This is a genomic window from Streptomyces sp. NPDC030183, assembly GCF_055573455.1.
This window is the reverse complement of sequence record NZ_JBVIBK010000024.1, coordinates 112,894-157,788: the sequence shown is the minus strand read 5'-3', so window position 1 is coordinate 157,788 and position 44,895 is coordinate 112,894. Positions and strand designations below refer to the sequence as shown.

Below are 44,895 nucleotides of genomic sequence, written 5' to 3'. Positions count from 1 at the left end.
CCACCCCCCAGGTCATCCCATCGACAGGGGGCAACAGTCATGCCGGGCCCGGAGGCCAGCGGCCCTCTTGCAGGACCGCGAAAAACATAACGGGGGGACAGGGGAACCGCTGATCGGCGGCCACCGGGTCGTGGCCCTGATCGGCTCGCCCCCGAGGGAGGAGGGTCCCGCCGGTCAGGCGGCGGGTAGCAGGCGGACGCAGCAGTGGCCCGGTGACGGCATGAGGCGTGCCTCCCAAGGCTCCTCCTCACTGCCCAGTGTCCTCAGCACGCCGCGCAGCAGGTGCAGGTTCATTCCGCACACCGTCTCGGTGTGCTCGCGGGCCAGCGCGTGAAAGGGGCAGTTGCCGAGCACGATCGTCCCGCCGTCGAGGCGCGGCTCGAAGCCATGGCGTTCCAGCAGCTCCGTCACACCGGCGGACGCCTGCTCGCCGAGCCGCTCGCCCAGTTCCGTCGCCTTGCGGTGCAGCACCGCGCGGACCGCTTCACCGGTCGCGTCGGACTCCTCCACGGCCTGCGCCAGCAGCCGCCCGGCCAGTTCGTAGTGCCGCTCGGGCAGGGTGACGCTGACCTGTCTGTCGGAGCGCCGGTACAGCTTCGCGGGCCGGCCGGCGCCCGGGCCGCTGCGTCCGCTGCGCCGCTCGTACACCACCTCCAGCAGCCCTTCGGCCGCCAGACGGTCCAGATGGAAGGCCGCCGTCTGCCGCGCCAGAGCGAGGGCCTCGGCCGCGTCGTCCCGGCCGACGGGGTCGGACTGCCGTGCCACGTGGTCGTACAGCCGGCGGCGCGTCGGTTCGTCCAGTGCCGCGACGGCGGAGACGTCACCGCCGGGTGCTTCCTTCGAGTGGTCCACGAACACCAGTGTAAAACCAACACCCATTGACTTAAGAGCCGGGCGGCGCTTCTATTGACAGTGAAAGTTGTCGATAGAAGGAGCCGGTCATGCCGTCCACCCTCAGCACCACACCTGTCACGCCCCGGCGCGGCCTCGCCACCGACCCCGGCTACCAGGCGTTCTGGATCCTGCGGACGGGATTCGCCGTGGCGCCGATCCTGTTCGGCCTGGACAAGTTCGCCAACCTGCTCGTCGACTGGCCGATCTACCTCGCCCCGTGGATCGACGACCTGGTCCCGGGCAGCGCCCAGGCCGCCATGTACGCCGTCGGCGTCATCGAGATCGTCGCCGGCCTCACCGTCGCCCTGGCCCCGAGGTTCGGCGGCTGGCTCGTGGCCGGCTGGCTGGCCGGCATCATCGTCAACCTGCTGACCATTCCGGACTACTACGACGTGGCCCTGCGGGACTTCGGTCTCCTCCTCGCCGCCGTCGCCCTGGCCCGCCTCGCGGAGCGGTACCGCACCCCGCGGAACACGGACTGACGAACCGAAGCCCCGGCCGTGGCACGAGTGGGCCCCGCTCCTCGGCGAGGAGTGCGGGCCCCGCGCCTTCGGGTGCCGCACCCGCTTGCACCGCCACCGGGCGAACAGTAAAGAGTGGGAGTGGGCTGCGGTTGCACATGAGTCAGGTGATGCGCCATGCCAGCCGTCCGGCCGGTCAAGTGACCGTCCCAGGGGTCAAGTGACCATCCCGCCCCGTCGGCTCAGCGGGCCTGATCGGCCTCCGGCGCGGGCACCGGGCGGCGCAGGAGATAGAGGCCCGCGGTCGACACCAGCAGGGCCATGCAGGCGATGAAGACCAGGCCGGCGCTTTCCAGCCCGATGGGTTCCGTCAGCAGGCCCATTCCGATGACCGGGACGGAGATGCCCGTATAGGCCACCACGAAGAGCGCGGAGATCACGGCCGCGCGCCGGTCCGCCTCGGCCGCGCGGGCCACGGCGGACAACGCCCCGCGGAACGCCAGCCCCTGCCCGGCCCCGCCGACCACCGCGCTGAGCACCACCAGCGGCAGCGACTCCCACCACAGCGCCCCCGCCAGCAGCGCCAGCCCCGTCAGGAGCGCGGCACAGCCCAGCGGCAGCGACCGGCCCACACCGACCCGGCCGACGACCAACTGCCCGGCGGTGGACGAGAAGAAGGCCAGCGCGACGACCAGACCGCTCACCGCGTGGTCGTGCATGCCGAGGGACTGGGCCAGGAAGGCCGGGCTCACCGACGTGAACACCCCGAACAGCGCGAACCCCACGAAGGAGGCGGTCGCCGCCGGACCGAAGACCGCCCGGACAGCCGGCGTCAGACCGGGCCGCTCGGGCCGTACGGCGCTCAGTGGCCGCCGCTCCCGCACGGTCTCCGGAAGGCCCATCAGCACGACGGCCGAACAGGCCACCAGAGCGAGGTGAACGGCGAACGGCAGATACAGCGGCCGGTCGGCGTACTGAGCGAGCACACCGGCGAGCAGCGGGCCGCAGCCGAGACCGCCCATGTTCGCCGCGGTCGCCACGAACGTCGCCCGCGAGGCACCGCCGGGCGGCGCCAGTTCCATCACGTACGCCGTCGCGGCCCCGGTGAACAGACCGGCCGACAGGCCCGACAGCAGCCGCCCCGTGTACAGCCAGCCCATGGCGGTGGCGCACAGGAAGCAGACGGCGCTCGCCGCCGCGAAACCCAGCCCCCACAGCAGCACCGGACGACGGCCCACGGAGTCCGAGACGTTGCCCGCGGGAAGCAGCACCCCGATGACCCCGACGGCGTACACCGCGTAGACGACGGTGACCGTCAGCTCGGAGAAGCCGAACTTCTCCTGGTAGAGGCCGTAGAGGGGAGTCGGCAGCGTCGTGCCGGCCATGCAGACGGCGAACACCGCCCCGCCGAGCAGACACCGCCGCCAGCCTCGAAGATCACCGCCCATACCGCCGACGGTAACCGCACCCCCGGACGCCCGCGCCCCGACACGGCCCCCGTCAGCGGTCGGCTCCGTCGCGCCGGCAGCGCAGGAAGAGATGGGGCTCGGGGCCGGCGCCGGGATGGTCCGGGGTGAAGACGGTGGAGTCGCGGGACAGCACCGTCAGGCCCGCCGCCTCCACCACGGCGACGACGTCCTCCTCGGCGAAGCTGGTCGCCCGGACCGGCTCGCCCATGAAGACCACCTCGACGTCCTCCACGTCCACCGGGACGGTGGCCAGCACCAGATGCCCGCCGGGCTTCAGGGCCGCCGCCAGCCGCCGCAGCACGGCCGACTGCTCGGCGCGCGTCATCTGCAGCAGCGAGAAGAACACGCACACACCGTCGAAGGAGGCCGCCTCCAGCGGGAGATCGCGGATGTCGGCCCGGCGGAACTCGGCCTCGGGCACCTGGCGTTCGGCGATCTCGACCATGACGGGGGAGAGGTCGACCCCCAGCACCGAGTGCCCCGCCGCGACCAGCGCCGCGGCGGTGGGCCGCCCGGTGCCGCTGCCCACGTCCAGCGTCCGCGCGGCGGGAGGCAGCCGCTCGACCAGCCACTCCAGCGTCGCGAGATGCGCCGGGGCATGGGCGAACGCCTTCTCGTAGTCGGCGCCCAGGGCGTCGAACAGCACGGCGGCGGGCGGCCGTTGGTGCTCCTGCGTCACGTCGGTGTCCCCTCGTTCGCCGACCCGCATCGTCGCACCCGCGGGACGTGCGCCACAACGGCCGCCCCGTGCGCGTCCCGACGCGCCCGGCGGGGGAGAATGAGGGCCGTACCCAACGGTCGACCCTTGCGGAGGAGCGGGAAATGCAGGACGCGCGAGCGGGGCAGGTCGCCGGACCCGAGGACCTCGTCGATGTGGCCCGCCTGGTCACGGCGTACTACGCGCTGCACCCCGACCCGGCGGAGCCCGGGCAGCGGGTGGCGTTCGGCACCTCGGGACACCGCGGCTCGTCCCTCACGGCGGCGTTCAACGAGGACCACATCGCCGCCACCAGCCAGGCCATCTGCGAATACCGCGCCGCCCAGGGCACCGACGGCCCCCTCTTCCTCGGCGCCGACACCCACGCCCTGTCCGAGCCCGCGCGGATCACGGCGCTGGAGGTGTTCGCCGCCAACGACGTGACCGTCCTCATCGACCAGGCCGACGGCTACACGCCCACCCCGGCGGTCTCGCACGCCATCCTCACCCACAACCGCGGCCGCGCCTCCGCCCTCGCCGACGGCGTGGTGGTCACCCCCTCGCACAACCCGCCCGCCGACGGCGGCTTCAAGTACAACCCGCCGAGCGGCGGCCCCGCCGGTTCCGACGCGACCTCCTGGATCCAGGACCGCGCCAACGAGATCATCACCGGCGGCCTGAAGGACGTACGGCGCGTCCCGTACACCCGCGCCCTGGCCGCCCCCGGCACCGGCCGCTACGACTTCCTCGGCACCTATGTCGCCGACCTGCCCGCCGTACTGGACCTGGACGCGATCCGGGCCGCCGGTGTGCGCATCGGCGCCGACCCGCTCGGCGGCGCCTCCGTCGCCTACTGGGGCAGGATCGCCGAACAGCACCGGCTCGACCTCACGGTGGTGAACCCGCTCACCGACCCCACCTGGCGCTTCATGACGCTGGACTGGGACGGCAAGATCCGCATGGACTGCTCCTCGCCGTACGCGATGGCCTCCCTCATCGAGCGGCGCGACCGGTTCGACATCGCCACCGGCAACGACGCCGACGCCGACCGGCACGGCATCGTCACCCCCGACGGCGGCCTGATGAACCCCAACCACTATCTGGCCGTGGCGATCTCGTACCTCTTCTCGCACCGGGACCAGTGGCCGGCCGGTGCCGGGGTCGGCAAGACCCTCGTGTCGTCCGGCATGATCGACCGGGTCGCGGCGGACGTCGGCCGGGAACTGGTCGAAGTCCCGGTCGGCTTCAAGTGGTTCGTGGACGGCCTGTCCGACGGCAGGCTCGGCTTCGGCGGCGAGGAGTCGGCGGGCGCGTCGTTCCTGCGCCGCGACGGCTCGGTGTGGACCACCGACAAGGACGGCATCATCCTGGCCCTCCTCGCCTCCGAGATCACGGCCGTCACCGGCAAGAGCCCCTCCCAGCACTACGCCGCGCTCACCGGACGCTTCGGCGCCCCCGCCTACGCGCGCGTCGACGCCCCGGCGTCCCGCGAGGAGAAGGCGCTGCTCGCCAAGCTGTCGCCGCGCCAGGTCACCGCCGACACCCTCGCCGGTGAACCGGTCACCACGGTCCTCACCGAGGCCCCGGGCAACGGCGCCGCCCTCGGCGGGATCAAGGTCGCCACCGCCAACGCCTGGTTCGCGGCCCGCCCTTCCGGCACCGAGGACGTCTACAAGATCTACGCCGAGTCCTTCCTCGGCCCCGACCACCTGAGCCGGGTCCAGGAGGAGGCCAGGTCGGTGGTGCTCGCGGCCCTCAACGCCTGAGGGCCGGGGCCACCCCGGCCGGGCCGACCCCGGCGCAGTGTCAGACCCGCGCCCGGAGCAACAGGTCGGCGGTGACGGCGGGATACGGGTGGGGGAAGGCGTGCCCGCCCGGGACGAGGACGGTACGGGCCGAGGCCGCGCGGCGGGCCAGGAGTTCGGCCCGGTCCGGAGGACAGAGCGCGTCGTCCGCCGCCGACACGACCGTGACCGGGCAGGACATCGAGGGCAGGACGTCCTCCGGGGCGTCCTTCCGCGCCGACCGGACACAGGCCGGCAGCCGCCGCGGACCGGCTTTCAGACAGGAGGGCAGCACCGTCGGCACGACCCCCGGATCCTCGTGGACGACCGTACGGGCGGCCGCGGCGAACAGCGGACGCGTCCGCCGCAGGGCGGGCGAGAACGTGGGAGCCGGCAGGACGAGGGCCCGGACCCGGTCCGGGACCCGCACGGCCGCGTGCAGCGCGGCCTGGGCACCGGTGAAGTGCCCGGCGAGGACCACCGGCGCCCACGGGACCGCGGTCAGCCACCGCGCCACGAGGTCTGCGAGCGGCCCGAGCGTCTCCTGGCAGGCCGGCCCCAAAGGGTCGCCGAACCCCGGCACGTCCAGCGGACGCGCCGGCCCCGACCGGGCGCAGCGCTCCAGCGCGCGCAGCAGATACCCGGGCGCCCCCAGCCCGGGCACCAGCACCACGGCCGTCTCCCGTTCGTCGAGGCGGGGCGTGCCCAGGCTGCGCACCGCGTCCGGCCCGACGCGGTCGCGGCAGATGTTCGGGGGAGGCGCCCACCGGTGCGGAATGGGGTGCGGGTACCCGAACAGGGCGGGACCACGGTGCGCCGAACCGTCCGTTTGCCGTCCACATCGGCGGGGACCCGCAGGCCATGAGCCCCACACCACGCCGTCGGACGGCACAGAACCGGGTCCTGAGGCTGCTGGACCGATTGGAGCGGGAACCACGGGCCGACGCGGTGATCGGCGCGCTGCGCAAGGGCGTGCGAACCCTGCCGCTCGGGCGCGGCCGGGACCTGCTGCACGGCCGCCCGCTGGGGCACCCGGCCCATCCGCTGATGGTCCAGGTCCCCATCGGTAGCTGGCTCTCCGCCGCCGCCCTCGACCTGCGACCCGGCCGCTCCCGCGAGGCCGGCTTCCTCATCGGCGTCGGACTGGCGGCCGCCGCTCCGGCGGCCCTGGCGGGCGCCGTCGACTGGGCGGAACTGCACCGCCAGCAGCAGCGCGTAGGTCTCGCGCACGCCCTGGCCAACACGGCGGCGGTCGGCCTCTACGCCGCCTCGCTCGTGTCCCGCGCCAGGGGCCGGACCTTCGCCGGCCGCGCCTACGGCTTCCTGGGGCTCGCGGCGGTCGGTACCGGCGGCATGCTCGGCGGCCACCTCGCCTACCGGCAGGCCTCCGGCGCCAACCACGCCGAAGAGGTCCCGCACGTCGTGTCCCGGGGCTGGCGCAGGATCGGCACCGTCGACGAGTTCCCGGTCGGCCGGGCCGTACGGCGCGCCGTGGACGACGTGCCGGTCCTGGTCGTCCGCGAGACCGGCGGGACGCTCCACGCGCTGGCCGAGCGGTGCAGCCATCTCGCGGGACCGCTGTCGGAGGGCACCGTCGCGGACGGATGCGTCCAGTGCCCCTGGCACGGCAGCGTCTTCCGCCTCTCGGACGGCTGGAACGTACGCGGCCCCGCCACCGCCCCCCAGCCCGCCTTCGACACCCGGATCACCGACGGGCACGTCGAGATACGCCTGCGCTCGCAGGACGGCGGGGAGCCGACGGCGAACGGCCGGGCGGACCGGCGGCCCAGCACGGCAGGAGCGACGAGGTGGGTTCATGGGCACGGCGACTGACGGCCGCGGCCTCGCGCGACGGGTGCGCGGGCTGGTCGAACGCACCGCACGGAACTACTCCCCGAAGCAGGAGCGGCCGCTGGGCGGCTATCTGGTCGCCATGGCGGGTTTCTCCGCGTACACGGCGGCCTGGGCGACGGCCGTAGGGCTGCGCGGGCGCCCCCTGCCCGAACGGCCCGAGCCGTGGGACGTGCTCCTCACCTCCGTGGCCACGTTCCGGCTCAGCCGGCTGCTGAGCAAGGCGTCGGTCACCAGCCCGTTGCGGGCACCTTTCACCCGGTACGTCGGCCCGCAGGGACCGGCCGAACTCCATGAGGAGGCGCGGTCCAGGCCCGGCGGGGAAACGGTGGGCGAGTTGGTCACCTGCCCCTTCTGCATGAGCGTATGGATCGCCTCCACCCTCACCGCGGGCCGGCTCCTGTGGCCCCGTGCCACCCGGACCGCCATGGGCGCGCTCACCTCCCTGGCGGGGGCGGACATGCTGCAACTCGTGTACAGCGCCCTGTCGGACCCGGAGCGGGCGAAGGTCGGCGAGTGATACGGGCCCCTCGGGCGTGAGCGGGCCGTACGTCACCGTGACGCGCTGCCGTGCCATTCGCAGCACAGGACCGTGGCGTCGTCGGCCAGGAGACCGTCGTGGTAGTCGAGGACCGCGTGGACCAGCCGGCGCAGCGTCTCGGGCAGCGGGACCCCGTCGGCGTGGTGGCGGACGACGAAGTCGACGAAGCGGTCCCGGCCGAACTCCTGCCCGGTGGTGTCGCGCGCCTCGGTGATGCCGTCGGTGTGGAACAGCAGTCGGTCACCCGGTTCCAGTTGCTCCCGGCAGACGGTGGTGCGCAGGCCGAGGTCGGTCCCGAGGGGGTGGGCGGGCGGACAGGCCAGGGTGGTGACCCAGCGGCCGCCCCGGATGAGCACGGGCAGGGGATGCCCGTAGTTGACCCAGCTCAGGTATCCGGTCGTGAGGTCGAGGTCGGCGAGGATGCCGGTGGCGTAGCGGCTGCGGTGGAACTGTTCGAGGAGCGCCGTCTCGATCGAGGTGCCCGCCTCCGGAAGTCCGGCTCCCCGGCGGCGGTGGCTGCGGCAGGTGGCGATGGCCAGGTTGGCGGTGAGCCCCGCGGCGGTGTCGTGTCCCATGGCGTCGAAGATGGCGAGATGGGCGACGTCCGCGGCCAGGGCGTAGTCGAAGGCGTCGCCGGCGGTCTCGTACGCCGGTTCCATCGCGGCGGCGATGGTGACCCTGCCGTCGGAGAACGTCTGCGGCGGCATCAGGGTCCACTGCATCTCGGCGGAGGGGCTCATCCACCGGGTGCGGGTGAGGCGGGCGTAGGAGTCGCTGTAGCTGCGCTTGGACACCAGCATCAGGCCCAGCAGGGACGCGAGGTCCTGCATCGCCTCCCGGTCCGGGGCGGCGCCGGCGACGTCGACGCGCAGGACCCCGAGGCGCTCGGTGCCGTCCACCACCGGGATCCAGTGCCGCCCCCGGCCGTCGCTCACCGCGCCGCCCAGCCCCTTCTGGAAGGCCCGGCCCGCGAGGGTGGCGTCGACGCGGAGCTCCTCGCCGCCGTCCCCGGCGTCGACGCCCCGGCCGGTCACCTCCCGCAGCACGTCCTGCTGCAGATCGGCCAGGAAGATGCTGGTCCGGCCGATCCCGGCACGCTCCGCGTACGCGGAGACCAGGGCGGCCAGCTCCTCGAACGTCGTCAGATGGCTGGCCCGGGTGAGGGCGACGAGCATGCGCGCCGGGTCTTCGTACACCGTCACACCAAGCCCCATCGGACGGGGACTGCCCGGTCCGCCTGTCGACCTCGTTCGACGTGGTCGGGAACGGCTGGCGGCTGACGAAGACGAGAAGCCCGAACGGCTGTTGCGGCCAGCTTACGCGGCAGTCGGCGGACGGGCCGCTGGGTGGCCGGGCGGTCGCATGACCGGGCGGCACCCGCCTACCCGGCGGCGTCGAGTGCCGTCCGACCCTTGGCTCCGCGCCGGCGCAGCCCGCGTCGTTCCTCCTCGCAGGTCCCGCCCCAGACTCCCTGTGCCCCGGTGGCCTGAAGAGCCCACGACAGGCACTGGTGGATCACCGGGCAGCGTCGGCAGATCGCCTTCGCCCTGGCCTGCTGTTCCCGCAGGGCGGCTCCGGTGACGGCTACGGGGAAGAAGAGATCCGGGTCCTCGTGGGCACATGCCGCGTCTCGCCACCAGTCCATGGCTGCCGCCTTTCCGTCCGCGTCGGCGATGGTGGATCGGTCCCGCTTCCGGCCGCCGCACGCCGCCGAATCCCCGGCGCCCGCTGGACCCCTGCCAGCCGAGTGCGCTGTCCCACCGGGGGAGCCCGACCTCGTCACGAAGCAGACACACCGCGCGGCCCCATTTTCACGCCGAACACGGCATACGCAACCGTCGCGACGTGACCTTTTGCCGGCCGCCCCCGGCACAGGGCCGCCCCGGCGACGTTTTGCCCCCGCCCCACCGGGGATCCGATATGTCCGTGTTGTCCATTGTCTGGGCATCTGTAGGAGGCGGCCATGACCAGTTCCGGAGAAGCCCGCCGCGAGCACGCGTCCCCCTTGGAACGCGAGACCGGCGAACGGGACGTCCACCCGGAGGAGGAGGGCCGCCCCCGGCCCGACGCCTCCCCCGAGCACACCGACGAGGCCCTCAAGGAACGCTCCGAGACCGAGGAGAGCCCCGGCTGACCCCCCGAGACCACATTCGGACCGCCGCATCGGTCGTAGGCGGGTGATCCACGGGTACCCGGTCGGCGTGCAGAGGTCCCGGGCCGACCCGTGACGGTCGGGCCGGGGCGAATCCCGCATCGAGGAGGTCTCGGATGAGCACGGTCAAGGAAGCGGTGGAAGTCGAGGTCCCCGTCCACACCGCCTACAACCAGTGGACCCAGTTCGAGGAGTTCCCCCAGTTCATGGAGGGGGTCGAGGAGGTCAGGCAGCTCGACGACCGCCACAACCACTGGAGGACCAAGATCGGCGGGGTGACGCGCGAGTTCGACACCGAGATCGTCGACCAGCTCCCGGACGAGCGGATCACCTGGCGCACGATCACGGGCGACACCAGGCAGAGGGGCACGGTCCACTTCGAGCGCCTGGACGACACGCACACCCGCGTGGAGCTCGTCATGGACATCGAGCCCAGCGGCACCGTCGAGAAGGCCGGCGACATGCTGGGAATGGTCGACCGGCGCGTGAAGGGCGACATGCGGCGCTTCAAGGAGTACATGGAGAAGCGCGGCGGCGAGTCCGGAGCCTGGCGTGGCCGCATCAGGCCCGGCGAGTGATCCAGAGCCACCCCTGAGACGCGTCCTCGTCGGCGCCGGCCGTCCCGCGGCGGCCGGCGCCGACGCGCGAGTCGACCCGGCCGCTTCCGGGGACGTCCCGCCCGGGCGCTCGGGTCCGTTCGGCCCTACCCCCGCACGACCCGGCCGGGCTTGACTGCGCCCATCGGTTGCCGAGGCGGAGGGACGCGCATGTCCGGCAAGAGGACGGCTGGGGAAGGTCGAGCGATGATCGTCGCGGTGAGGCACACGGATCCGACGGCTCCCGCGCCGGAGTCGGCGCAGGCCGAACCACGGGCCGTGCGCGCGGCGGGCAGGACGGCCGGCACGGTGAGGGGCGGTGCGAGGTGAGCACGACGGCCCTCACGCCCGGCCGGGGCACCCGGCGGGCCGGCGACGGCTCGCGCACGGGGGCCCGGCCCGCCTTCGCCTGGCTGCTCGTGGTCACGGGCGCCCTCGGGCTCCTCGGCTCCTTCGCCATCACCGTCGACAAGTTCCGGCTGCTGGAGAACACGTCGTACGTGCCCCCGTGCAGCCTGAGCCCGGTGGTGTCCTGCACGAGCGTGATGCGCAGCGAGCAGGCGGCCGTGTTCGGCTTCCCCAACCCGGTGATCGGCCTGATCGCCTTCGGCGTCGTGACGGGCATCGGGTTCGGCCTCCTGGCGGGGGCCCGCTACCGGCGCTGGTACTGGCTCGGCCTCAACGCCGGCACCCTCGGCGGGGTCGTCTTCAGCATGTGGCTCATGACGCAGGCGCTGTACGAGATCGGCGCGCTCTGCCTGTGGTGCGTGCTCGTGTGGGCCGCCACCATCGCCATGTTCTGGTACACGACCGTGCACAACCTCCGCCACGGCATCATCCACGCGCCACGCCCTCTCGTCGCCGCCGCGTGGGAGTTCCACTGGGCGGTCCCCGTGACCTGGTACGCCCTGATCGGGATGCTCATCGCGACCCGCTTCTGGACCTACTGGCAGGCACTGCTCCTCTGACCCGCCCCGCCGGCCGGCACCCTCACGCCCGCCCCGACGGGACGGGCGTCCCGGTGTCTTCGATACTGGCCCCGTGACCGGCTGGACGTGGGAGTACGAGGGCTACAAGGCCGCCGACGAGCGGCTGAGGGAGTCGCTGTGCACCCTCGGCAACGGCTACTTCGCCACCCGAGGGGCCCTGCCCGAATGCGCGGCCGACGAAGTGCACTACCCGGGCACCTACGCGGCCGGCTGCTACAACCGGCTCACCTCCGACGTCGCCGGGCGCCGGGTCGAGAACGAGGACATGGTCAACCTCCCCAACTGGCTGCCGCTGCGTTTCCGCCCGCCCGGACAGGGCTGGCTCACACCGGACACGGGGACCGTGCTCGACCACCGCCAGGCCCTCCACCTGGCCACGGGCACGCTGGAACGCCGGACCAGGTACGCGCTCGACGCGGGCGGCACCCTGGACGTGCGGCAGCGCCGGCTCGTACACATGGCCGACCCTCATCTCGCCGCACTGCGCACCGAGTTCACCGTCGACGGCACCCCGGGCGGCGAGACGGAGGTGGAGGTCGAGGCACTGCTCGACGGCGGTGTCACCAACGCCGGCGTGCCCCGCTACCGCGACCTGGACGGCCGCCACCTCACCCATGTGCACACCGGCCCCGCCGGCGCGGACACGGTGTGGCTGCGCTGCCGCACCCGCACCTCCGACATCCGCGTCGGCATGGCGGCCCGCCTGACCGCCGGGTCCCCGGTGCGCACCCGCCACATGCACCCGTACGCCGCCCAGGCCGTGCGGCTGCGCCTGAAGCCCGGCACCACCCGCACGGTCGACAAGACCGTGGCCCTGCACACCTCCCGCGACCCGGCGATCAGCGACCCGCTGCGCGCCGCGATCGACCGGGTGGGCCGGGCGCCCGGCTTCGACGGTCTGCTCGCGGCGCACACCACCGCCTGGGCCCAGCTGTGGCGCCGCGCCGGCCTGGAGGTGCCCGGCGAGGCGGGCACCGTCCTGCGCCTGCACCTCTTCCACGTCCTGCAGACCCTGTCCCCGCACACCGCCGACCTCGACGTCGGCGTCCCCGCGCGCGGACTGCACGGGGAGGCGTACCGGGGCCATGTCTTCTGGGACGAGCTGTTCGTGCTCCCGTACCTGAACACGCACTTCCCCGAGGTGTCCCGAGCCCTGCTCCGCTACCGCCACCGCCGCCTCGACCAGGCGTGCGCCGCCGCACGCGCCGTCGGGCGACGCGGCGCCCTCTACCCGTGGCAGAGCGGCAGCGACGGCCGGGAGGAGACCCAGGAACTGCACCTCAACCCGCGCTCCGGGCGCTGGCTGCCCGACCACTCCCGGCTCCAGCGCCATGTCGGGTCGGCGATCGCGTACAACGTCTGGCAGTACTGCGAGGCGAGCGGCGACGCCGAGTTCCTGCACACCAAGGGCGCCGAGATGCTGCTGCAGATCGCCCGCTTCTGGGCGGACTCGGCCACGTACGACGAGGACCTCGGGCGGCACCGCATCCGCGGCGTCGTCGGCCCCGACGAGTACCACGACGCGTATCCCGACGCGACGCGACCCGGCCTCGACGACAACGCGTACACCAACGTCACCGCGGCATGGGTGCTGGCCCGCACGCTCGACCTGCTGCGCACCCTGCCCCAGCCCCGCCGCCGCGAACTCACCGAGCGCACCGGCCTGGACGGCGCCGAACTCGAACGGTGGGAGGAGGTGTCACGCACCCTGTACGTGCCCTTCCACGACGGAGTCGTCAGCCAGTTCGCGGGCTACGGCGACCTCGCCGAACTGGACTGGCCCGCGTACCGTCGGCGGTACGGCGACATCCGGCGCCTGGACCGGATCCTGGAGGCGGAGGGCGACACCGTCAACCGCTACCGGGCGTCCAAGCAGGCCGACGTGCTGATGCTCGGCTACCTCTTCTCACCCGCCGAACTCCACCGCGTCTTCGCCCGACTGGGCCACCGGCTGGACGACGACATGTGGCGGCGCACGGTCGACCACTACCTCACCCGCACCAGCCACGGCTCCACCCTCAGCGGCCTGGTGCACGGCTGGGTGCTGGCCCGGGCGCGCCGGGCCGAGGCGTGGACGTTCTTCCAGGAGGCGCTGCGCGGCGACATCGCCGACCTCCAGGGCGGCACCACCGGCGAGGGCATCCACCTCGGCGCCATGGCCGGCACCCTCGACCTCGTGCAGCGCGGACTGACGGGCCTGGAGACCCGCGAGGGCGCGCTGTGGCTCGACCCGGTACCGCTGCCGGAGCTGTCCTCGTACGGGTTCGCCCTCCGCTACCAGGGCCACTGGGGCGTACGGCTGCGGCGGGAGCGCGGACGGCTGGAGATCACGGTGCCGTCCTCCGACCGCTCCCCGATCGACATCCGGCTGCCCGGCCGCGAGGTGCGCCTCCAGCCGGGGGAGAGCAGACACCTCGACCTCCCCGAGCGGCCCGCCTGACCGGGGGCGGGCCGCAGCCCCTCACCGGTCCCCGACCCACTCCCGGTACGCGGCCACCGCCGTCGGCAGCGTAGGGAAGATCCGCTCGGCTCCGACGGACTCCGCGAGGCCGTACGCCCTCAAATCGTCCATCAGGTCCTGCTTGACGCGGGCCAGCGCGAGGACGACACCCCGCCGGGTCAGTTCACGGCGCAGCTCGTCCACGGCGTCCAGGGCGGTGATGTCGACCTCGACGTTCGCCTCGGTGTTGAGGACGAACCAGCGCACGGGGTCCTCCTGGGCGTCCACCGCGGCCAGCGCCCGACGGCGGAAGTCCTCCGCGTTGGCGAAGAAGAGCGGGGAGTCGTAGCGGTACACCAGCAGGCCGGGGATCGTCCGGGCGTCGGGGTAGTCGTCGATGTCGTGCATCCCCGCCAGGCCGGGCACCAGCCCCTGGACGGCGTCGTGCGGGCGCGCCACCCGGGTCAGCAGCTCCGCGATCGACAGGCCGACGGCGACCAGCACCCCGTACAGGATGTCGAGGACGAGGACCCCGGCGAGGCACCCGAGGGCCAGCAGCAGCTCCCGGCGGCGGAACGACGCCAGCCTGCGGAACCCGGCCAGGTCGATCATGCGGACGGCCGCGTAGACGACGAGGACTCCCAGGACGGCTCGCGGGGTGCGGGACAGCAGCGGCCCGAGCAGGAGCAGTACGGCCACCACGGCCGCCCCGGCGACCAGCGAGTACGCCTGGCTGCGGGCGCCCGCCGAGGACGCGAGCGCGGTACGGCTGGCGCTGCTGCTCACCGGGAAGCCGCTCAGCACACCCGCCCCGAGGTTGGCGGCTCCCAGGCCGAGGAACTCCTGGTCGGCGTCGAGCGCCTCCTCGCCGCTCCGGTCGGCGAAGGCCCGCGCGGTGAGGATGAAGTCGGTGTAGCCGACGAGGAGCACCCCCAGCGCGGGCAGCACCAGCCGGGGCAGCTCGCCCAGGTCCGGCGCGGAGAACCCGGGCAGGCCGATCGGTACGTCACCGATCACCTCGACGCCGTACCGGTCGTCCAGACCGAAGGCCGCGACGGCCGCCGTGCCCAGCACCAGCACCAGCAGGGGGCCCGGAACGGCCCGCACGTACCGGGCGGCGGCGAAGAGGAGGACCAGCGCGAGGGCGGAGAACACGACGGTGGCCGCATGCGCGTCCGGCAGGTTCCGGACGAAGGACCACAGCTGCGAGAAGAACGACGCGCTGGTGGTGTCGACGCCGGTCAGCTTCGGCAGCTGGTCCACCGTCATGATCAGTGCCACGCCCGCCAGATAACCGATCAGCACCGGCCGCGACAGCAGGTCCGCGACGAAACCGAGCCGGGCCGCACGGGCCACCACGCACAACAGCCCCACCGTGACTGCGAGCGTCGCCGCCAGGGTCGCGTACCGGGCCGGGTCCCCGGCGGCGAGCGGCGCGACCACCGTGGCCGTCATCAGCGCGGTCGTCGACTCCGGACCCACCGACAGCAACCGGGACGAACCGAGCAGGGCGTACGCGGCCAGGGCCGGCAGGATCGCCCACAGCCCGGCCACCGGCGGCAGCCCGGCCACTCCCGCGTACGCCATCACCTGCGGCACCAGGTACGCGGCGACCGTGACCCCGGCCAGGACGTCGCCCTTCAGCCACGCCCGCCGATAACCGAGGAGCGTGCCGAGCCCGGGGGCCAGGCGGCGCCACACCGGAACGTGCTGTCTGCCCGAGCCCTGGACCATGGGCCTCCCTCCGCCGTGGGGATCAGCATCCACCGCGGGCACGCGCCCGCGCGAGCCACTCGTCCGGACTGCCCGCCGAACCGGCCGCCCCAGGGACGTTCGGCCCCTGCCGGGGACTTGCGGCCCCTCCACCGCCGGCCCCCGGGGCACGACGCTGGAAGCACACCCCCCGTTCAGGAGGCAGAACCATGGTGAACACCGTTGTCGCAGGGCTCGACGGCTCGGCCGAGAGCCGGGCCGCCGCCGAGTGGGCGGCCCGCGAGGCGAAGCTGCGCGGCCTGCCCCTGACCCTCGTCCACGTCTGGGAACCGGTGCCCGACCCCCTCGCCCAGGCACCGCTGCTCGCCGCCGAGACGCTCCAGCACTGGAGCGAGCGGATACCCCGCGAGGCCGCCGAAGGACTGCGGTTGCGGCACCCCGGGGTGGACGTCACCGTGGAACAGATGAGCGGCCGGCCCGGCGAGGTCCTGATCCGCGCGGCGAAGGACGCCGCGCTGCTGGTCCTCGGCTCCCGTGGGCTGAGCGGCATCGGCGGCTTCCTGGTGGGCTCCGTCGGCCAGCTGGTCGTCGCGCACGCCGAGCAGCCGGTCGTCCTCGTCCGCGCCGGGGAGCAGTCCGCCGACGAGCACCGGGCCGACCCGGCTGGCATCCCGTCGGCCGCCGCCCCGTTCCGGCCCGTCGTCCTCGGCCTCGACACCGAGGACCCGCACGACTCGGTGATCGAGTTCGCCTTCGACGCCGCTGCCCGGCGGGGCACCTCGCTGAGGGTCGTCAACGGCTGGAACCCGCCGCCGTACTACGCCTACGCCATCCCCGCCGACCCGGAGCTCGGCCCCGAGCTGCGGAAGAACCAGGTCACCGCCCTGACCGAGGCGCTGACCCCCTGGCAGCGGAAGTTCCCCGACGTCGACGTCACCGAGGTGTGCCGCTGGGGCACCCCCGCCCACCACATCGCCGAAGCCTCCCGCGACGCCTCCCTCGTGGTCGTCGGCCGCCGGATCCGCCGCAGCCCCGTCGGCGCCCACATCGGCCCGGTCACCCACGCGGTCCTGCACCACGCCGCTGCCCCCGTGGCCGTGATCGCCCACCCCTGACGGGGCCGTGCCCCCACATCCCGAGGAGGGACCCCCGATGGAACGTCCCGTGGTCGTCGGCGTCGACGGCTCCGAGCCGAGCCTGCGGGCCGTCGACTGGGCGGCGGACGAGGCCGCCCTGCGGGGGGTGCCGCTGCGGCTGGTGCACGCCTCGCTGTGGCAGCGCTACGAAGGCGCCGCGCTCGCCGAGGATGTCGGCAAGCGGTCCGAGGAGACCCTCGCCGAGGACATCGTCGACGCCGCCGCCCGGCGGGCCCGCGAGCGCCGCCCGGACGTGGAGGTGTCCACCTGCATCGTGCCCGAGGAGCCGGAGTACGCCCTCGTCCGGGAGGGACGAGAGGCCACGGCACTGGTCCTCGGCGCCCGGGGGCGAGGCGGCATCGCCGAGTTCCTCCTCGGTTCCGTCACCCTGGGCGTGGCTGCCTACGCCACCTGCCCGGTCGTGGTCCTGCGCGGCGGCCCGGACGGGCGGCCCCGGCCGTCGACCGGCGGGCGGATCCTGCTGGGCGTCGGTGACGCGGCCCACGGCACCGAGGCCGTCCGTTTCGCCTTCGAGGAGGCACGGCGGCGCGGTGCCGTGCTGGAAGCCGTACGAGCCTGGCGCTGCCCCGCGCACGAGACCACCGATCACCCCCTGCTCGCGGGCGAACCCGCCCGTCTGCACGAGCGGCGCGCCGCCGAGACCCTGGAGGCCGCACTCGACGACACGGCCGCCCGCCACCCGACCGTGCGGGTGCGCCGGCGCACCGCCGAGGGCCCCGCCCGCAAGGTGCTCCTCGACGCCTCCGCCGACTTCGACCTGCTGGTCGTCGGGGCCCGGCGCCACAAGGAGCACCACTTCGGGCTCCAGCTCGGCCGCGTCGCCCACACCGTGCTGCACCACTCCGCCTGCCCGGTCGCCGTCGTACCGCACCAGGCGCACGACGCCTGACACCGGGCAGCACTCCACGGCTTGCGAGAGGAGGCGGACCACATGTCCATCAGCGTGCTGGTCGCCTATGGAACGACCAACGGATCGACCGCGAGGATCGCCGAGACCGTCGCGGAGGCCCTGAACGAGGCCGGGCTCACCGCCGAGGCACTCCCCGCCGGGTCCGTGACGGGCCTCGCGCCGTACGACGCGGTGATCGTCGGTGGCGCCCTCTACGCGGGGCGCTGGCACAAGGACGCCCGGCGCTTCCTGCGCCGGCACCGTCACGCCCTCGCCGAACGGCCCCTGTGGCTGTTCAGCAGCGGACCTCTCGACCCCTCCGCCTCGGAGCGGGACATCCCGCCCGTCCCCGGTGTGCGCAAGGCCATGGCCCGGCTCGACGCCCGAGGGCACGTCACCTTCGGGGGCTGTCTGGCGGAGGGGGCGAAGGGATGGGTCGCCGGGATGATCCTCCGGTCCGGGAAGGGCGGGGACTTCCGTGACTTCCCCGCGATCAGGAGGTGGGCCACCGGCCTGGCGGCGGAACTCGCGGGTGTCGCCCCCGGCGGCAGCCGAGCCGCCCCGTGAGAGGCCCCGCCCTCCACCGGCCATTCCTCGCGGCTGCTCGCCGGTGGGCACGCACCCGTGTGCCCCAGGAGCCGCGAGGGCGCCCAGCGAGTCCTCCTGACAGGGGAGACAGCAGGACTCGCGACACGGCCGCCGCCCTCACCGGCGCACAGGGCGGCGGTCGTCCGGATGCCCGCGTCCGCCGATCCGTCGCGACGGGGGTCTCGACCTACGGTGGGAGAAGTGATCACTCGCCTCATGGGAGGAAAGCACGTGGAGATCGTCGCGTACGGCGTCCAGTCGGACGAGGAGCCCCTGCTGCGGGCGGCCTTCGACCGGGCGTTCGCCGGCCGGCACCGGCTGCGCTGCCTGGCGCTGTTCCTGGACACCGACACCGCCCCCACCGCCGACGGCCACGAGATCGTCCTCTGCGGCGTCAACGACACCCTGGACGCGGGGGTCCTGCGGACCCTGGCGGCGGGCGGCACCCGCATGATCGCCCAGCGCGCCACCGGCTACAACAACATCGACCTGACGGCGGCCCGGGAGCTGGGCCTGACCGTCGCGCGCGTCTCCTCCTACTCCCCGTACGCGGTCGCCGAGTTCGCCTGGGCGCTGGCCCTGGCCGTCGACCGCCGGATCGTCCGGGCCGCGCACCGCACCCGGGAGTTCGACTTCCGGCTCGACGGACTCATGGGACGCGATCTGCACGGCCGGACCGCGGGCGTCGTCGGCACCGGCAAGATCGGTACCGCGTTCGCCAGGATCGCCCACGGCTTCGGAATGCGGCTGCTGGGCTGGGACGTCGCCGAGAACCCCGACTGCCTGGCCCTCGGCATGCGGTACGTCCGACGGGAGGAACTGTTCACCGAGGCCGACCTGGTGAGCCTGCACGTACCGCTCCTGGAGAGCACCCACCACCTGGTCGACGCGGCCGCCCTCGCCCTGATGAAGGACGACGCGCTCCTGGTCAACTCCAGCCGAGGCGGTCTGATCGACACCGACGCCCTGCTGGACACCTTGCGCGCGGGGCGGCTGAGGGGCGTCGGCCTGGACGTGTACGAGGAGGAGGCCGGACTCTTCTTCCTCGACAAGTCCCTGGAGGTCATGACCGACGAGCGCCTCGCCCGGCTGATGACCTTCAACAACGTCCTGGTCACCTCCCACCAGGCGTACTTCACCCGCGAGGCCGTCGAGCAGATCGCCGCCACGACGATCACCAACGTCGAGGACCACATCGCCGGCCGCACCGGCGCCAACACCCTCGTCAGCCCTCCGACGAGGTGACGGCGAGCGGGCATCCCGGGGCTGCGGTGTGCCCCGGGGGGCCGCGATGGCCCGTTCGGCGCCGAACGAGTGGACTCACCGGAGCGTGCCCCGAAGGTGGGTCCCCGGCAGGGGCCGGGACGGTGATCTTACGGGTACCGACCCGATGACCTTCCTGGAAGAGGCACCGCATGCGACCCGCCCCCTCCCGCAGACAGTTCTCCGCGGCGCTGCTCGCGGGCTCCGTGCTCGCCCCGCTGACGGCGACCCCTGCCGCGGCCCTCGCCCCCTCCGGTCGCCGCGACCGGCAGGCGTGCCCACCGGACGGCCTCGGACGTGAACTGACCGCCCGGCTCGACCGGACCATCGAGGAGGCCCGCCGGGAGGCGGGCATCCCCGGCGTTGTCACCGGACTGTGGATGCCGGGCAGGGGGAACTACGTCCGGGCGACCGGCGTCGCCGACACCTCCTCGGGCCGGCCGATGACTACCGACGTCTTCGTGCGGATCGGCAGCGAGACCAAGACGTTCACGGTCACCGCGCTGCTGCAACTCGTCGACGACCGCAAGATCCGCCTGGACGACCCGATCTCCGCGTACGTCCAGGGGGTGCCGAACGGCCGCCGGATCACCCTGCGCCATCTCGCCGAGATGCGCAGCGGCCTGTTCCCCTACACCGCCGACCAGGACTTCATCGAGGCGCTGTACAGCGATCCGAGCCGCTCGTTCACCCCGGCGCAGCTCCTCCGCCACGGCTTCGAGCACCCCAACACCGCCGCGCCCGGCACGACCTTCCAGTACTGCAACACCAACCTCATCCTGCTGGGGCTGGTGGTCGAGAAGGTCGGGGGGCGCCCCTTCGCCGAGTTCCTCCGCGAGCGGGTGCTCCGCCCCGCCCGGCTGCACCGCACCTTCTTCCCGGAGGGCGCCGAGTTCCCCGAGCCGCACCCGCGCGGCTACACGGACGACATCCTCACCGGGGAGGTCGTGGACGCCACCGACTGGAACCCCAGCTGGGCCTGGACCGCCGGAGCGATGATCTCGGACCTGCACGACCTGCGCCGCTGGGCGGAGATCGTCGCCACCGGCAGGCTCCTCAGCCGGGCCACCCAGCGCGAGCGCCTCAAGATGCTGCCGACCGGCTTCCCGGGCACCAGGTACGGCCTCGGCATCATGGAGACCGGCGGGTGGATCGGTCACAACGGCTCCCTGCCGGGCTATGAGACCGTCACTGTCCACCTCCCCTCCCGGAGGGCCACGCTGGTGCTGCTGCTCAACACCGACATCACCCATGAGGGCCATGAACCCTCCTCCCTCGTCGCCCGCGCGATCACCGAGGTCGTCACACCGGACAACGTCTACGACCGCCCCGCCCCCCTGAGCTGACGCCCGCCCGGGGCGGGCCAGGGATTTGCCCGGAACGGCAGGTTTTGTCCTGCGTCATTCCGGGACACCGGGGGTACTCGGCGCGCGCAGGCGCTCATCGGGACGCGCCCCGAGAAGAAGGCCACCGCCATGACCACGCACCCCCGCACGACGGCACGATCCCGTACCCCGGTCCAGCAGGCGGCGCTGCTGGTCGGAGCGGTGTTCCTGCTGGTCGGGATCCTGGGATTCATCCCCGGTATCACCACCAACTACGACACGATGGAGTTCGCCTCCCACGAGTCCGGCGCCGAGCTGCTGGGCCTGTTCCAGGTCTCCATCCTGCACAACCTCGTCCATCTGGCGTTCGGCGTCGCGGGACTGCTCCTGTCCCGCACCGCGCCCGGCGCCCGCAGCTTCCTGCTCGTCGGAGGCGCCGTCTATCTGGTGCTGTGGGTGTACGGCCTGATCGTCGACCACCACAGCGACGCCAACTTCGTCCCGCTGAACACGGCCGACGACTGGCTGCACTTCGTCCTCGGCATCGGCATGATCGCCCTGGGTGCGCTGCTCACCCGCCGCCGGACCACCGACCGCACGCGGATGTGACACCGACGGCTCCGGGGGCGGGCATCGGCCCCCGGGCGCCGGGCGGGCCGGGGAGGGCCGGGCGGCGGCTGCTCTGGCCTCCTGGGATCAGGCGAGTGAACCGGTCACCGCACTGGCCGACTTGGTGACGTGAGACGTGAGCTTCGCTCCGCTCCAGAAGCGGAAGGTGAGCGTCACCCGCGCGTCGTCCGCCGGACGCTCTTGAAGCCCTGTGACCGGACCTTCTGGAAGAGCGCCCTGGTCACCGGGGGATTGCCACAGGAGGTCTCGTCCGGGATGGCGTCGTAGGTGTTGCCGAGGTTCCAGCCGGGTTGCGTGGCCGCCACGGCGCCGCGCGCTGCCAAGGCGCTGGGCGGCGGTACCGGGGCCCGAGGCCGACACATAAACGGGTTCGACAGAGCAACTTTCGCGGTGAGCGGCCGAGAAGTTAACTCGGGGAGAGGGGTGGGGCCACAGGTCCGGCAAGAGAAGAAGCCCCGGGGTCCGAGGCGTGGGGGCTGGGGCCGCGTGGCCGCCTCATGTGAAGTCCGCCTCCTGGCAGCGGCAGTTGACGGCCCATGGGGCCCATTGACCCCGCTGGCGACCCCTGGCTAGCCTCCTGTGGAAAGTATCCACAGGACGTAGCGAAAACTTTCGACGGCGCCGCCTGGCCCGGAAACGCGCCCGGCACCGGCCGTCGCTGAAAGGACTCGACCAGGGTGTCCCACCTGCCTGATACCGGCAACACCTTCAGCAACCCGGTGATCCCCGGCTTCCACCCCGACCCCTCCATCTGCCGTGCGGGCGACGACTACTACCTCGCCTGCTCCAGCTTCGAGTACTTCCCGGGCGTCCCCCTCTTCCACAGCCGGGACCTGGTCCACTGGACCCAGATCGGCAACGCCCTCGACCGGCCGAGCCAGTTGCGCCTCCCCAGGGAGACCCGCGCCTCCGGAGGGATCTACGCCCCCACCCTCCGCCACCACGACGGCCGCTTCTGGCTGATCGTCACGAACGTCAGCGGCGACGGCAATCTGCTGTTCACGGCCACCGACCCGGCCGGCCCCTGGTCCGAGCCCGTCCGGCTGCCCGGGGTGCACGGCATCGACCCCGACCTCGCCTGGGACGACGACGGCACCTGCTGGTGCACCACCGCCGGCGTCCAGCAGATCCGCCTCGATCCCCGGACGGGGGAGACGTCCGGCCCCGCGCGCCGCCTGTGGTCCGGCACACCCGGCGCCAAGGCACCCGAGGCACCGCACCTCTACCGGATCGGCGACTACTGGTACCTGCTCATCGCCGAGGGAGGCACCGAACGCTGCCACGGCGTCTCCATCGCCCGGGGCCGCACACCCGCCGGCCCGTTCGAGCCGTGCCCCGCCAACCCGATCCTCACCCACCGCGGCACCGACCACCCGATCCAGAACACCGGCCACGCCGATCTCGTCCAGGGCCCCGACGGCTCCTGGTGGATGGTGCTGCTGGGCGTACGCCCCGGCGGCGGCACCCCCGGCTGGCACGTCCTCGGCCGGGAGACCTTCCTCGCGCCGGTCGAGTGGGTCGACGGCTGGCCGGTCGTCGGCGAGGTCCCCCTCACCATGCCCGTGCCTCCGTGGCCGCTTCAGCCCCCGGCGGCCGCCCCCGAGGTCCGGGACGACTTCGACACCAGCGAACTCGCCCCCCAGTGGGTCTCCCTGCGGCACCGCTCCGAAGAGGACTGCACGACGAAGGAACGGCCCGGATGGCTGACCCTGCGCGCCCGAGGGGGATCGCTCGACGAGCCCGACGTCACCTTCGTGGGACGACGGCAGCAGCACGTGGCCTGCCGGGTACGGACCTCGATCGACGCCACCGCCGGGCACGGCGGCCTCGCCGTCCGCCTCGACGAACAGCACCACTACAGCGTCGAGGTGTCCTCCGGCCAGGTCCGCGTCCGGGCCCGTATCGGCCCCTTCGACACCGTCGTGGCCTCCCGCCCGGCGCCGGCGGGCCCCGTCGTCCTGCGCGCCGAGACGGCGCCGCCGCGGACCCTGCACGATCCGCGCGTCGGCCCCGACGTCGTCACCCTCGGCTTCGAGGAACCCGACGGCACCTTCGCCGAACTCGCCTCGCTGGACGGCCGATACCTGTCCACCGAGGTCGCCGGCGGCTTCACCGGCCGGGTCCTCGGCATGTTCGCCTCGGCGGACTCCGCGCACTTCGACTGGTTCGACTACGAGCCCCTCGACAGCTGACGCGGGCAAGCCCGGTGGGAGCGGTCAGGAAACCGCTTCCACCGCCCGCCGACGCTCACGGCGCTCGCACTGGGCGACGGGATCGGGGAGTGCGGGACGAACAGTCGGACTCCGCCCGACCGTGCGGCGGCCACCGGGTCACCGCGCCGCCCGCGACCGCGCCGCGTCAGTGGCCGGCGTGCCGCTCCAGCAGTGACCGGACACTGAACGGCTGCACCTCCTGCAGGACGATGGTGGTGTTGGAGCGGACCACACCGGGTGCTTCCAGCAGCAGGTTGGTGATCCGGTGCAGGTCCGTGGTGTCCCGGGCGACGACGCGGGCGAGCAGGTCGCCGTCACCGGTGGTGACGAGCAGCTCGACCACCTCGGGGATCCGCAGGATCGCCTCCTGGGTGGGCTGGCCCACACGCTGACTGATCGACAGGGTGATGAGCGCCAGCAGCGGATGACCGAGAGCCTCCGGAGCCACGCGCCGGCTGTGCTCCCTGAGGAGCCCGCTCTCCTCGAGCCGCTTCAGACGCGCCTGCACGGTGTTGCGGGCGAGGCCCAGCCGGTCCGCCAGGGCGACCGTGGTGGCATGGGGGTCCGCGTCGAGCGCCAGGAGGATCCGGGCGTCGAGGGCGTCGACGTTTCGCATGGTGCTCAGTATGGCAGGGTGCGCACAGGCCGGATTGAGCATTCTGCTCAACTCTGACTTCACATATTGCGCACTAACAGGGGTGTTCCTAGGTTCACGCCATGCAAAAAGCGCAATGCGACAGCATCTCAGCGAAGAAGGAATCCGGGGTCGACCACCGCGTGTGGGGCGACGAGGACGAGATCGTCGACGCCGCCATCGACTACGCGTGGCGGCGCATCACGGGGGCCCCGGACCCCGTGTCGGGTGCCCGCCCCGCCGCCGACCTGGCCCTGGCGGCCGGCAGCGCCGTCACCCCTGGAGGGATCGGCGCTGCCGCGGCCCTCAAACTGTTCGACCAGGTCCTGGCGCCCGCCACCCGCGCCCAGAACGCCTCGACGAACCTCGCGTACATCCCCGCGGCCCCCACCCGTGCCGCGCTCGCCTTCGACGCGGTGACCGGCGCGGCGAACATCTTCGCGGGCACCTGGGAGGCGGGAGCGGGCGCCATCCACGCCGAGAACGAGGCGCTGGCCTGGCTGGCCGGACTGCTCGGCTGGCCGACCACCGCGGCGGGATGCTTCGTCAGCGGCGGCACCATGGGCAACCTCTCGGCGCTCATCACGGCCCGCGCCGCCGCGGCAGCGGCCCGGTCCCGGCCCGCGGACGGCTGGAAGATCGTGTGTGCCGACAGCGCCCACTCGTCGATCAGGTCCGCGGCCCAGGCGATGGACGTCACCGTCGTCACCGCGCCCGTGGACCGGCGGGGCCACCTCACCGGAGACGCCGTGCAGGCGGTGCTCACCTCCACGACCGGGGTGTTCGCCGTGGTGGCGACCGCCGGCACCACCAACGCCGGGCTGATCGACGACCTCGACGACATCGCCGACGTCTGCGCACGCCACGAGGTCTGGCTGCACATCGACGGCGCGTACGGCGGAGCGGGCCTGGCGGCGCCCAGCGTGCGGCACCGCTACGCCGGCGTCGAACGCGCCGACAGCTTCGTCGTCGATCCGCACAAGTGGCTGTTCGCCCCCTACGACTGCTGCGCGTTGCTCTACCGGGACCCTGCCCCTGCCCGCGCCGCGCACAGCCAGACGGCGAGCTACCTCGACGCCATCGACCGCGATGCCCACAATCCCGCGGACCTCGCCCTCCACCTCAGCCGCCGGGCCCGTGGCCTGCCGTTCTGGTTCAGCCTCGCCGTCCACGGAACCGAGCGGTACGCGCGAGCCGTCGAGCAGACCCTGACCACCAGCCGTCTGGTGGCCGACGCGATCCGCGCCGACGACCGGCTCCGGCTGCTGGTCGAACCCGAGCTGTCCGTGCTCCTCTTCGACCGTCCGGGCTGGGGCCCGCGGGACTACGCGTCCTGGTCCGCCCGCACCGCCGCATCGGGCGCGATGCTGTGCGTGCCGACCTGGTGGAACGGCACGACGGCCCTCCGCCTGGCCTTCGTGAACCCGGACACCGACGCCGAGGAGGTCATAGGGGCACTGCGCACCCTCCGGTAGCGGTCGCAGTCCGGAAGCGGCGCCGAGCTGAGGGGGCCGACAGGGGAACTTCCGGCGACCGACCCATTCACCCCGGTCTCGCCCCCACCGCGTCCCCGCGGTCTCCTGGACCCCGGAGTGGATCTGGGGGACTGGGAGGACCGGGGCGCGAACATCGACGCCCGCGTCCTGGACAACTGCTGGTACCACCTGGCCCTGGACACCGCCGCCAAGCTCGCCGAACTCAGCGGCACCACCGGTGACGGCGCCAGGTGGAAGTCCTGGCGCGACAAACGGGAAAGTCCGAAAACCGTCGCCGATGTGACCGTGATGACATGAACAGCAGGTTTTGCCGTCCCTTTACTATGGGAACGGAGCCTGCGAAGACGCCCCGACCCACCGACCGACGAAGGAGCCAGAGACCCCCGATGGGTGAGCCTCCCAGTACCGGCCGCAGCCTGCCCCGCCCGCACGAGGGAGCGGGGGTGGCGCGGTGACCGAGATCCTGCTGCTCCTGCTCGCTCTCCTCCTCACTCTGGCCTGCGCGTTGTTCGTCGCGGCCGAGTTCTCCCTGACCACCGTCGAACGCGCCGAGCTGGAGCGGGCGGCCGAGGCGGGGGAGCGCGGCGCGGAGGGCGCCCTGAAGGCCGTTCGCCGGCTGACGTTCCAGCTGTCCGGCGCGCAACTGGGCATCACCGTCACCTCCCTGGTGATCGGCATGCTCGCCGAGCCGTCCCTCGCCGCGCTGCTCGAAGGCCCCCTGCGGGCGATCGGGCTGGGCGGCGCCGCCTCGTCGACGGCGACCGTGCTGGGCGTGGCCCTCTCCACCGTCGTGCTGATGGTGGTGGGCGAGCTGGTGCCGAAGAACTGGGCGATCTCCCGGCCGCTGGCCGTGGCCAAGGTCGTCGCGGGCCCCCAGCGCGGCTTCACCGCCGCCTTCGGCCCGTTCATCCACCACCTGAACGGCACCGCCAACCGCTTCGTGCGCCGCTTCGGCCTGGAGCCGACCGAGGAACTGGCCTCCGCGCGCACCTCCGAGGAACTCGTCGCGCTCGCCCGCCACTCCGCCGCCGAGGGCGCCCTGGAGCCGGCCTCCGCCGAACTGTTCGTCCGGACCCTGCACCTGGGGGAGCTGACCGCGGAGAACGTGATGACGCCGAGGGTCGACGTCAAGGCACTGGAGGCCCACGCGACCGCCGCCGACGCCGCCAACCTCACCCACGCCACCGGACTGTCCCGCTTCCCCGTCTACCGCGACACCCTGGACGAGGTCATCGGCACCGTCCACATCCGCGACGTACTCGCCCTGGAGCCCGCCCGGCGTGCCGCCACCCCGGTCACCGAACTGACCACCGAGCCCCTGCTCGTCCCCGACAGCCTCACCGCCGACCGGCTGCTGGAGCGGCTGCGCGAGACGCGCACCATGGCCGTCGTCATCGACGAGTACGGCGGCACCGCAGGCGTCGCGACCGTCGAGGACATCGTCGAGGAGGTCGTCGGCGAGGTCCGCGACGAGCACGACCCCGTCGAAGCCCCCGACCTGACCCCCGCCCGGGCGATCGGGGACGGCCGCCTCGCGTGGGAGGCCGACGGCTCCGTGCGCGTCGAGCGGCTCGGCGAGATAGGGCTGGCCGCGCCCAACGGCCCGTACGAGACCGTGGCCGGTCTGATCGCCACCCGCCTCGCCCGCATTCCCGCCAAGGGGGACGCCCTGGACCTCGACGACGGCTGGCAGCTGGACGTCCTCGACGTCGACCACCACCGCGCCGACCGCGTCCGCATCACCGCACCGGCCCGCCGGCCGGCCCGGGAACGGTCGGAGGCCGCCCGATGACCGCGCTGCAACTCACCATCGGCGCCCTGACCCTGCTCACCAACGCCTTCTTCGTCGGCGGCGAGTTCGCCCTGATCTCGGTGCGCCGCAGCCAGATCGAACCGCGCGCCGAACAGGGCGACCAACGCGCCCGGATCACCCTGTGGGGCCTGCGCCACATCTCCGCGGTCATGGCCACGGCACAGCTCGGCATCACCGCGTCCTCCCTGGTGCTCGGCGCGGTCGCCGAACCCGCCATCGCGCACCTCATGGAACCCGCCTTCGAGGCGGCCCGCATCCCGCACGGCCTGGTGCACCCCATCGCGTTCATGGTCGCGCTGACCCTCGCCACCTATCTGCACATGCTGATCGGCGAGATGGTCCCGAAGAACATCGCCCTGGCCGCGCCGGTCCCCACCGCGCTGCTCCTCGGCCCGCCCCTGGTCGCCCTCACCCGGGCCCTGCGGCCGGTGATCTTCGGGATCAACGCCTTCGCCAACGCCCTGCTGAAGCTGCTGCGCGTGGAACCGAAGGACGAGGTCGAGTCGGCGTTCACCGACGACCAGCTCGCCCGGATGGTCCTCGACTCCAGCGAGGCCGGACTCCTGTCGCCCGCCGACGGCGAGCGGCTGCGCGACGCCCTGGAGCTGGGCACCCGCCCGGTCGGCGAGATCCTCGTCCCCGCCCGGCGGATGCGCACCGTCGGCCACACCGTCACCCCGGCCGAACTGGAACGCGCCGCCGCCGCTGCCGGGTACTCCCGCTTCCCGGTCACCGGCCCGGACGGCGGCCTCCTGGGCTACCTGCACATCAAGGACGCCCTGGGCCTCGCCGACCGCAACCAGCCTTTCCCGCCCGGCACCCTGCACCCGGTCACCCGGGTCCGCATCGACACCCCGCTGGACGACACCCTCACCGCCCTGCGCGCCGACGGCAGCCACCTCGCCGCCGTCACCGGCGGCACCGGCACGGTCCTCGGTTTCGTGACCATGGAGGACGTCCTGTCCGAACTGGTCGGCCCAACACGACCGGTCACGGCGCCATCGGGTGCCGCGCGGTGGTCGGACTCGGCACCGTCGGGCACGGCATCGTCGGGCGCCGCGCCGAACCGCAGGTGAGCGGGCCGGGCCTGGGAACGCCGATCCGGTCGGAATCGTTCACCCAGCACATCGACACCAGGAGCACGCCCGTGTCCGCGTCCGCCGGTATGACGGATTCCCCGGGGGACAGTCCCCGACCACCCCGCCGAGACACGGTCGACCGTGTCGGCCACGGCACACGGCGGGGCGGTGTCCGATGAGTGCCGTGAACGCCGTGCTCGGCCTGCTGGCCGTCCTCGTCCTGACCGCCGGCACCGGCTACTTCGTCGCCCAGGAGTTCGCCTATGTCTCCGCCGACCGCCTCGTCCTCGCCCGTGAGGCGGAGGCGGGCGACCGGCGCGCGGTCCGAGCCCTCAGGGTGCTGGAACGGCTGTCGTTCATGTTGTCCGGCGCGCAGCTGGGCATCACCGTCACCGGGCTGGTCGTCGGCTTCATCGCCGAACCGTCCGTGTCGGCCCTGCTGGCGCCCGCCCTCACCGGCGTCGGCGTCCCCGAGGGCGCGGTCGGCGGCATCTCCGTCGTGCTCGCCTTCGTCCTCGCGACCGTCGTGCAGATGGTGCTCGGCGAACTGGCCCCGAAGAACCTCGCGATCGCCGTCCCCGAGCGGCTCGCGAAGTCGCTGGCCGCCTCCACCCTCGTGTACCTGAAGATCGTGGGCCCGGTGGTGCACGTCTTCGACAGCGCCGCGAACAAGCTGCTGCGCCGCGTCGGTATCGAACCCGTGGAGGAACTGCGCCACGGCGCCACCCTGGAGGAGCTCGGCCATCTCATCGGCGAGTCCCACGAGCGGGGCGAACTGCCCGAGGACACCGCCGCACTCCTCGACCACGCCCTCGAATTCTCCGAACGGACCCTGGACGAGGTGATGGTGCCGCGGGCGGACGTGGTGTTCGTCCGCGAGGACGCCTCCACGACCGAGGCGGTCGAGCTGATCGCGAAGTACGGGCACTCCACCTATCCGGTGCTCGGCGACCACCCGGACGACGTCACCGGCGTCCTGGGCGTCCGGGAGCTGATGCGCACGCCCGCCGCGCAGCTCACCGCCACCACCGCGGGCGCCCTGGCGCGCCGCCCGCTCGTCCTGCCGGACACCCTGCCCCTGCCGGACGCGGTCACCCGGATGCGGGAGCACGACGACGAGTTCGCCGTCGTCCTCGACGAGCACGGTGGTGTCGCCGGGATCGTGACCTACGAGGACATCGCCGAGGAACTGGTCGGGGACATCGCCGACGAGTCCGACACCGTCGTGGAACCCGCCGTCGCCGACGGTCCGGGCTGGCTGGTCGACGCCGGACGCCGTCTCGACGAGATCGCCCACGCCACCGGTGTCCCACTGCCCGAGGCGGACGACTACGACACCGTCGCCGGGCTGGTCGTGGACCGCCTCGGCCGCTTCCCGGCCATCGGCGACCGGCTCACCGTGGACCTGCCCGACGGCGGGCGCGCGATCATCGACGTCCACACGCTCGACCGGCATGTGCCGGACCGGGTCCGCATCGAACGGCTGCCCGCGCGCGAGCCGGAGGAGCAGGCATGAGTTTCCCGATGGCGCTCTTCGTCACCCTGCTGCTGCTGATCGGCAGCGGGTTCTTCGTCGCCGCCGAGTTCGCGCTGGTCGCCGCCCGACGGCACCGAATGGAGAAGGCCGCGGCGCAGGGCCGCAGAGGCGCCGGGGCGGCCCTCGCGGGGATGCGGGAGCTGTCCCTGATGCTGGCCGGGGCCCAGCTCGGCATCACCGTGTGCACCCTGGGACTCGGCTCGGTCTCCAAGCCCGCCGTCTCCCACGAACTCGACCCGCTGCTGCACGACCTGGGCCTGCCCAGCGCGCTCAGTCACGGCGTGGCGTTCGTGTTCGCCATGGTCGTGGTGGTGTTCCTGCACATGGTGGTCGGCGAGATGGCGCCCAAGTCGTGGGCCATCGCCCGCCCCGAGCGCTCGGCGATGCTGCTGGCCCCGCCCTTCCGGGCCGTGGTCAGGGCCGTGCGGCCGCTGATCGGGCTGCTCAACCGCGTCAGCAACGCGCTGGTGCGCCTGTGCGGGGTCGCCCCGCGCGACGAGCTGGCCTCGGTCCACAACCGTGAGCAGCTCACCCACCTCGTGGAGGAGTCCCGGCGGCTCGGCCTCATCACCGAGACCGACTCCGAGCTGATCACCCGCTCGCTGACCGAACCCGAGACCCCGATCGGTGCCCTGGCGGTCCCGGCGGCCGGGATCACCTCGGTCGACGGGGACGCCGGCACCGAGGACATCCTGCGTACGGCCGCCGACCACGACCGCACCCGGCTCCTGGTCCGCGACCACGGCACCGTCGTCGGCTCGGTCCACGCCCGTGACGCCCTGGTGGCCCGTGCCAGGGGACGGACCGCCACCGCCCGTACGCTCGCCCGGCCCGTGCCCGAGCTGACGGAGGACACCACGGTGGCCGGCGCGATCGACGTACTGCGCAGGAACCGCGCCTCCCTCGCGGTGATCTGCGACCCCGCGGGCCGCCCCACCGCGCTGGTCAGCCTCGACGACCTGCTGGCCCGCTATCTGCTCCCGACCGCTGCTCCGCCCGAGGGGAGGGCGGCGGGGCGGCGCGGCGAGGACGACCGGTCATGACGATCGTGTTCCGGGTGCCCGCCGACGGGGCCGAGCGGGTGGGCTTCGCCTATTCGCCCGCGATGGAAGCCGTACTCAGCCTCCATGTGCTGGTGGAGCCGAAACACCACCCCGTCCAGCACGGCTGGGTGCGCGCAATGCGGAGACTGTCACCCGCGCTGAAGCGGGAGATCGAGGCCTTCGCGTACGCGGTGCGCTCGTACTTCCCCGAGTTCCTCTTCCCCCGTCCCACCGGCGGACTGCGGGACTTCCGGGAGGAACTGGCGGCCCTGCGCACGGCGGACCCGGACCTGATCCGCCTGGAGTTCGCCGTCCCCCTGCTCACCCCCTGGCCGGACGACGACGGCGGGGGCAGGGACCCGCAGCTGCTGCACCGCCCGGACGTCCGCGAACGGCTGCGGGCCCTGGCCCTGCGGGACAGCGACCCGGCGATGGCCGCCCAGCTGCTGGACGACCCCCGCGCCCTGCTGGAGCGGTTCCTGGACATGCTGGAGCGCTACTGGCGCGAGGCGTTCGAGGACGAATGGGCGCGGATCGAACCCGACCTGGCGGCCGGTGTCAGCGAGGCGGGACAGCAGATCGCACGGAGCGGCCTGTACGGGATGCTCCGCGGCCTGTGGCCCGAGGTACGCAGCGATCACCGGGCCGAGCGGTTCTGGCTGGAGCGCCCCCACGACCACGAGGTCGTCATCGGGACGGACGACACCCTCCTCCTCGCCCCCAGCACCTACGTCTGGCCCCACGTACGGGTCAACTGCGACGGGCCGTGGCCCCTCGGCCTGGTCTTCCCCGTCTCCTCCATCGCCCGGGAGGCCCGCCCGCGCATCCCGCCCGCCCGGCTCGTCGGGATACTGCGGGCCCTCGCCGACGACACCCGTCTGCGCGCCCTGCGGCTCATCGCCGAACGCCCGCGCAGCACCCAGGAGTTGGCGCCGCTCGTCGGCGTGAGCGAGGCCGCGCTGTCGAAACACCTGCGGGTCATGGCGGACGCCGGGCTGCTGGAGCGCCGGCGCGAGGGCTACTACGTCCTGTACCGGCTCGTGCCCGGGCAGGTGGCGGGCCTCACCCCCGGACTGGAGAGCTTCCTGCGCGGTGGCCACGGCGGAGACGGTCCGAACGATCAGTCATCCGCCTGATAAAGCGATTAGTCATCCGCCTAATAAGTGGATCACCGCCCGGCGCGGGCCCGACAGTGGCGCCCATGTCACTGCTGAGAGACCGCGACTTCCTGCTCCTCTTCGTCGGCCAGGGCGTGTCGCGCTTCGGAGACGGCCTGTACACCGCCTCGACCGCATGGCTGGCCTGGTCACTGACGAAGGACCCGGCCGCCGTGGCCCTCGTGAGCGTCTCCGCCTTCGCGCCGGCGTTCCTGGCCACCTTCGTCGTCGCCTCGTACGCCGACCGTCACGACCGCCGGAAACTGATGATCGCCACCGATCTGGCCCGGGTCGTGGTGGTCGCCGCGGGCGCGGTCCTGTTGTACCTCGGGCTGCTGAACCTGACTGCCCTGGTGGCGACCACGGCGCTGCTCGCGCTGATCGGCGCCCCGTTCGCTCCCGCCCGCAGCGCCATCGTCCCGCAGATCGTGCCCGCGGACCGGCTCCAGCAGGCCAACGGCCTCCTCCAAGTGGCCTTCCGGGCCGCCTTCTTCGTGGGGCCGCTGATGCTCGCGCCGCTGCTCGCCCACGCCTCGCTGCAGTGGGCGCTGGTGGTGAACGGTCTGACGTTCCTGGCGTCGGCGTCGGCGCTGGCGGCCCTCCGCGTCGCACGTCCCGCTCCCGTCGGCGACCGGACGGGGCTGTGGTCCGATCTCGCGGCGGGCCTGAGGGCCGTGCGCGCCGCTCCCGACGTGCTGGTCGTCATCGTGACCTTCGTGCTCGCACTCGCCCTGGCGAACGGGTTCCTGACGGTGGGTCTGGTGACCGTCGTGGGCCAGGGCGGCCAGTACGGGCTGCTGCTGGGCGTCGCCGGGGTGGCGGAGGTCGTCGGCGCGCTGCTGCTGGCCCGGCTGCCGATCCGCAGACCGGCTCTGGCAGCCGTGCTGGCCTGGGCCGTCCTCGGGATCTTCCGCGCCCCGCTGGGAACCGTCACCTCCACGGCCGTGGCGGCCGTGCTCCTGGCCGCCACCGGGCTCGCCTCCGCCCTCACGGACATCCCGCTGATCGCGCTGGTCCAGCGGCGCGTGCCCGACCCCCACCTCGCGAAGACGCTCGGCCTGTGGGAGGCCGGTATCGCCGGTGCCCTGACGGTCTCGCCCTTCGTGGCCTCCACCGTCATCACCCTCGTCGGAGCGGCCCACGCCTTCGTCCTCTCGGGCATCGCCCTGGTCGTCCTCGCGACGACCGCCGCGCTCACCCTCGCCCGGGTCGGTGCGGACCGCTCGGGGAGGGCCGTGGCCGACACCGTCGAGGGGGCGGGGGAGGAGTCGAGCACGACCCCGGGCACGGCTCGGTGAGCACCACGCGACCCGAGCCTCGTCACGGCCCGGTCCTCCTGCCGACCCTCACCGCGTCATCGGGCGCAGCCGACGTCCAGCACCTCGATCACGTCGCCGTGGACGGTGTAGACGAGCCAGCACCAGTCACCGAACACCGCGGCCAGCTCCCTGACCTGGATTCTCGGCTCCTCGGCCACCGCCTCGATGAGGGCGACGATCTCCTCGTGGACGGTGTCCGGGACGTCGAACAGCGCGTCGGCGGCCTGCTGAACCAGTTCGACCTTCATGGGGTCCCCCGCGGATGGCAGGAGCAGCACGGGGCGAAACTGTGCTTCTTACACGATAGGTCCGCGGTGCGCCCCGTGCCGAGGGGTGCCGCGCAACCCGTCGGGGGTCTTGGTCATGGCATGGCCAGTTCGCGTCTGCCTGGGCGCAAGCTTCCCTCCGCAGTATCTGCATGTCCCCGACAATCGGCAGCAGCCCGAGCACGCTCTGCCGACGTCCGATCGACGGTAAGGAAGCGCCTGTGAGAACGCCCCGCACTGCTCGGCGAGTTGCGGCCCTCGCCACCGGTACCGCGCTGATCGCCCTCCTCGCGGCGGCTCCCGCCGGGGCGGGCACGCCGGCCCTGCCGGTGGTGACCGCCACCGGCGAGACCGCCGCCCTCTACGACGACGAGCCCGGCGGCGACTCCGACGCGGACGACCCCGCGATCTGGCGGAACCCCGCCGACCCCGGCCGCAGCCTCGTCGTCGCCACCGCCAAGGAGGGCGGTCTGCGGGTCTACGACCTGGACGCCCGCCTGGTGCAGTCCCTGCCCGCCCCGGAGCCGCCGGCCGAGGACGACGCCCCGGGCCGGTACAACAACGTCGACCTCGTCACCGGCCTGCGCACCTCGGAGGGCCGCGCCGACGTCGCGGTGGTCAGCGACCGCGGCAACGACCGGCTGCGCATCTACCGCATCGACCCCTCCCGGCCCGGCGGCCCCCTCACCGACGTCACCGACCCGGCCGCCGCCCCCGTCTTCTCCGCCGACCAGGCCGAGATCAACGACCAGCGCACCGCGTACGGCCTCGCCACCTGGACCGACCGGACCAGCGGCCGTACGTACGCCCTGGTCAGCCGGCGCGAGCGCACGCGCCTGGCCCTGCTGGAACTGGTACCCGGGGCGCACGGCACGGTCGGCTACCGCACCGTGCGCACCCTCGACCTGCCGTCCTCCTTCCGGCTGCCCGACGGCACCACATGGAGCCCCTGCGCCGAACCCGGTGAACTCCCCCAGGTCGAGGGCATGGTCGTCGACCCGGCCACCGGCACGCTCTACGCCGGCCAGGAGGACATCGGCATCTGGCGACTGCGGGCCGACCTCACCGGCAGGCCCGTCCTCGTCGACAAGGTCAAGGAGTACGGCGTCCCCGGCACCTACGACGAGGAGACCGAGGAGTGTGCGCCGGGCGCCGACCCCGGCTTCGGCGGGAAGCGGCTGTCGGCCGACGTCGAGGGCCTGACCCTCCTTCAGGAACGGGACGGCGACGGCTACCTGCTGGCCTCCAGCCAGGGCGACGACACCTTCGCCCTGTACGACCGCGAGGTGAGCGAGGACAACGAGTACGAGGGCGGCTTCCGGATCGGGGCCGCGACGCCGACCCTCGACGGCGTGCAGGAGTGCGACGGCGCCGCGATCCTCAACGCCCCGCTGGGCAGCCGCTATCCCCGCGGTCTGCTCGTCGTCCAGGACGGCGAGGAGACCCCGGCGGTGCCGGACGGCGAGGGCGGCACCCGCACGGCCACGGGCTTCAAGTTCGTGGACCTCGGCGCGGTGGTGGACGCCGCCGACCTGTGAGGTCGGTCCTCCGCCGCGCATGCCGACGGAGGAGTCCTCCGATGTATCGCGGACAGGGGGGACAGTGCTGCGGATCCGGGCAGCATGAGGGAACATGAAGGTGCTGTGCTCGGCGCACACATCCGAGGAAAGCGTTGTCAGCTCGCCGTTCACCCTTTAAAGTCGCCATGCGCCATTCCTCCGATGACTCCTCGTCCCCACCGCAAGGGAGCTGCCCGGTGAACCCGACGGATCCGAGACCGGCGACCCGTGCCCGGATCATCGCGGTCGACACCTTCGAGATCCGGTTCCCCACCTCACGGGAGCTGGACGGGCCGGACGCCATGAACCCGGATCCCGACTACTCCGCCGCCTACGTGGTGCTGCGCACCGACGCCGACGACGGACTCGAAGGCCACGGCTTCACCTTCACCATCGGCCGCGGCAACGATGTGCAGGTCGCCGCCATCGGCGCCCTGCGCCCCCACGTCCTGGGTCGCGCGGTCGACGAGCTGTGCGCCGACCCCGGCTCGCTCGGCCGCGACCTGAGCGGCGACGGCCAACTGCGCCGGCCCGGCCCCGAGAAGGGCGTGACGCACATGGCGATCGGCGCCGTCGTCAACGCCGTGTGGGACCTGGCCGCCAAACGGAAGGGCGAGCCGCTGTGGCGGCTGCTCGCCCACGCCGACCCCGAGTGGCTGGCCTCCCAGGTGGACTTCCGCTACATCGCCGACGCCCTCACTCCCGAGGAAGCCCTCCGTATGCTCCGCGAGGGCAGGACCGGGCTCGCCGAGTCCGCCCCGTACCGGATCGAGGAACCCACCAGCCCCGACGACATCCTCGGCCACGCCGCCGTCCGCGCGGGCGTCGCCCCGGTGAAGGTCGCCACCGGCGAACACGTCCAGAACCGCGTCGTGTTCAAGCAGCTCCTCCAGACGGGCGCCATCGACGTCCTCCAGATCGACGCGGCCCGCGTCGGCGGCGTCGACGAGAACCTCGCCGTCCTGCTGCTCGCCGCGAAGTTCGGCGTACCGGTCCGCCCGCACGCCGGCGGCGTCGGCCTGTGCGAACTGGTCCGGCATCCGGCGATGTTCGACTACCCCGCCCTCTCCGGCACGGCCGACGACCGGGCCATCGAGTACGTCGACCACCTCCATGAGCACTGCACCGGCCCGGTCGTGCTGCGCGGGGGCCGCTACCGCGCACCGCTCGAGCCCGGCTTCTCGGCCACCATGCGGCCCGGGTCGCTCGCCGAATACCGTTACCCCGACGGCACGTTCTGGGCCGCCGACCTCGCTGGACGGGAGAAAGTCGCATGACGGATCTGACAGGGCTGCGCGCGATCGTCACCGGTGGCGCGTCCGGTATCGGACTGGCCACGGCACGACTGCTGGCCGCACGGGGCGCCGGCGTCGCCGTGTTCGACCTGAACCCCGCCGGCGCCACGGACCCCCTGCTGGGCTTCAAGACGGACGTCACCGACGACGCCTCCGTACGGGCCACCGTGGGCGACGCCGTCGAACGACTCGGCGGACTGGACATCCTCGTCAACAACGCCGGCATCGGCGCCATCGGCACCGTCGAGGACAACCCCGACGAACAGTGGCACCAGGTCCTCGACGTCAACGTCCTCGGCATCGTCCGCACGAGCCGCGCCGCCCTGCCGCACCTGCGGAGGTCCGACCACGCGGCCATCGTGAACACCTGCTCGATCGGCGCCACCGCCGGACTGCCGCAGCGCGCCCTGTACTGCGCCAGCAAGGGGGCGGTCCTCTCACTGACCCTCGCCATGGCCGCCGACCACGTCCGCGAGGGCATCCGCGTCAACTGTGTCAACCCCGGCACCGCCGACACCCCCTGGGTCGGCCGGCTCCTCGACGCCGCCGACGACCCCGAGGCCGAGCGCGCCGCGCTCAACGCCCGCCAGCCCATGGGACGCCTGGTCACCCCGGACGAGGTCGCCGCCGCCATCGCCTATCTGGCGAGCCCCGCCGCCGCCTCCGTCACCGGCACCTCCCTCGCCGTCGACGGCGGCATGCAGGGACTCCGCCTCCGGCCGGCGGCCTCATGAGAACCAGCACCCTCGGCCGCACCCGGGTCGAGGTCACCGAACTGGCCTACGGTGCCGCGGGCATCGGGAACCTCTACCGGCCCGTGACCGACGAGGAGGCCGCCGCCGCGATCGACGCCGCCTGGGACGCCGGGATCCGCACCTTCGACACGGCACCCCACTACGGCCTCGGCCTGTCCGAACGCCGCCTCGGCAAGGCTCTGCGCGACCGCCCCCGGGACACCTACACCGTCTCCACCAAGGTCGGCCGGCTGCTCGTGCCCGCCGACGGCGACGGCGCCGGTGACGACCTGGCCAACGGCTTCGCCGTCCCCGCGACCCTGCGCCGCGTCTGGGACTTCAGTGCCGACGGCGTCCGCCGCTCCCTCGAAGCCAGCCTGGACCGCCTCGGCCTGGACCGGGTGGACATCGTCCTTCTGCACGACCCCGACGACCACGCCGAGCAGGCCCTCGACCAGGCGTACCCGGCACTGGAACGGCTCCGCGCCGAAGGCGTCGTCGGCGCGATCGGCGTCGGCATGAACCAGTCCGCGCTGCCCGCCCGCTTCCTGCGCGAGACGGACATCGACGTCGTCCTCCTGGCGGGCCGCTACACCCTCCTCGACCAGCAGGGCCTCACCGACCTGCTCCCCGAGGCCGCCGCGCGCGGCAGAAGCGTCCTCATCGGCGGCGTCTTCAACTCCGGCCTGCTCACCGACCCCAGGCCGGGCGCCACCTACGACTACGCGCCGGCGCCGCAGGCCGTCCTCGACCGAGCCCGCCGGCTCAAGGCGGTCACCGAACGCCACGGCGTGACCTTGCGCGCCGCCGCTCTCCGCTTCCCGCTCGGCCATCCGGCGGTCGCCGGCGTCCTCACCGGCGCCCGCTCCCCCCATGAGGTGCGCGACACCGTGGAGCAACTGCGGGCCCCCGTCCCCGCCGCCCTCTGGGACGACCTGCGTACGGAAGGACTGCTCGCCGGGGACGCCCCGGTGCCCGCCTCCCGGACGACGTTCCCGGACATCTCCCCGGACCCGTCCCCGGAAGGAGCCCTCCCGCCGAAGGAGCCGTCGTGAGGGTCGCCCCGCCCACCAAGGCCCACCGGCGCCGGACTCGCCCCGAGCCCTACCGGTCCGGGTCAGCCGTCGGCCGGTACCGGGGGAGCGGTGCCCGCCGACGCGGCCAGCTCCTCCGGGGTGCGCGGACCGGGCGCCCCCTCGGTCAACAGCCCCTGCTTGCGCAGGAGCCGGGTGACCGCGATGCCCCAGGGGAGCCGTAGCCCCGCCTGTTCGAGGAGGTCCGTGCGGGCCAGCATCGCGGCCACCGGGCCCGTCCGCGCGCCGGACGGGGTGAGCAGCGCCGCGTCGTCGGCCCAGCGCAGCGCCAGATCGACGTCGTGGGTGGCCATCACCACGGTCGTACCGGACCGGCGGAGCCCGTCCAGCGTGGCGAGCAGCCGTTCCTGACCGTCCGGGTCGAGGCCCGCGGTCGGCTCGTCGAGGATCAGCACCCGGGGCCGCATCGCCACCGCCCCGGCGATCGCGGTCCGCTTGCGCTGGCCGTAGGAGAGCAGATGGGTGGGCCGGTCCGCCAGGGCGGAGACACCGAGCGCGGCGAGCGCCTCGTCCACCCGAACCCGCACCTGGTCGTCGGGCAGCCCGAGGTTCAGCGGCCCGAACGACACGTCCTGGGCGACCGACGCCGCGAAGAGCTGGTCGTCGGGGTCCTGCACCACCAGCTGGACGGTCGTCCGCAGCCCGGTCAGCCCCTTGCGGTCGTACGACACCGCCCGCCCCTCGACCGTCAACTCGCCCGCGCGGGGCCGCAGTCCCCCGCTGAGCAGCCGCATCAGCGTCGTCTTGCCGCTGCCGTTGCGGCCGAGCAGGGCGAGCGCGCGGCCCTCTCTGACCTCGAAGTCGAGATCGCTGAGCACGGCCGGGCCGTCCTCGTACGCGAAGGACACGCCCCGCAGGGCCACCAGCACGGGCTCGCTCATGTCAGCGGCCTTTCCAGGACGAAGGTGAGAGCGGCCACGGCCGCGAGGAGGACCACACTGACCGTGGTGAAGCGGATCGAGACCCGCGCCTCGGGCACCAGGACGCGCAGGGTCCCGTCGTAGCCCCGCCCGGCGAGCCCCGTCTGGAGCCGTGCCGCCCGGTCGAAGGCCCGCACGAACGCCGTCGCGCCGAGCCCGGCGAGGGAGCGCCAGGTGGCGGCGCGCGTGGTGTGGCCGAGCCGGGCGGCCTGCGCGTCGCGGATCCGGCGCACGGAGTCCAGGAGCAGGAAGCTCATGCGGTACGTCACCAGGGCGACGTCCACGACCGCCGGCGGCACCCCGGCCCGCACCAGGCGCGGCAGCAGATCCGACATGGGGGTCGTGAAGGCGAACAGCAGGACGCCGAGGGAGGCGGCGGAGGTCCGCAGCAGCAGCTCCGCCGCACGGACCGGACCGCCCTCGGCCAGGGCCACCAGGCCGCCGGGGCCGCCGACCTGGACCAGCAGCGGCAGCGCGCCGGTCACACAGAAGCCCAACGGCACCCGGTACGCGCGCCACAGGCGGTGACGCGGCACGCCCGCCGGGCCCAGCAGCACGACGAGCGCGGTCGCCAGGACCAGGGCCGCGCCGGGCCAGGGCGGCAGCGAGATCGCGAGCACGGTGAGACCGAGCCCGAGCACGGCCTTGTCCACGGGGTGGCGCCGGCGCCAGCGACTGCTGTGCGCCGCCTCGTCGATCGGCAGCACGTGGCGTCAGACCTCTTCCGCGCCGGACCCGGCCGGCGTCCTCGCGCCCTCCTGCCGTTCCAGGGCCCGCGCCTCACCCTGGCGGCGGCCCCGGTGCAGGCCGAAGTAGTAGGCGAGGACGCCCGCGCCGAGGGCGGCCTGGAGGGAGAACAGCGCGGACTCGATCTCACCGGAGGGAGGCTGGTACAGGGGGGAGAACCACGGCTTGTAGTCCGGCTCGATCTCGGTGATCGCGCTCTCGGCCTCCCCGTCCGACCCCGTGAACGGTTCCTTCTTGTGGTCGCCGAGGCCGAGGGCCAGCGGCAGCACCGCGAGCGCGGCCACGACCACCAGCAGCAGCAGGTTGATCTTCGTGTTCCGGCTCATCGCGCCACCGCCTCGGTCGTCGTGTCCCGCTTGCCCGCCACGAGCACCCCGAGCCGCGTCAGCTCGCCCTTGCTCGACTGCGTCAGCAGCCGCATCACGAGGACCGTGAGCAGGCCCTCGCTCACCGCGAGGGGGAGCTGGGTGACGGCGAAGATGGAACCGAACTTGCCGAGCGCGCCCAGGAACCCGCTGCTCGGGTCGGGGAACGCGAGGGCGAGCTGGACGCTGGTGACGCAGTAGGTGGACAGGTCCGCGAAGAACGCGCCGGAGAACACCGCGACCATCAGCGGCACGTCGTAGCGCCGCAGCACCTTGTAGACGGCGTATCCGACCCAGGGGCCGACGATCGCCATGGAGAAGACGTTCGCGCCGAGCGTGGTCAGGCCGCCGTGGGCGAGCAGCAGGGCCTGGAAGAGCAGGGTGATGGTGCCGAGCACCGCCATGATCGGCGGCCGGAACAGGATGGCGCCGAGTCCCGTGCCGGTGGGGTGGGAGCAACTCCCGGTGACCGACGGCAGCTTCAGCGCGGACAGGACGAAGGTGAAGGCCCCCGAGGCACCGAGCAGCAGCGTGCTCTCGGGATGCTCCCTGACCTCACGGGTGAGTGACCGGACTCCGTGGACGACGAACGGCGCGGACGCGACACCCCAGGCGATCGCGTGCGCCGGAGGAAGGAAACCCTCGGCTATGTGCATGGCTCAGCAGACCCTCTCCAGCACCTCGTGGATGGTTGACGTGCCTTGGCCGGTCTCCTGGCTGACGGGTACCACCGCCCGTGCTCCGCCTTCCCGGGTCACAAGGACCCAGTGGCTGTCCGCGAGGACTGGAGCCGGACTTCCCGATCACAGTGGCGAGGGCCGCACCGGCATCACACCGGATTTCCCGTTCACCAAGGCGTGGTGACAGTAGTGCCCGCACAAGGGCGCTGACAAGCGCAGACGGGGGCGTGAAGGCGGTGGTGAACAGCACACACCCCGGCGCACGTCACACCCGTCGCATGCGGCGCACGGCGCGGACAGGGCCCAACGCCCCTGCCCGGTACGACGGATCCGCCGCTCCGGCGGCCGTTGCGGCACCGCGGGCCGCCGTTGGCCGGGGCGCGGCCCTGCGCTTGAATGCAGGCTTCACACCTTCGGCACAAGGGAGTCAGCTGTGCACCGCCCGACCCTGGCACGCACCACGCGCCGTCTCGGCGTCCTCACCGCGACGGCGGTCGCGTTCGCCGTCGCCACCGCGGCACCGGCCGCCGCCCACGCGGAGGTCGAGGCGGAGGGCGCCCGCGCCCTCGACCAGAACGTCGAGCTGAGCTTCTCCGCCGAGTCGGAGTCCCCCTCAGCCGGCATCACCAAGCTGGAGGTGATCCTGCCGAAGGGCATCGCCCCCGCCGACATCACCTACGAAGAGGGCCCCAAGGGCTGGAAGTTCGCCGTCACCGACCGGGGTTACACCGTGTCGGGACCGAAGCTCGCGGTGGGGGAGGACGCCGAGTACGAGGTCACCGTACGTCAGCTGCCCGATGCCGAGTCGCTGGTGTTCAAAACCCTCCAGTCCTACAGCGACGGCACCGTGGACCGCTGGATCGAACTGGACGACTCCGGCGGCGACGGACACGGCCACGGTCACCCCGCGCCCCGTCTGGACCTGAAGCCCGCCGCTCCCGGCGCGAAGCTCGTCAGCCCCACCCCCAGCCCTTCGGAGGAGCCCTCGACGACGGCTCCCTCGCCCGAGCCCAGCGCCGACACCCCGGCGCCGTCGTCGAAGCCCGCGGCGGACGACACCGACGGCGACGACGGTCTGCCCCTGGCCGTGCCCGTCGGCCTCGGCGCGGCCGTCCTGGTGCTCGGCGGCGGCCTGTGGTGGTGGCGAAGCCGCCGCGGCGGAGCGGCCTGACACCTCCGGCCCCGGACCTGACCGAACCGTGGCACGAGCTTTACTGCGAGCTAGTTGCAGCTGCCAAACAGCGGCACAAGGCTGAGGGGGCCCGACCGCTCGTCGACAGAAGGCGCACGTGCCATGGCCACCGTTCCCGACGCCGCCCGCCCCGCCCCCGGCGGGGAGGGCGGCTTCTCATGGCGTCGGATCCGCGCCTCGATGACCCGCGAGGAATGGGCGGGTCTCGGCGCGATGGCCGCGTTCATCCTGGCACTGCACCTCGTCGGCTGGTTCACGCTCGTCGTGATCGTCGCCCCCGAGCACTACAGCGTGGGCAGCAGGACCTTCGGCGTCGGCATGGGGGTCACCGCCTACACCCTGGGCATGCGGCACGCCTTCGACGCCGACCACATCGCGGCCATCGACAACACCACCCGCAAGCTGATGGGCGAGGGGCGCCGGCCGCTGTCGGTCGGCTTCTGGTTCTCCCTCGGCCACTCGTCGGTCGTCTTCGCCCTCACCTTCCTGCTCTCCGTCGGCGTCAAGGCCCTCGCCGGGCCGACCCGCGACGACCACTCGGGGCTGCACGCCCTCGCCGGCTGGATCGGCACCACCGTCTCCGGGACGTTCCTGTACGCCATCGCGATCGTCAACCTGGTGATCATGGCGGGCATCTGGAAGGTGTTCCGCGCCATGCGGGCGGGCTCCTACGACGAGGCCGCGCTGGAGGAGCGGCTGAGCGAGCGGGGCTTCATGAACCGGTTCCTCGGCCGGCTGACGAGGTCGATCACGCGGCCGTGGCAGATGTATCCGCTCGGACTGCTCTTCGGTCTCGGCTTCGACACGGCCACGGAGGTCGCGCTGCTGGTGCTGGCGGGATCGGGTGCGGCCTCCGGGCTGCCCTGGTACGCGATCCTCTGCCTGCCCGTCCTGTTCGCGGCCGGCATGTCCCTGCTCGACACCGTCGACGGCTCGTTCATGAACTTCGCCTACGGCTGGGCGTTCTCCCGGCCCGTCCGCAAGGTCTACTACAACCTCACCGTCACCGGCCTCTCGGTCGCCGTCGCCCTCATCATCGGGACGGTCGAACTCCTCGGCCTGGTCGCCGAGAAGGCCGGTCTGCAAGGCCCCTTCTGGGACCGCGTCGCGGGCGTCGACCTCAACGCCGTCGGCTACGTGGTCGTCGCCCTCTTCTTCGTCACCTGGGCGATCGCCCTGCTGGTGTGGCGTCTCGCCCGGATCGAGGAGAAGTGGACGACGGGCTGAACCCTCCCGCGCGCCCCGCATACGAATCTGTCTCGATCCTCGGGCCCGCCCGAGGACGACGCCACGATCACGCCATCATGAGGCCATGAACAGGCCGTCGCCCCGCCTCCACACCCCCGAGTGGTTCACGGCCGACGCCTCGACCCTCAACGTCGCCCTCGTGTACCCGATGCAGGGGCCCGCCGGCATCTTCGGCCCCGCCTGCGGGGCCTGCGCCCGCCTCGCCGCCGAGGAGGTCAACAAGGGCGGGGGAGTGCTGGGCCGGGAGCTGCGCCTCATCGAGGTCGACGGCGGGGCCGAGCCGGCGCGGGTCGCGCAGGACGTCGAGGCGCTGGTCGCGTCGGGCGCCGTCCAGGGCGTCACCGGCTGGCACATCTCCTCCGTGCGCCGGGCCCTGGCCCCCCGCGTCGCACACCGCGTGCCCTACGTGTACACCGCCCTGTACGAGGGCGGCGAGCGCACCGAGGGCGTCTTCATGACGAGCGAGACCCCCTCCTGGCAGCTGCTGCCCGCGATGCGGCTGCTCGCCGAGTCACGCGGGGTGCGCCGCTGGTTCGTCGTCGGCAACGACTACGTCTGGCCCCGGCACACCGCCAGGGCCGCCCGGGGCTTCGCCCGCCGGTGCCGGGGCCGGGTGTGCGGCGAGGCGTATCTGCCGCTCGGCACGGACGACTTCGAGGGCGTACTGCGGCGCGTCGAACGGGCCGACGCCGACGGGGTGCTGATGCTGCTGGTCGGCAGTGACGCGGTCCGCTTCAACCGTGCCTTCGCCGCCTTCGGACTCGACCAGCGGTGTCTCAGACTCAGCACGCTGATGGACGAGAACATGCTGATGGGCAGTGGCCCGCAGGCCACCGCCGACCTCTACAGCACGGCCGGGTTCTTCGCCTCCCTCGCCGACCGCAACACCCTCGACTTCCACGGGCAGTACGCCCGCCGCTTCGGCCTGGACGCCCCCACGCCCGGCAGTCTCGGCGAGTCCTGCTACGAGGGCGTCCTGCTGCTCGCGGCACTCGTCGAACGGGCGCGCGCACTGGACGTGGCCGCGATCGGCGCGAGCGCCGACCGCGTGTCCTACGAGGGGCC

The 44,895-nt window shown here is 73.1% G+C and carries 44 protein-coding genes, 1 pseudogene and 1 riboswitch (1 of these 46 only partly in view); of the genes and pseudogenes, 30 read left to right on the top strand and 15 right to left on the bottom strand.

Annotated elements, in window-relative coordinates; all coding sequences use genetic code 11:
* Positions 1-174 precede the first annotated feature (174 nt).
* Positions 175-858 (bottom strand): helix-turn-helix transcriptional regulator, encoded by a 684-nt coding sequence (locus tag ACZ4Z2_RS27700; protein ID WP_468079563.1) that lies wholly within the window; start codon positions 856-858, stop codon positions 175-177.
* Between the two features lie 83 nt (positions 859-941).
* Between ACZ4Z2_RS27700 and ACZ4Z2_RS27695 the strand changes: the two genes are divergently transcribed.
* On the top strand, positions 942-1,376 hold the full coding sequence (locus ACZ4Z2_RS27695) for a hypothetical protein (RefSeq protein ID WP_468079554.1): 435 nt from the start codon (positions 942-944) through the stop codon (positions 1,374-1,376).
* A gap of 221 nt (positions 1,377-1,597) precedes the next feature.
* On the opposite strand, the gene ACZ4Z2_RS27690 is transcribed toward ACZ4Z2_RS27695, so the two are convergent.
* Entirely contained in the window at positions 1,598-2,803 is a 1,206-nt protein-coding gene (locus ACZ4Z2_RS27690) for an MFS transporter (RefSeq protein WP_468079552.1), read from the bottom strand.
* 52 nt (positions 2,804-2,855) lie between these two features.
* Positions 2,856-3,533: a class I SAM-dependent methyltransferase gene (locus ACZ4Z2_RS27685; RefSeq protein WP_468079551.1), complete on the bottom strand. Its 678-nt coding sequence runs from the start codon at positions 3,531-3,533 to the stop codon at positions 2,856-2,858.
* Between the two features lie 113 nt (positions 3,534-3,646).
* Here ACZ4Z2_RS27685 and pgm point away from each other — a divergent pair, with 113 nt between their 5' ends.
* Positions 3,647-5,287 (top strand): phosphoglucomutase (alpha-D-glucose-1,6-bisphosphate-dependent), encoded by a 1,641-nt coding sequence (pgm, locus tag ACZ4Z2_RS27680; protein ID WP_468079549.1) that lies wholly within the window; start codon positions 3,647-3,649, stop codon positions 5,285-5,287.
* A 40-nt stretch (positions 5,288-5,327) separates the two neighbouring features.
* Here the strand turns inward: pgm and ACZ4Z2_RS27675 are convergent, their stop codons facing one another.
* Entirely contained in the window at positions 5,328-6,023 is a 696-nt protein-coding gene (locus ACZ4Z2_RS27675; RefSeq protein WP_468079547.1) for an alpha/beta fold hydrolase, read from the bottom strand.
* Positions 6,024-6,166: 143 nt separating this feature from the next.
* Between ACZ4Z2_RS27675 and ACZ4Z2_RS27670 the strand changes: the two genes are divergently transcribed.
* Both ACZ4Z2_RS27670 and ACZ4Z2_RS27665 read left to right on the top strand, forming a co-directional pair.
* Positions 6,167-7,138: a Rieske (2Fe-2S) protein gene (locus ACZ4Z2_RS27670; RefSeq protein WP_468079546.1), complete on the top strand. Its 972-nt coding sequence runs from the start codon at positions 6,167-6,169 to the stop codon at positions 7,136-7,138.
* Entirely contained in the window at positions 7,122-7,676 is a 555-nt protein-coding gene (locus tag ACZ4Z2_RS27665; protein WP_468079545.1) for a DUF1360 domain-containing protein, read from the top strand. The genes ACZ4Z2_RS27670 and ACZ4Z2_RS27665 overlap by 17 nt, the downstream gene beginning before the upstream one ends.
* A gap of 32 nt (positions 7,677-7,708) precedes the next feature.
* Here ACZ4Z2_RS27665 and ACZ4Z2_RS27660 read toward each other — a convergent pair whose 3' ends face one another.
* Positions 7,709-8,872, bottom strand: a complete 1,164-nt coding sequence (locus tag ACZ4Z2_RS27660) for a PP2C family protein-serine/threonine phosphatase (RefSeq protein ID WP_468079562.1) — start codon at positions 8,870-8,872, stop codon at positions 7,709-7,711.
* A 206-nt stretch (positions 8,873-9,078) separates the two neighbouring features.
* Positions 9,079-9,342 (bottom strand): WhiB family transcriptional regulator, encoded by a 264-nt coding sequence (locus tag ACZ4Z2_RS27655; protein WP_468079543.1) that lies wholly within the window; start codon positions 9,340-9,342, stop codon positions 9,079-9,081.
* 318 nt (positions 9,343-9,660) lie between these two features.
* On the opposite strand from ACZ4Z2_RS27655, the gene ACZ4Z2_RS27650 reads away from it, so the two are divergent.
* The 4 genes from ACZ4Z2_RS27650 (at position 9,661) to ACZ4Z2_RS27635 (ending at position 13,874) form a co-directional block, all read left to right on the top strand.
* A complete protein-coding gene (locus tag ACZ4Z2_RS27650) occupies positions 9,661-9,831 on the top strand; it encodes a hypothetical protein (protein WP_468079542.1) in 171 nt (56 codons plus the stop codon).
* 134 nt (positions 9,832-9,965) lie between these two features.
* Positions 9,966-10,427 (top strand): SRPBCC family protein, encoded by a 462-nt coding sequence (locus ACZ4Z2_RS27645; protein WP_468079541.1) that lies wholly within the window; start codon positions 9,966-9,968, stop codon positions 10,425-10,427.
* 344 nt (positions 10,428-10,771) lie between these two features.
* Entirely contained in the window at positions 10,772-11,413 is a 642-nt protein-coding gene (locus ACZ4Z2_RS27640; RefSeq protein ID WP_468079539.1) for a vitamin K epoxide reductase family protein, read from the top strand.
* Positions 11,414-11,486: 73 nt separating this feature from the next.
* Positions 11,487-13,874: a glycoside hydrolase family 65 protein gene (locus ACZ4Z2_RS27635; protein WP_468079538.1), complete on the top strand. Its 2,388-nt coding sequence runs from the start codon at positions 11,487-11,489 to the stop codon at positions 13,872-13,874.
* Positions 13,875-13,895: 21 nt separating this feature from the next.
* On the opposite strand, the gene ACZ4Z2_RS27630 is transcribed toward ACZ4Z2_RS27635, so the two are convergent.
* Complete coding sequence (locus ACZ4Z2_RS27630) at positions 13,896-15,608, bottom strand: SulP family inorganic anion transporter (RefSeq protein WP_468079536.1); 1,713 nt, start codon at positions 15,606-15,608, stop codon at positions 13,896-13,898.
* A 188-nt stretch (positions 15,609-15,796) separates the two neighbouring features.
* On the opposite strand from ACZ4Z2_RS27630, the gene ACZ4Z2_RS27625 reads away from it, so the two are divergent.
* The 6 genes from ACZ4Z2_RS27625 to ACZ4Z2_RS27600 all read left to right on the top strand — a co-directional run bounded on the left by ACZ4Z2_RS27625 (position 15,797) and on the right by ACZ4Z2_RS27600 (position 21,418).
* A complete protein-coding gene (locus ACZ4Z2_RS27625; protein ID WP_468079535.1) occupies positions 15,797-16,702 on the top strand; it encodes a universal stress protein in 906 nt (301 codons plus the stop codon).
* A 37-nt stretch (positions 16,703-16,739) separates the two neighbouring features.
* Positions 16,740-17,633: a universal stress protein gene (locus ACZ4Z2_RS27620; protein ID WP_468079534.1), complete on the top strand. Its 894-nt coding sequence runs from the start codon at positions 16,740-16,742 to the stop codon at positions 17,631-17,633.
* A 42-nt stretch (positions 17,634-17,675) separates the two neighbouring features.
* Complete coding sequence (locus ACZ4Z2_RS27615) at positions 17,676-18,200, top strand: flavodoxin domain-containing protein (RefSeq protein ID WP_468079533.1); 525 nt, start codon at positions 17,676-17,678, stop codon at positions 18,198-18,200.
* A gap of 252 nt (positions 18,201-18,452) precedes the next feature.
* The gene (locus ACZ4Z2_RS27610) at positions 18,453-19,466 is read left to right on the top strand and encodes a 2-hydroxyacid dehydrogenase (RefSeq protein ID WP_468079561.1); all 1,014 of its coding nucleotides are present in this window, start codon (positions 18,453-18,455) and stop codon (positions 19,464-19,466) included.
* Between the two features lie 170 nt (positions 19,467-19,636).
* Positions 19,637-20,830 (top strand): serine hydrolase domain-containing protein, encoded by a 1,194-nt coding sequence (locus tag ACZ4Z2_RS27605; RefSeq protein ID WP_468079531.1) that lies wholly within the window; start codon positions 19,637-19,639, stop codon positions 20,828-20,830.
* Positions 20,831-20,959: 129 nt separating this feature from the next.
* On the top strand, positions 20,960-21,418 hold the full coding sequence (locus ACZ4Z2_RS27600; protein ID WP_468079529.1) for a DUF4383 domain-containing protein: 459 nt from the start codon (positions 20,960-20,962) through the stop codon (positions 21,416-21,418).
* 87 nt (positions 21,419-21,505) lie between these two features.
* Here ACZ4Z2_RS27600 and ACZ4Z2_RS27595 read toward each other — a convergent pair whose 3' ends face one another.
* A complete protein-coding gene (locus ACZ4Z2_RS27595; RefSeq protein WP_468079528.1) occupies positions 21,506-21,595 on the bottom strand; it encodes a hypothetical protein in 90 nt (29 codons plus the stop codon).
* Positions 21,592-21,744, bottom strand: a complete 153-nt coding sequence (locus ACZ4Z2_RS27590) for a hypothetical protein (protein ID WP_468079527.1) — start codon at positions 21,742-21,744, stop codon at positions 21,592-21,594. The genes ACZ4Z2_RS27595 and ACZ4Z2_RS27590 overlap by 4 nt, the downstream gene beginning before the upstream one ends.
* A 372-nt stretch (positions 21,745-22,116) precedes the next feature.
* Between ACZ4Z2_RS27590 and ACZ4Z2_RS27585 the strand changes: the two genes are divergently transcribed.
* Positions 22,117-23,631, top strand: coding sequence for a glycoside hydrolase family 43 protein (locus tag ACZ4Z2_RS27585; RefSeq protein ID WP_468079526.1), 1,515 nt, complete (start codon positions 22,117-22,119; stop codon positions 23,629-23,631).
* A 166-nt stretch (positions 23,632-23,797) separates the two neighbouring features.
* Here the strand turns inward: ACZ4Z2_RS27585 and ACZ4Z2_RS27580 are convergent, their stop codons facing one another.
* Entirely contained in the window at positions 23,798-24,268 is a 471-nt protein-coding gene (locus ACZ4Z2_RS27580; protein WP_468079525.1) for an Lrp/AsnC family transcriptional regulator, read from the bottom strand.
* A 101-nt stretch (positions 24,269-24,369) separates the two neighbouring features.
* Here ACZ4Z2_RS27580 and ACZ4Z2_RS27575 point away from each other — a divergent pair, with 101 nt between their 5' ends.
* The 8 genes from ACZ4Z2_RS27575 to ACZ4Z2_RS27540 all read left to right on the top strand — a co-directional run bounded on the left by ACZ4Z2_RS27575 (position 24,370) and on the right by ACZ4Z2_RS27540 (position 33,709).
* Entirely contained in the window at positions 24,370-25,761 is a 1,392-nt protein-coding gene (locus ACZ4Z2_RS27575) for a pyridoxal phosphate-dependent decarboxylase family protein (protein ID WP_468079524.1), read from the top strand.
* Between the two features lie 117 nt (positions 25,762-25,878).
* Positions 25,879-26,079: a hypothetical protein gene (locus ACZ4Z2_RS27570; protein ID WP_468079523.1), complete on the top strand. Its 201-nt coding sequence runs from the start codon at positions 25,879-25,881 to the stop codon at positions 26,077-26,079.
* A gap of 154 nt (positions 26,080-26,233) precedes the next feature.
* Positions 26,234-27,574: a hemolysin family protein gene (locus ACZ4Z2_RS27565; protein ID WP_468079522.1), complete on the top strand. Its 1,341-nt coding sequence runs from the start codon at positions 26,234-26,236 to the stop codon at positions 27,572-27,574.
* The gene (locus ACZ4Z2_RS27560; RefSeq protein ID WP_468079521.1) at positions 27,571-28,671 is read left to right on the top strand and encodes a hemolysin family protein; all 1,101 of its coding nucleotides are present in this window, start codon (positions 27,571-27,573) and stop codon (positions 28,669-28,671) included. The genes ACZ4Z2_RS27565 and ACZ4Z2_RS27560 overlap by 4 nt, the downstream gene beginning before the upstream one ends.
* Before the next feature lie 178 nt (positions 28,672-28,849).
* Positions 28,850-30,190 carry a hemolysin family protein gene (locus ACZ4Z2_RS27555; protein ID WP_468079519.1) on the top strand — a complete coding sequence of 447 codons (1,341 nt, stop codon included), beginning with the start codon at positions 28,850-28,852 and terminating at the stop codon, positions 30,188-30,190.
* Complete coding sequence (locus ACZ4Z2_RS27550; RefSeq protein WP_468079517.1) at positions 30,187-31,254, top strand: hemolysin family protein; 1,068 nt, start codon at positions 30,187-30,189, stop codon at positions 31,252-31,254. Before ACZ4Z2_RS27555 ends, ACZ4Z2_RS27550 begins: the two co-directional genes overlap by 4 nt.
* Positions 31,251-32,390, top strand: coding sequence for an ArsR/SmtB family transcription factor (locus ACZ4Z2_RS27545; protein ID WP_468079515.1), 1,140 nt, complete (start codon positions 31,251-31,253; stop codon positions 32,388-32,390). Before ACZ4Z2_RS27550 ends, ACZ4Z2_RS27545 begins: the two co-directional genes overlap by 4 nt.
* A gap of 65 nt (positions 32,391-32,455) precedes the next feature.
* On the top strand, positions 32,456-33,709 hold the full coding sequence (locus tag ACZ4Z2_RS27540; RefSeq protein ID WP_468079514.1) for an MFS transporter: 1,254 nt from the start codon (positions 32,456-32,458) through the stop codon (positions 33,707-33,709).
* A gap of 56 nt (positions 33,710-33,765) precedes the next feature.
* Here the strand turns inward: ACZ4Z2_RS27540 and ACZ4Z2_RS27535 are convergent, their stop codons facing one another.
* Complete coding sequence (locus tag ACZ4Z2_RS27535) at positions 33,766-34,008, bottom strand: hypothetical protein (protein WP_240496255.1); 243 nt, start codon at positions 34,006-34,008, stop codon at positions 33,766-33,768.
* 209 nt (positions 34,009-34,217) lie between these two features.
* On the opposite strand from ACZ4Z2_RS27535, the gene ACZ4Z2_RS27530 reads away from it, so the two are divergent.
* The 4 genes from ACZ4Z2_RS27530 (at position 34,218) to ACZ4Z2_RS27515 (ending at position 38,639) form a co-directional block, all read left to right on the top strand.
* Positions 34,218-35,534, top strand: a complete 1,317-nt coding sequence (locus ACZ4Z2_RS27530) for a phytase (RefSeq protein WP_468079513.1) — start codon at positions 34,218-34,220, stop codon at positions 35,532-35,534.
* 218 nt (positions 35,535-35,752) lie between these two features.
* The gene (locus ACZ4Z2_RS27525; protein WP_468079511.1) at positions 35,753-36,832 is read left to right on the top strand and encodes an enolase C-terminal domain-like protein; all 1,080 of its coding nucleotides are present in this window, start codon (positions 35,753-35,755) and stop codon (positions 36,830-36,832) included.
* Positions 36,829-37,584, top strand: a complete 756-nt coding sequence (locus ACZ4Z2_RS27520; RefSeq protein WP_468079509.1) for an SDR family NAD(P)-dependent oxidoreductase — start codon at positions 36,829-36,831, stop codon at positions 37,582-37,584. The genes ACZ4Z2_RS27525 and ACZ4Z2_RS27520 overlap by 4 nt, the downstream gene beginning before the upstream one ends.
* Positions 37,581-38,639, top strand: coding sequence for an aldo/keto reductase (locus tag ACZ4Z2_RS27515; RefSeq protein WP_468079507.1), 1,059 nt, complete (start codon positions 37,581-37,583; stop codon positions 38,637-38,639). The genes ACZ4Z2_RS27520 and ACZ4Z2_RS27515 overlap by 4 nt, the downstream gene beginning before the upstream one ends.
* A 62-nt stretch (positions 38,640-38,701) precedes the next feature.
* Here ACZ4Z2_RS27515 and ACZ4Z2_RS27510 read toward each other — a convergent pair whose 3' ends face one another.
* From ACZ4Z2_RS27510 to ACZ4Z2_RS27495, 4 genes are read right to left on the bottom strand one after another with little or no spacing between them, the layout of a single operon-like run.
* Positions 38,702-39,559: an energy-coupling factor ABC transporter ATP-binding protein gene (locus ACZ4Z2_RS27510; protein ID WP_468079506.1), complete on the bottom strand. Its 858-nt coding sequence runs from the start codon at positions 39,557-39,559 to the stop codon at positions 38,702-38,704.
* The gene (gene cbiQ / locus ACZ4Z2_RS27505; protein WP_468079505.1) at positions 39,556-40,305 is read right to left on the bottom strand and encodes a cobalt ECF transporter T component CbiQ; all 750 of its coding nucleotides are present in this window, start codon (positions 40,303-40,305) and stop codon (positions 39,556-39,558) included. The genes ACZ4Z2_RS27510 and cbiQ overlap by 4 nt, the downstream gene beginning before the upstream one ends.
* Positions 40,306-40,311: 6 nt before the next feature.
* A complete protein-coding gene (locus ACZ4Z2_RS27500; RefSeq protein WP_468079503.1) occupies positions 40,312-40,671 on the bottom strand; it encodes an energy-coupling factor ABC transporter substrate-binding protein in 360 nt (119 codons plus the stop codon).
* Positions 40,668-41,366, bottom strand: coding sequence for an energy-coupling factor ABC transporter permease (locus tag ACZ4Z2_RS27495; RefSeq protein WP_468079502.1), 699 nt, complete (start codon positions 41,364-41,366; stop codon positions 40,668-40,670). Before ACZ4Z2_RS27495 ends, ACZ4Z2_RS27500 begins: the two co-directional genes overlap by 4 nt.
* 30 nt (positions 41,367-41,396) lie before the next feature.
* Positions 41,397-41,580: riboswitch (cobalamin riboswitch) on the bottom strand.
* Positions 41,581-41,823: 243 nt separating this feature from the next.
* On the opposite strand from ACZ4Z2_RS27495, the gene ACZ4Z2_RS27490 reads away from it, so the two are divergent.
* The 3 genes and pseudogenes from ACZ4Z2_RS27490 to ACZ4Z2_RS27480 form a co-directional block, all read left to right on the top strand.
* The gene (locus tag ACZ4Z2_RS27490) at positions 41,824-42,561 is read left to right on the top strand and encodes a DUF1775 domain-containing protein (RefSeq protein WP_468079500.1); all 738 of its coding nucleotides are present in this window, start codon (positions 41,824-41,826) and stop codon (positions 42,559-42,561) included.
* Positions 42,562-42,684: 123 nt separating this feature from the next.
* Positions 42,685-43,809: a Nickel transporter NicT gene (nicT, locus tag ACZ4Z2_RS27485; protein WP_468079499.1), complete on the top strand. Its 1,125-nt coding sequence runs from the start codon at positions 42,685-42,687 to the stop codon at positions 43,807-43,809.
* 85 nt (positions 43,810-43,894) lie between these two features.
* Positions 43,895-44,895, top strand: a pseudogene (locus ACZ4Z2_RS27480) (substrate-binding domain-containing protein); its annotated part runs 85 nt beyond the window's last position; the annotation flags it as partial.

Excerpts from the sequence above, each read along its gene's own strand:
- ACZ4Z2_RS27550 (WP_468079517.1), top strand. The coding sequence starts at position 30,187 with ATGAGTTTCCCGATGGCGCTCTTCGTCACCCTGCTGCTGCTGATCGGC.
- ACZ4Z2_RS27660 (WP_468079562.1), bottom strand. The coding sequence starts at position 8,872 with ATGCTCGTCGCCCTCACCCGGGCCAGCCATCTGACGACGTTCGAGGAG.
- ACZ4Z2_RS27620 (WP_468079534.1), top strand. The coding sequence starts at position 16,740 with ATGGAACGTCCCGTGGTCGTCGGCGTCGACGGCTCCGAGCCGAGCCTG.
- ACZ4Z2_RS27625 (WP_468079535.1), top strand. The coding sequence starts at position 15,797 with ATGGTGAACACCGTTGTCGCAGGGCTCGACGGCTCGGCCGAGAGCCGG.
- nicT (WP_468079499.1), top strand. The coding sequence starts at position 42,685 with ATGGCCACCGTTCCCGACGCCGCCCGCCCCGCCCCCGGCGGGGAGGGC.
- ACZ4Z2_RS27695 (WP_468079554.1), top strand. The coding sequence starts at position 942 with ATGCCGTCCACCCTCAGCACCACACCTGTCACGCCCCGGCGCGGCCTC.
- ACZ4Z2_RS27645 (WP_468079541.1), top strand. The coding sequence starts at position 9,966 with ATGAGCACGGTCAAGGAAGCGGTGGAAGTCGAGGTCCCCGTCCACACC.
- ACZ4Z2_RS27545 (WP_468079515.1), top strand. The coding sequence starts at position 31,251 with ATGACGATCGTGTTCCGGGTGCCCGCCGACGGGGCCGAGCGGGTGGGC.
- ACZ4Z2_RS27510 (WP_468079506.1), bottom strand. The coding sequence starts at position 39,559 with ATGAGCGAGCCCGTGCTGGTGGCCCTGCGGGGCGTGTCCTTCGCGTAC.
- ACZ4Z2_RS27555 (WP_468079519.1), top strand. The coding sequence starts at position 28,850 with ATGAGTGCCGTGAACGCCGTGCTCGGCCTGCTGGCCGTCCTCGTCCTG.
- pgm (WP_468079549.1), top strand. The coding sequence starts at position 3,647 with ATGCAGGACGCGCGAGCGGGGCAGGTCGCCGGACCCGAGGACCTCGTC.
- ACZ4Z2_RS27580 (WP_468079525.1), bottom strand. The coding sequence starts at position 24,268 with ATGCGAAACGTCGACGCCCTCGACGCCCGGATCCTCCTGGCGCTCGAC.
- ACZ4Z2_RS27630 (WP_468079536.1), bottom strand. The coding sequence starts at position 15,608 with ATGGTCCAGGGCTCGGGCAGACAGCACGTTCCGGTGTGGCGCCGCCTG.
- ACZ4Z2_RS27520 (WP_468079509.1), top strand. The coding sequence starts at position 36,829 with ATGACGGATCTGACAGGGCTGCGCGCGATCGTCACCGGTGGCGCGTCC.
- ACZ4Z2_RS27575 (WP_468079524.1), top strand. The coding sequence starts at position 24,370 with ATGCAAAAAGCGCAATGCGACAGCATCTCAGCGAAGAAGGAATCCGGG.
- ACZ4Z2_RS27495 (WP_468079502.1), bottom strand. The coding sequence starts at position 41,366 with ATGCACATAGCCGAGGGTTTCCTTCCTCCGGCGCACGCGATCGCCTGG.
- ACZ4Z2_RS27500 (WP_468079503.1), bottom strand. The coding sequence starts at position 40,671 with ATGAGCCGGAACACGAAGATCAACCTGCTGCTGCTGGTGGTCGTGGCC.
- ACZ4Z2_RS27655 (WP_468079543.1), bottom strand. The coding sequence starts at position 9,342 with ATGGACTGGTGGCGAGACGCGGCATGTGCCCACGAGGACCCGGATCTC.
- ACZ4Z2_RS27670 (WP_468079546.1), top strand. The coding sequence starts at position 6,167 with ATGAGCCCCACACCACGCCGTCGGACGGCACAGAACCGGGTCCTGAGG.
- ACZ4Z2_RS27540 (WP_468079514.1), top strand. The coding sequence starts at position 32,456 with ATGTCACTGCTGAGAGACCGCGACTTCCTGCTCCTCTTCGTCGGCCAG.
- ACZ4Z2_RS27515 (WP_468079507.1), top strand. The coding sequence starts at position 37,581 with ATGAGAACCAGCACCCTCGGCCGCACCCGGGTCGAGGTCACCGAACTG.
- ACZ4Z2_RS27665 (WP_468079545.1), top strand. The coding sequence starts at position 7,122 with ATGGGCACGGCGACTGACGGCCGCGGCCTCGCGCGACGGGTGCGCGGG.
- ACZ4Z2_RS27650 (WP_468079542.1), top strand. The coding sequence starts at position 9,661 with ATGACCAGTTCCGGAGAAGCCCGCCGCGAGCACGCGTCCCCCTTGGAA.
- ACZ4Z2_RS27690 (WP_468079552.1), bottom strand. The coding sequence starts at position 2,803 with ATGGGCGGTGATCTTCGAGGCTGGCGGCGGTGTCTGCTCGGCGGGGCG.
- ACZ4Z2_RS27605 (WP_468079531.1), top strand. The coding sequence starts at position 19,637 with ATGCGACCCGCCCCCTCCCGCAGACAGTTCTCCGCGGCGCTGCTCGCG.
- ACZ4Z2_RS27685 (WP_468079551.1), bottom strand. The coding sequence starts at position 3,533 with ATGCGGGTCGGCGAACGAGGGGACACCGACGTGACGCAGGAGCACCAA.
- ACZ4Z2_RS27615 (WP_468079533.1), top strand. The coding sequence starts at position 17,676 with ATGTCCATCAGCGTGCTGGTCGCCTATGGAACGACCAACGGATCGACC.
- ACZ4Z2_RS27600 (WP_468079529.1), top strand. The coding sequence starts at position 20,960 with ATGACCACGCACCCCCGCACGACGGCACGATCCCGTACCCCGGTCCAG.
- ACZ4Z2_RS27560 (WP_468079521.1), top strand. The coding sequence starts at position 27,571 with ATGACCGCGCTGCAACTCACCATCGGCGCCCTGACCCTGCTCACCAAC.